The following is a 57185-nucleotide window of genomic DNA, read 5'->3' as shown; positions in this document are numbered from 1 at the left end:
GCGGCCGTCAGCAGGACGACACCGCGCACCTTCCATGTCCGGATCACAATGAGCCCCCCGTGGCCTGCGGTTCCTTCATATGGACATGTCCGTTGTAGCGACCGCCGGCCGCGCCGCCTAGCGCCGCGTCGGCGTGTCATCACAGACGGTGACCAGTGTTCCACGGACGCGCCGTCACGGAGAGTCATCCGGCTGATTCCGCTGCGCGATCACGGGTGCGCGTTGTTCAATCGGACGGACGGACCGAACCGCGACCCATGGAGTTGGCATGGCTGTCTTCGGCGTCGACTACGCGTGGGGCCGTCCCGGCACGTCCGCGCTGAAGCGCGCCGGGGCGAAGTTCGCGTGCCGCTACCTCTCGCATGACACGACCGGCAAGAACCTGACCCGCGCCGAGGCGGACGAGCTGTCCGAGGCGGGCATCTGGCTCGTGGTCGTCTGGGAGACCACCGCGAAGCGTCCCCTGGACGGACGGGCCGCGGGCGCCGCCGACGCCGTCGACGCCGCCGCGCAGGCCGAGGCGTGCGGCATGCCGGACGACCGCCCGATCTACTTCGCCGCCGACTGGGACGCCTCCCCCGGCCAGCAGGACGAGATCAACGCCTACCTGGACGGCGCCGCGAGCGTCATCGGCCGCGGCCGGGTCGGCCTGTACGCGGGCCATGGGCCGATGAAGCGCGCGTTCGACGCCGAGAAGATCGCCTACGGCTGGCAGACCTACGCCTGGTCGGGCGGCCGGTGGGACGCCCGCGCCCAGCTGCAGCAGTACTCCAACGACCACGAGATCAACGGCGTCGCCGTCGACTACGACCGCGCCGTCCACGGCGACTACGGGCAGTGGCGCGTCGGCGTCTCGCCCGAGGGAGACGACATGCCCGACTACGTGTCCGTCGGCACCGGCGACGGCCAGCAGGAACTTCCCCCGGCACGTGGACGGACGTCAGCTGGGGCAAGGAGTACTCCGACCAGGAGCACCAGCACTGGGACAAGGGCGGCCCGAGCCTGCTGACCGGGTCCGCCCGGTACAGCCTGTCCGTGGCGGCGACCGTCGGCGGCGTGCCCGCGGGCACGCTCATCCAGGCCCGCGCCGTCGAGGTGGAGATCGACGACGTGAGCAGGTTCGAGGCCGGTCCGGTGCAGGACTTCGTGTCCGTCGGCGACACGACCAACCTGGTGTACGGGCTGCCCGCCGACACCGTCGGGGAGGGCCGCCGGGTGCGTTTCCAGCTGATCCAGCACGGCGCCGCAGCGGCCGCCGTGACCCAGGGCAGCGCCAAGGTCTTCTTCTGGAGATGAGCGTCCGGAAAGACCCGGTAACTCAGCGGCCGCGTCCGCCCGGTTCGCCGTAGAGCGTCCGCAGGAACGCGAGCGCGATGCGCCGCTTCTCCCCGGGGTCGGTCCGCAGGTCGGCGAAGTAGGCGTTGAGCTCCGCGAGTTCGTGCGGCGTCTCGTCCGCGTCCGCCGGGTCCTGGCCGCCGAGCGGCTCCATCCCGTCGGCGATGCGGGCGAGGTCGCCCGCCCGCCACCGCAGCGCGTCCTCGATGGCGCCGCGGGTCCGCGCCTGCGGCCAGCGCTCCCCCGCCTCCAGGTTGTAGACCGTCTTGACCGTCACCCCGGCCCGCTCCGCGAGCTGCTCCTGCGTCAGCCCGAGCGACCCGCGCCTGGCCACCGCGTACTTGGCGACCCGCTCCCGGTCCACGTCCCCGGCCATGCCGCCCAGCATGCCGGAAACACCAGGAAACATCCACCGGGCCCCTCCCCAGGCTTCAGACGCGCCAGTTCTCCCGGTAGGCGGGGTGGTCGGCGTACGGCGACGCGAGGAGCCGCAGCGTCGTGCACCCGCCCTCCCGGACGCGCTCGCCGCACGCCTGGCAGACGCCCGTCCCGTTCATCCGCGAATGCAGTTCGAGCAGGCGCCGCTTCACCTGCACCTCCGCCACGACCCGCGCCGGCGAATGGCGCGCCATGTGCAGCGCGACGCCCTCCTTCACGAACGAGACGTCCAGCACGTGGTGCGGGCCGAACCCCGGACGGCTCTGCCACGGGTACTCGTTGATGCTCCGCAGCGAGACCGGCCTCTGCAGATGGTCCATCGGCCGCCGTCCCAGCCGGAGCCGCTCTCCGGAGTGCGTCTCGACCCACTGCCACCGCTCGTCCCCGGACAGGTCGGGCCCGCCGTTCGGACGGGACCGGTAGTCGGCCGCCCATCGCGCGGTGTCCTCGTCCTCGAAGAGCCGGGCCCGCAGGAACTCCACCAGATCACTCACAGCCGCTCCGTTCCGCCGTCGACGCGCCGACACCGATCCTGCCACCGCAAGATCACCCGGCGCGCGCCCGCACCCGCCCGGCGGGCGCGTCAGAAGTCGTCGGCGATGAACGGCGCGAGGGGGACGGCGAGCGCCGCGTCCAGGCGGGCGGCGGCGGACGGCGTGTGCTCGTCCACCACGCCGACGCGGACCAGGGCGGTCACGCGGTTGCCGCCCAGATAGACGGCGGCCAGGTCGGCGGCCGAAAAGGTCAGGTCAGGGGCCTCGGTCGTCCGCTCGCAGGCCGGTGCGGGGCCGGTCTTCAGCCGCCAGCGCCCCTCGTTCGCCGGGATGCGGGCGTCGCGGACCTCCAGGACGAACGCGTCGTCGGCGGCCCACGAACGGGCCCGCAACGCGGCGGGGACGTCGATCAGCCGGAGCCAGAGCGCGCCGTAGTCGCCCTTGATGTCGACCTGGTCGGGGTCGGCGGCCATGTGCGGGAGCAGGTCGTCCACCGGACGGCCCGGCGCGTGGATGCGGGAGGTGAGGTCGATCGACGCCAGGTACCGCCAGAGCGCGGCCTCGACCTGCGGCGTCTCGGCGACGAGGTCGGTGACCCGGACCGTCCGGTCCCCGCCGCCGTGGGTGCGGTAGACGGCGTACCCGGCCGGATGGACGACGGCGAGCGGCCCGGTGTAGCCGGGCGCGTCGCGGTCCACCTCGACGAAGACGGAACGCGACCACCATTCGGAGTCGCGCACCAGGCCGCCCGGCCGCGCGGCCAGCGCACGCGTGTAGATCGGGTCGAGGATCTCCGGGGCGGACCCGGGGTCGACCAGCCGGAGCGGCGCGGGATCGGGCGTGGTGCGGAGCTCCAGCGGACGGGACGTGTCGACGTCCATCGAGAGCGCGCGGGTCGCGAGACCGAAGCCGTACCGCCCGTAGATGATCCCCTGCGACGCCCAGAGCGCGGCGAGCGGACGACCCGCGGCGACCGCGTCCGCGTGCATCCGGTCCATCATGGACGTGAGCACGCCGCGGCGGCGATGGGTGGGCAGCACCCCGACGAACGTGACCGCCGAGCAGTCGAGGATCGCGCCCGGCACGGCGAGGCGCATCGGCATGGACGCGAGCTGCCCGATCAGGGCGCCGCCGTCATAGGCGCCGATGCGCTCGGCCCGGCGCACCGGCCACGATTCGCGCTCGTAGTCGTCCTCTCCGAAGCGCTGGTGGAACACCAGGCCGGCGAGGTCCACCATGCGGTCGGCGTCGCCCTCCGGGATCTCCTTGATTTCGATCACATGTCCACGGTAATCCGCGGCGCAACCCGTTTTCGCAGGTGGGCCGATCAGCCGCGGACGAGCGTGGCGAGGCACTCCACATGCTGGGTCATGGGGAAGGCGTCGAAGGCGCGGAGGGTCTCCAGCGTCCAGCCGCGCTCGCCGAAGTAGGCGAGGTCGCGGGCCAGGGTGGCGGGGTCGCAGGACACGTAGGCGATCTTGCGTCCGGCGATGCGGGTGATGTGCTCGACGACGTCGCGTCCCGCGCCGGTCCTGGGCGGGTCGAGGACGACGAGGTCGGCGCGCCGGACCCGCTCGCCGCGGTGGTGGCCGGCGCCGCGCTTGTTCTGCGCCTGCGACCCGGTGGACGCGCGGCCGAACTCCAGGTCGGCCACGACCTCCTCGACGGGGCCGCGCTCGACGGACACGTTCGGCAGGTCGCGCAGGTTGAACCGGGCGTCCCGGACGGCCTGCCCGTCGGACTCGACGCCGACGACGAGGCCGTCCCGCCCGACCCGGCCGGCGAGGACGCCGGCGAACAGGCCCGCGCCGCAGTACAGGTCGAGGACGATGTCGCCGGGCTTCGGTTCGAGCGCGTCCACGACGGCGTCGGCGAGCAGCTGCGCGGCGCCCGGGTGGACCTGCCAGAAGCCGCTGCCGCTGACCTGGTACAGGCGTCCGGACACCTCCTCGCGGACGTACGGGAGGCTCGCGCCGGGCTCGGGCTTGCCGCGGACGAGCCGGACCGGCACGTCCAGCCGCGGCACCTTGATCTTGCGGCGGTCGCGGCCGCGCAGCACGACCAGCCGGTCGCCGGTGGTCGCGGACACGATGCCCTCGACGCCGGTCGCGCCGGGCCAGCGCTTGCGCTCGATGCCCATCAGCTCCACGCCCGGGTGGGCGATCAGGCATTCGTCGATCGGCTCGATGTCGTGCGAGCGGTGCCGGCGCAGCCCGACGACCCCGCCCGAGACGGTGAACTGCACGCGGGTGCGCCAGCCCAGCCCGGGCGGCGGCGCCACCTCCGAATCGACGGGGTAGGGGACCTCCTCGACGGTGACCGTCCGGTCGATCCCGGCGAGGCGCTTGAGCTGCTCCTCGACGACGGCGGCCTTGAGGGCGCGCTGCGCGGGCAGGGAGGCGTGCTGCCAGTCGCAACCGCCGCAGCGGCCGGGGCCGGCGAACGGGCACGGCGGCTCGACCCGGTCCGGGGACGCCTCGATGATCTCCACGGCGTCGGCGCGCAGGAAGTTCTTCGCGCGCTCGGTGACGCGCGCCCGCACCCGCTCCCCCGGCAGCGCGTGCCGGACGAAGATCACGCGTCCCTCGTGCCGGGCGACGCAGAAGCCGCCGTTGGCGACGTTGCCGACCTCCAGTTCGAGGACGTCGGGCAGGTCGGGGACGTCGGGTTCCAGGTCAGTCACGGTCCGAAACACTACCCGTACCGGGACGCGACCCGGTCCGCGGCGGCCGCCGGGACGCGCCGGGCCCGGGCGGCTCGGCCCGCCCCTTGAGCCGGTCGGACGAGGCGAGCTGCCAGGGCACGCTGACCACCATCACGCCGGGCTGGAACAGCAGCCGGCCCTTGAGGCGCAAGGCGCTCTGGTTGTGCAGCAGGTGCTCCCACCAGTGGCCGACCACGTACTCGGGCAGGAAGACGGTCACGACGTCGCGCGGGCTCCTGCGGCGGACGCCCTTCACGTAGTCGAGGATCGGGCGGGTGATCTCGCGGTAGGGCGAGTCGAGGATCTTCAGCGGGGTGGGCAGGTCGAGGGCGTCCCACTCCTGCTGGAGCCGGGCCGACTCGGCGGCGTCCACGGACACGGTGACCGCCTCCAGGGTCGACGGCCGGGTGGCGCGGGCGTACGCCAGCGCCCGCAGCGTCGGCTTGTGGATCTTGGAGACGAGGACGATGGCGTGGTTGCGGGCGGGCAGCGCGATGTCCTCGCCGGTGGGCACCAGCTCCTCGGCGATCCGGTCGTAGTGCCGCCGGATGGCCTTCATCAGCAGGAAGATCAGCGGCATCGCGATGCAGACGATGTACGCGCCGTGGGTGAACTTGGTGATCAGCACGACGACCAGGACGAACCCGGTGGTGGAGCCGCCGATGGCGTTGATCACCCGCGACCGCATCATGTGCCGGCGCCGGGCCGGGTCGGTCTCGGTGCGCAGGTGCCGGTTCCAGTGCCGCACCATGCCGATCTGGCTGAGGGTGAACGACACGAACACGCCGACGATGTAGAGCTGGATGAGCTTGGTCACCTCGGCCTGGAAGGCGTACACGAGCAGGCCGGCCATCGTCGCGAGGATGATGATGCCGTTGCTGTAGGCCAGGCGGTCGCCGCGGGTGTGCAGCTGGCGCGGCAGGTAGCCGTCGCGGGCGAGGATCGAGCCGAGCACCGGGAACCCGTTGTAGGCGGTGTTGGCGGCGAGGAACAGGATGAGGGCCGTGACCGCCGCGATGTAGATGAACGGGATCGAGCCGTCCCCGAACACCGCGGACGCGACCTGGGTCAGGATCGGCTCCTGGACGTAGCTCTCGCCCACCGGCGAACCGTCCCGCACCAGGTCGACCGCCGGATTCTCGGCGACCCGGACGTCCGAGCTCAGCGCCAGGGCGATCACGCCGCAGAACATCGTGACCGCGATGAGGCCCATCATGAGCAGGGTCGTGGCGGCGTTGCGGCTCTTCGGCCTGCGGAACGCGGGCACGCCGTTGCTGATCGCCTCCACGCCGGTGAGGGCGGCGCACCCGGACGAGAACGCCCGGAGCAGGAGGAACACCACGGCGAGGCCCGCCAGGTCGTGCTGCTCGGCCCGGATCTCAAGGTCGGCGGTGGGCGCGGTGAGATCGTCGCCCATGACGCCGATGCGGAACACGCCGAACACCACCATCGCCAGGACGCCGATCACGAAGGCGTAGGTGGGGAAGGCGAAGAACGTTCCGGACTCGCGGACGCCGCGCAGGTTCGTCACCGTGAGCAGCACGATGATCGCGAGCGCCGCGATCACCGGGTTCTCCCCGATCCAGGGGATGGCCGAGCCGATGTTCTCCACTCCGGACGAGACCGACACCGCGACGGTGAGCACGTAGTCGACCATGAGGGCGCTGGCCACGGTGAGCCCGGCGTTCGGCCCCAGGTTCACGGTGGCGACCTCGTAGTCGCCGCCGCCGCTGGGGTAGGCGTGCACGTTCTGCCGGTACGAGGCGACCACCACGGCCATCAGGAGGACGATGGCCAGCGCGATCCACGGGCCGTAGGCGTAGAAGGAGGCCCCCGCCACGGCGAGCATCATCAGCAGTTCCTGCGGCGCGTACGCGACCGAGGACAGCGGGTCGCTCGCGAAGATCGGGAGAGCGACGCGCTTGGGGAGCAGCTGCTCGTGCAGCTGGGTGCTGCGGAGCGCCCTTCCCAGCAGCAGGCGCTTCACAAGGTCCGGAGCCTTTGACACGAGAGGAGACTCTAGCCCTTGGACATGACGCCGCCGTCCCGCCCCCGCGGCCGGGACGGACGGGCCGTACCGGGTAGTACTCGCCTGGGCGGATGTGTAGGTTTGCAGCCCGGTAGGGATCATTCACTGGAAACGTTCCCCGGGTGCGGCACGGCATGGGCGGTCGGTGACGGGTGCCGTGCACGGCGCGGGGGGTACAGGGGGAGCGTCCCCCTGGACGGACAGAGGGAACGGCCGTGCATATCGTGATCATGGGATGCGGGCGGGTCGGTTCGACGCTCGCCCACATCCTGGAGGACAAGGGTCACTCGGTGGCCATCATCGACCAGAACCCGGAGGCGTTCCGCCGCCTGCGCAGCGGGTTCCGGGGCCGCCGCATCACCGGTTTCGGGTTCGACCGCGACGTGATCGCCGAGGCGGGCATCGAGCGCGCGTCCGCGTTCGTGGCCGTCAGCAGCGGCGACAACTCCAACATCATCTCCGCGCGGGTGGCGCGGGAGACGTTCGGCGTCGACAACGTGGTCGCCCGGATCTACGACCCGCGCCGCGCGGAGGTGTACCAGCGCCTCGGCATCCCCACGGTCGCGACCGTCCGGTGGACCGCCGACCAGATCCTGCGGCGGCTGCTCCCCGAGGGCGCCGAGCCGCTGTGGCGCGACCCGACCGGCGCGGTCGTCCTCGCCGAGCTGGACTCCGGGCACCTGTGGGTGGGCGAGAAGGTCGGCGCGCTGGAGGAGCACGCGGGCACGCGGGTGGCGTTCCTGTCGCGGATGGGCGAGGCCCTCGTCCCGGACCGGGACACCGTGATCCAGGACGGAGACATCGTGCACATCATGGCGGGCGCCGACGACGTCGAGCGCGTGAACCTCGCCGTCGCGGCGCGGGACGGGGAGGAGTCCTGATGCGGGTCGCGATCGCCGGGGCGGGCGCGGTGGGCCGGTCCATCGCCCAGGAGCTGCTGGAGAACGGGCACGAGGTCCTCCTGATCGACAAGAGCCCCAAGGCCATCAAGGTGGAGATGGTGCCGCGCGCCGAGTGGCTGCTGGCCGACGCGTGCGAGATCTCCGCGCTGGACGACGCGGCGCTGGAGCGCTGCCAGGTGGTGGTGGCCTCGTCCGGCGACGACAAGGTCAACCTGGTGGTGTCGCTGCTCGCCAAGACCGAGTACGGGGTGCCGCGGGTGGTGGCCCGGATCAACCATCCGAACAACGAGTGGCTGTTCAACGAGTCGTGGGGCGTGGACGTGGCGGTGTCGACGCCGCGGCTGCTGTCCGCGCTGGTGGAGGAGGCGGTCAGCGTCGGCGACCTCGTCCGGCTGATGACGTTCCGGCAGGGCGAGGCGAACCTGGTGGAGCTGACGCTGCCAGAGGACGCGCCGCTCGGCGGGGAGCGGGTCGGGTCGGTGGCCTGGCCGCGCGACACGGCGCTGGTGGCGATCCTGCGCGAGGGCCGGGTGCTGGTCCCGACGTCCGACGACACGCTCGAACCGGGCGACGAGCTGATGTTCGTCGCCAGCCAGGACGTGGAAGACGAGCTCGCGGAGCTGCTCGGCGGCCACTGACCCAGTGACCGGACGCACCGGACCCGCCCGGCCCTCGGCTAGGCGGGTTCTTTGCGTTCTATGGGGGTGCGGCCGCGGGCGAGGAGCCAGACCATGGCCGCGAGCGCCGCCACCTGCAGCGGCCAGCCCATCACGATCTTGGCGGCGCCGAGCAGGCCGCTCTGGTCGCCGTCGGCGAGGTAGATCGGGTACTGGACGGCGACCCGCGCCGCGCACGGCAGCACCAGCAGCCAGGTGAGCTTCGAGCACAGCTTCACGATGCCGGGGTCGCGGCGCCATTCGGTCGGGTCGCCGGTGACGGTGCCGATGATGAAGCCGACGACCGGCCACCGCACCGCGATCGAGAAGATCATCGCGGCGGCGTAGCCGGCGTTGAGCAGGATGCCGGGTAGGAACGCGTCCTCGGCCTTGCCCGAGCGCAGCGCGAAGAACGCGGCGATCGCGATGCCGACCAGGCTGTTCAGGACGAACTGCGGGTTGGAGCGCTGCGCGATCCGGACGGCGAGCAGCAGCACGGCCGCGCCGATTCCGGCGGCGACGGCGGGCTTGATCTCGTCCGTCGTGACGTAGGTGCCGGTGAACGCGATGGTGGGGACGGCGGCCTCGATCATGCCGCGGACGCCGCCGAGCGCCTTGGTGAGCTGGGCGCGCACGGCCGCCTCGACGGTGTCGTGCGCGGCCTTCTCCTTCTCCGGCGCGGCGGACGTGCTCGACGTGCCGGGCTCCGCGGGCGCTTCGGGCGTCGCGGCCGTCGCCCCGGGCTTGCCGGACGCGGCGGGATCCCCGGTCTCGGTGTCCACGCCGTCCTCCCGGCTCGCTTCGACTTCGCTCACGTCGCACTCCCGGCCGCTCGCCGCGGCCTCATGAACCGCCGCGCAGCTCGTATCGCGGATTGAACATGACCTTGCGCCCGTCCTGCGTGCTCACCAGCCCCTCGGCGCGCAGCATGCGCCCCGGGTCGATGCCGGCGATCTTGCGGCGGCCGAGCCAGACCAGGCTGATCACGTCGGTGCCGTCGTACAGCTCGGCCTCCAGGGCCGGGGCGCCGCCCCGCGGGCGGAGCGTCACCGTACGTAGCGTACCCGCGACGCAGTGGCGCTTGCGCTCGGCGCACTCGGTGATCGGCGTCGCGCCTTCGTGGCCCGAGGATTTCTGCAGGTCCTCGGCTTCGAGCTCGGCGTTGCTCGACGCCATGCGCCGGAGGAAGCGGCGCAGCCCGCCCTTCCCGCGCTCGGCCGATGCCTCGTCCATGCCTCGAAGCGTATGGCATCACCGGACGAATCGGACCCCTTGCCCCGCCCTCGATCGGTTCCCGCTCCGAAGGACTTGGAATGAAGCATTCCGTTCTGCTATTATCGGAACAGAGCATTCCGCTCCGACAGGAAGGAAGAGCCGTGACCGCCACGCTCGACACCCCCGTCTCGCCATCTGAGACGCGCTCCGACGTCCGCACGGAGAGCACCGCCGCCCCGCATCCGCGCCGCTGGCTCGGACTCTCCGCGGTCCTGGCCGCCACCCTGCTGAACCTGCTCGACTCCACCGTCGTGAACGTGGCCGCGCCCGCGATCCGCGCGGACCTCGGCGGGTCCTACTCCGCGCTGCAGTGGATGGCGGCCGGGTACACGCTCGCCCTCGCCGTGGCGCTGCTCACCGGCGGCCGGCTCGGCGACATGTTCGGCCGCAAGCCCGTCCTGCTGGCGGGGGCCGCCGGGTTCCTGGCCACCTCGGTGGCCTGCGCCTTCGCCTGGTCGCCGGAGAGCCTGATCGCCGCGCGGGTCGCGCAGGGGCTGTGCGCCGCGGTGATGATCCCGCAGGGCTTCGGGCTGGTCCGCGACCTGTTCGGCGCCAAGGACGTCGGCAAGGCGTTCGCGCTGCTCGGCCCGGTGATCGGGCTGGCCACGATCCTCGGCCCGGTGGTCGCCGGGCTGCTGGTCGACGCCGACCTGTTCGGCACCGGCTGGCGCGCGATCTTCCTGATCAACGTCCCGGTCGGCGCGTACGCGCTGGTCGTGGGCGCGCGGGTACTGCCCGCCCCGACCCGGTCGCAGGCCGACCGCTCCGGCGGTCTGGACGTCACCGGCATGCTGCTCGGCGGGCTCGGCATGAGCATGCTGGTCTACCCGCTCGTCCAAGGCCGCGAGCTGGGCTGGCCGATCTGGTCGCTGGCGCTGCTCGCCGGGTCGGCGCCCGTCCTCGCCGTGTTCGCGCTGCACCAGCTGCGCCGCGCCCGCCGCGGCCGGACGCCGCTCGTCCGGCTGAGCGTGTTCGCCAACCGCTCCTACAGCTCCGGCGTCCTGTTCGTCGTCGTCTTCTTCGGGCTGATCACCGGGTTCTCGCTCGCCGTCGGGCTGTTCCTGCAGCTCGGGCTCGGCTACACGCCGCTCGCCGCGAGCCTGGCGATGGCGTCCTGGGCGATCGGCGCGTTCGCCGGGTCTGCGTTCGGCAGCATGGCCATGACCGGCCTCGGCCGGAACGTCCTGCACATCGGGCTCGGCATGATGCTCGCCGGGCTGGCCGCCCTGTACGCGGTGTTCGAGACGGCCGGGACGGGCCTCGGCGGCTGGCACCTGGCCGCGCCGCTGCTGCTCTTCGGCGCCGGAATGGGGATGATCTTCGTCCCGCTGTTCGACATCATCGTCGCGGGCATCGCCGACCACGAGGTCGGGTCCGGGTCGGCGGCGCTGGAGTCGATCCAGCAGCTGGGCGCCTCGCTCGGCATCGCGATCCTCGGCACCGTGTTCTTCGGCGCGATCGGCGCGCCGGTGGCCGGGCACTTCGACCCGTCCGCCGCGCTGGACGCCGCCAAGCGGGTCGCCGAGCTGACGATCGCCCTCACCGCGGTCGCCTTCCTGGTCGCGTTCCTGCTCCCCCGCCGGGCCCGCTCGCACTGACCCGGCCCGCCGAACTCGCCGTCCGCACCGGGCGGCGTTTTCGGCGTTTCCGGGCCGTCAGGTGCGGCGGACGCGCGAAGCGGCCATCGCGGTGAAGTAGCCGATCTCGGGGATCTTCATCAGCCTGGCGGTGACCACGTACAGGGCTCCGCCGCCGAGGCCGCCGACGACTACGGTCAGCAGGGCGGGGAGCCGGTCGCCCGGCAGATGCCCGAAACCCCAGACGACCGCCGCCGCGAACGCGACGGCGGGCAGCGCGGCCAGATGCAGGCGCGTGAGCGCGCGGAGGATGCGGCGTCCGTCCATCCCGCCGAGCCGCCTGCGCAGGACGAGCGCCGCGCCCGTCGCGCCCGCCAGGTAGAACAGCCCGTAGGCGACGGGCAGCCCGAGCACGACCTGCCGCGCCGGGACGAGCCACAGCAGCGCGAGCGCCGTGACCGCCTGCGTGATCCCCGCCGGAATGGCGATCAGACCGGGCGTGCGGGTGTCGCCCATGGCGTAGAAGACGCGCATCAGGAGCTGGTGCAGGGTGAACGGCAGCACCATCACGGCGAACACCATGAGGACGACGCCGATGCGGCGCGCCCCGTCCACGCTGAGGCTGCCGTAGGCGAAGAACGTGACGGAGCCGGGGATCGCGAACACGAGCATCCCGAGCCAGAGCGGGACGAGCAGCGCGCAGGCCAGCCGCAGGCCGCGGGAGAAGTCGTCCCGGACGAGGTCGCGCCGCCCGTCCGCGACGTGCGCGCTCATCCTCGGCAGCAGCGCCGTGATCACCGACACCGCGATGATCGCGTACGGGAGCTGGAACACCACGAGCGCGAACTTGTAGGTGGCGAGCCCGCTCCCCGAGACCGGACGGCCCGCCGCCTCGGCCGCCCGCTCGGCGGCGCGCGTCGCGACGTTCGCGGTCATGAGGACGCCCACCTGCGCGACGACGATGTAGAGCAGCATCCACGACGCGGCCCGCACCGCCTCGCCGAGCCCGGAGCCGCGCAGGTCGAGGCGCGGGCGCCAGCGGAACCCGGCGGACCGGAGCGTCCACGCGAGGACGGCGCTCTGCGCGATCGTGCCGAACGCGGAGCCGACGCCGATGAGGGCGAGCTGGCCGTCGGTGACGGTGTCGGCGGTCCGGCCGCGTCCGGCGACCCAGAGGAACAGCAGGCCCGCCGCCATCGTGATCAGGTTGTTGACGACCGGCGCCCACATCGGCGCCCCGAACCGGCGCCGGACGTTCAGCAGCGTGCTCGCCAGCCCGCTGACGCCGATGAAGAAGATCTGCACGAGCAGCAGCCGGGTGAGCAGCACGGCCACCTCGCGCTGCCGCCCCTCGTACCCGCCCGCGTACAGGGAGATCAGCTGGTCGGCGGCGAGCACGGCCACGGCGGTCAGGACGGCGAGGGCCAGCAGGACGACGCCGAGCAGCCGCCGCTCCGTCGCCGCTCCCCCGTCGGCGTCCCGCATCCGCCGCTTGACCAGGAACGGGACGAAGACGCTCGCGAGGAGCCCGCCGAGCAGCAGCTCGTACACCGTGTACGGGATCATCTCGGCGGCCTGGTAGGCGTCGCCGAGCAGCGCGGTGCCGAGCGCCGCGCCGATCACGACCGTGCGGAGGAAGCCGGTGGCGCGGGAGAAGACCGTCCCGATCGCCATCACGGCGCTGGAGTGCGCGACGCCGGGCGGCGCGGCCTGCGCGGCGCCGCCGATCTCGTCGCCCTCCGAGCCGGGCCGGTCGGCGGTCCCCGGGTCGCCGACGTCGCCGGGATCGCGGAGCGGGACGAGCCCGGTCTCCGGCTCGCCGGGCGGCTCCGCGCGCTCCGCCTCGGCGATGACCAGCGGCATGAGCACGCGACGTCTCTCGGGTTCGTCCAGTCCTTCGGGCTCGTCCACCTTCACCACCCCCGGAGGCGCCAGTATGCCCCGCGGGGTGCCCACCCTCTACGGATGAGCACCCCACGGGGCCTTGCGGGAAACGCGGCCGCCCGCCTGCTGGTCAGTTGAGCGCCGCCTCGACCGCGGGGACCCGGACCGCCTTGCGGGTCGCGGCGTAGGCCGTGGCCCCGGTGAGGACGGCGGCGAGCGCGACCACCGCGAGGTAGGTCCACACGCTTCCGTCCGGGGTGGCCGAGTCGCGGCGGGCGAGGCCGAACGGCACGATCGTGAAGACCGACGCGACCGTCCCGACCAGCACGCCGGTGACGGTCAGCACCGCCGACTCCACCGCCACGCCGCCGAGCACCTGGCCGGGCGTCGCGCCCGCGAGCCGCGTCTGGCCGAACTCGCGGCGGCGGTGCGCGGTCGCCGCGATCAGCGTGTTCACCAGCATGATCGCGGTGAACAGCACCACCATCCCGATGACGACGAAATTGAGCGTCTCGATGTTCTTCTGCTCGCTGGTCTTGGCGAGCCCGGCCGCGTCCAGCGCCGCGTTCTCGGTGGACTGCAGGAACAGCGTGCCGACCGCCGTCGCGACGAACAGGATGACCGGCGTGACCGCGGAGGCGAGCGCGCTCGTCCGGCGGCTCATGGTGTCGGCCGCGAGGCCGCCGGCGGCGCCGCCGAGCAGCCGCAGCGGACCCGCCACCAGCGCCGTCACCCGCCGCATGATGGCCGGGGCGAGCAGCGACAGCCCGATCGCGGCGAAGATGTCCGCCTGCCCGGACGTCGCCATGGCCATGCTGTCGTCCTCCATCACGGTCACGGTGATGACCGCCTGCTGGACGGCGACCAGAAGGAAGATCACCGCGAACACGATGCGCTTCCTGCTCAGCTTGCCGGTGTCGACGGCCGCGTCCGCCAGCGACTCCGTCACCCGGACGCGGGTCGTGCGGCGCGCGGTGATCAGTGCGGCGCCGACGGCGGACACGACGGTGATCCCGATGCCCATCGACACCGCGATCGGCCCGAAGGTGTACCCGACGTCCGCCGGGACCTGGCCGGTGTCGTGCAGCATGCCCAGCAGCCCGCGGCCGACCAGCATCCCCGGGACGATCCCGAGCAGCGCCGCCGCCACCGCCAGCCCCGCCGCCTCGCCGACGATCATCCGGCCGAGCTGCGCCGGGGTCGCGCCGACGCTCTTCAGCAGCGCCATCTCCGCGGCGCGCTGCCGGACGGACAGGGTCAGCGTCGAGGTGACCGCGAAGACCACCAGCAGCAGGCCCCACCCGCCGACGACGTTCGCCATCGTGACGAGCGTCTCCCTGGCCGGCCCGGTCGCGCCGCTCGCCTCCGCCGTGTCCAGCATCGACGCGAAACCCATGATGATCGCCGAGCCGAGGAACATCGCGAGGAAGCTCGCGACGAACGCCCCGGTCCGCTTGCGCAGTGAACTCATCGCCAGCTGGAACATCTCCTCACGCCCCCGCCATCGTCCGCTGACGCTCGACCTCGTCGGCCAGGTGCGTCATCCGCTCCGCGACGGCCTCGGCGGTCGGCGCGGCCTGGTGGCCGACGATCCGCCCGTCCGCCAGGTACAGCACCGCGTTCGCGAACGACGCGGCGACCGGGTCGTGGGTGACCATCACGACCGTCTGGCCGTGCAGGTGCACCGACTCCTGCAGCAGGCCCAGGACGTCGCGGGCGCTCCGCGTGTCCAGCGCGCCGGTCGGCTCGTCCGCGAACACCACCCGCGGCCGCGTGACCAGCGCCCGCGCGATCGCCACCCGCTGCTGCTGCCCGCCGGACAGCTCCGACGGCAGGTGGCCGAGCCGGTCGCCCAGCCCGACGCGCTCGAGCACGGCCCGCGCCCCCTGCCGGTCGACCTTCCGTCCGGCGAGCTTCAGCGGCAGCACCACGTTCTGCATCACGTTCAGCGTCGGCAGCAGGTTGAACTGCTGGAAGACGAAACCGATCCGCTGCCGGCGGAACTTCGTCAGCGCGGCCTCGCCGTCCCCGGTCAGCTCGGCGCCGTCCACGAACACGCGTCCCTCGGTGGGACGGTCAAGACCCGCAGCGCACTGCAGGAGCGTGCTCTTGCCCGACCCGGACGGGCCCATCACCGCGGTGAACGACCCGGAGGGCAGCGACAGCGACACGCCGTCCAGCGCGACCACCTGGTTGCCTTCCGCGCCGTACACCTTGCGCACGCCCTCCAGGCGAAGCGCCTCACCCGACACCTGGCCCGCCGGGTCCGGCCCCTTGCGTCCGATCATTTCTTTCCCTCCAGCCCGGCGCTCCTTCCTGGTGCGCCTGCAGGAACGAAATTACGGACGGCGACGGCCGGCGAGGATGGGTCCAGCACGCCGAACGGGGTAGGCAAAACCCCACCATTTCCGGGCTCGCACGGGCGCGGTTTCGACCGGGTCCGGTGGCCCTCGGCGGCGCGGGCCTGATGCTGCTCCTGCACATCACCGACGCGGAAGGCGCCTTCAACATCGGCGGCACCGCCACGCTGGTCGGCGACCCGCCCGACATCATCATCGCGAGCCGCGGGAACCTGTCGTTCAACGACTTCCTCGTGCACCTCGCGCCGCTGGTCGTCCTCCTGATCGTCGTGTTCTGCCTGATCCGCCGCTGGCTGTTCCGCTCGGCGTTCCACTACGACCCGGAGCTCGCGGCGGAGGACATGGAGCTGGAGGAGCGCGAAGCCATCATCGACCGGCGGCTCCTCGCGCAGGGACTCACCGTGCTCGCCATCGTCGTCGCGACGTTCGTGCTGCATCCCGTGCTGCACTACGAGCCGTCCGTCGTCGCGCTCCTCGGCGCCGGGCTGCTCGTCGCCGCCACCAAGGTGACCACCGAGGACGCCCCGATCGTGTCCGACCTCGTCCAGGATTATCCGGGAGACGAGGGCCAGGTGCTGTGGTGGGCGCTCGCCCTCGGCGCCGACCTCGGCGGTAGCGCCACCGCCATCGGCGCGAGCGCCAACGTCGTGCTCGGCATCGCCGCCCGCAACGGCACGCCCATCAGCTTCTGGCAGTTCACCCGCTACGGCCTGGTCGTCACCTTCGTCACGGTCACGCTGGCCACCCCCTACCTCTGGCTCCGCTACCTGTAGGCGATGGGAGAGGATGGAGGGATGGACGAGGTACCTGAGGACTGGGACCGGGCCCTGACGATCGTCGCGCATCCCGACGACCTGGAGTACGGGGCGTCGGCCGCCGTCGCCAAGTGGACGAGCCAGGGCAAGACGGTGACGGAGGTGATCGCGACCCGCGGGGAGGCCGGCATCGACTCGATGGAGCCCAACGATGCGCGCCGCCTCCGCAGCGCGGAGCAGATCGAGGCCGCGCGGATCGTCGGGGTGGAGACGGTGGAGTTCCTCGACTTCCAGGACGGCGTGCTGGAGTATGGCCTGCCGCTGCGGCGGGCGCTCGCCGAGGTGATCCGGCGGTACCGGCCCGAGGTCGTGCTGTCGCTGAACTTCCGGAACGCCTTCCCCGGCGGCGGGTTCAACATGGCCGACCACCGCGTCCTCGGGCTCGCCGTCGCGGACGCGATCAGGGACGCCGCCAACCGGTGGGTGTTCCGCGACCTCGGCCTCGACCCGTGGCAGGGCGTCCGGTTCGCGCTGTTCGGCGGATCACCGCAGGACACGCACTACGTGGACATCACCGGTCACCTGCAGGCCGGCATCGACTCGCTGCTCGCGCACCACGTGTACTTCTCGAACCTGGGCGCCGGGTTCGACGGGGCGGCGTTCCTCACCGGCAACGCCGAGGAGGCCGGACGCGCCGTCGGCGTCGAGCACGCGCTGACGTTCGAGATGATCGAGGCGTAGCCCGGCCCGCTCCCGCCGGGCCCCGGGCCAGCGGGCTAGCGGCGGGCGTTGGGCCGCTTTCCCTTGTTGGACTTGCTGCGTTTACGGGCCCGGCGTTTGCGCGTCTTCTTCGACATGTCCCGATTGACCACCCGAAAGGCGTCCGGCGCAAGGAATCCGCGGCACGCGGCTCAGCGAAAACCCGCCGGCCGCACGTCCGAAACGGCGCGCGGCACGGCGGGCAAGTTCTGCGGGAGCGGACGGCGGCCGGGTCGGCGGACCACGGCGACCGGTCAGCGGACCTCGGTGATCTCGGGGCCGCGCTCGAAGGGGTCGAAGGTCTCGACGGCCTCCTCCTCGTCCTCGTCGCCGCCCTCGCTGAACTCCTTCGGGATCCGCAGCTCCAGCAGGTCGCGCGGAGGCATCGGGGCGTCGCCGCGGACGACGACCACGCCGCGCAGGACGTCCTCAAGGACCTGCCACTGCTCCTCGTTCTCGATCGCCGCGCCCTGGACGACGGCCTGCAGGAACCAGCGAGGGCCGTCCACGCCGAGGAAGCGGATGATCTGCGGCGCCCAGCCCTGCTCGATGAACTCCGCCGGGATCTGCTGGCGGAAGTCTTCCGGCATCTCCGCGAGGACCTCCTCGGTCAGCGGCTGGGGAACCATCGCCAGGAGCTCGGGGCCGAACGGGCCGTCGCCCTCCTGGGTCTGGCCCTGCGCCTCCTCCTGGATGTCCTTGGCGGTCTCACGGCGCACGTCGTCCCAGATGCCGCTGCGCTTCGGCGCCGCGAACGCCTGCAACTGCATGGCGCTCTCCTCGTACTGCACCAGCACGGCGACGGGCCGCCCGTCGAGCGGGTTGCCCTCCTCGTCCACCTGGGTAGCCTCGAAATTCACCTGGAAGCCGAGGCCCTGGGCGACCGGCACCAGGATGGACCCGAAATCGAGCCGCTGCAGCTCGGGGAAGGAGTCCTCGGAGTCCCACGGGCCGCCCTCGGCCGGCTGCGCCTTGGCGGGAGCCTCTTCGGCGGCGTCCTCGGCGGCCTCCACCGGCTCATCGGTGACCTCGGGCCCCTTCTCGGGCTCCTCGGCCTGCCGGCGACGTCCAAAAGCCACGACTCACGCTCCTTCTCGACTGTGCTCATTGCCTGCATTATCCGCGCCCGCGGGCCCCCGCCCTCCGGGCGCAGGACCGAATCCGCCGGTGGAGCCGAAGCCGTCGGTTCCGCGCGCCGATCCGGGAAGCTCGGCGACCTCGTGGAACACCGCCTGCTCCACCCGCTGCACGACCAGCTGCGCGATGCGGTCTCCGCGCCGCAGGGTGACGGTGGCGCGGAGGTCGGTGTTCAGCAGGGTCACCTTGATCTCACCCCGATAGCCGGCGTCGACCGTACCGGGTGCGTTGACTATGGTCACCCCCAACCTAGCGCCCAAACCGGACCTCGGGTGAATGAAAGCCGCGTAGCCGTCGGGCAGCGCGATCGCCATGCCCGTAGGGACTACGGCGCGCTCACCCGGGGGCAGCTCGACGTCCACGGCCGCGACCAGATCGGCGCCCGCGTCGCCCGCGTGGGCGTACTGCGGCAGGGGCAGCCCGGGATCGAGCCGCCGGATCAGCACATCGACCTTGCTCACGCGTTCACCTCACGGACCTCGCTCACGCGTTCACCTCACGCTCACCTGCCGGAAAACCTCACGACCCTACCGAGGGCGCGGTGCCGGGCCGGTGCTGAAACGCCGCCGCCGCACGGGTCCGGCAGTTGACCTTACCCGTTCCCGGACATGACCACTTCCGGAAGATTCACCCCCAAAGTGTGGATTCACGCGTAGCGTCGCTTCCGTTACCCGCGGTGCTTCTGCGGGAATTGCGTCCCGCAGGAAAGGGGGCGTTCATGGGCACATCCGAACGGGAGATCGTCCACCGCTCGCTGGACGGTGTCAGGGTACGGCTCTCAGGTCCCCATGACCTCGGGCGTCCCTGGACGTCGGTCGCGGTGATCGCCGACGGCGGGCGGCTCCACGAGATCTCCAGCGGCACCCGGAGGGCGGCGCTCGCCTGGGCCGACGACATCGGCGTCGAGCGGTTCGACGAGGAGTTCCGCGTCCAGGACGGGCGCCTGCGGGTCGGCCGGGCCGCGGCCGCCCACGACAGCGGCCCGGGGGTGAGCGAGACCGTCCTCGCGGCCGCGTGGGAGGGGCGGCGCCATGCGGTGTTCACGCACCTTTACCACGCGCGTCCGGCGGACGCCGTCGCGTTCTTCGACTCGATCCGGCTGACCGAGCACGCGGACGGGGTCATCGCCGTCCCGCACGGCCGGGCCCGGCGGCCCGCGCCCGCCGAGCTGGTCAAGGAGGTACCGGGCCTCGGGCTCCTGGAGATCAGGCCGCTGAACCGGCAGACGCGGCGGCGGCTCCCGTCGTGGCGCGGCGCGTCCGTCGCGGGCGGCGAGCTGTTCCGGGACAGCGTGGACGGCCAGGGCACCTATTTCATGCTGGCCCTGAAGTCGCTGCTGGTCACCGTCCTGCCCGAGGAGGACGAGGTGCGGGAGGTCCCGCGGCGGCTCGCGGGCCTGGCGGTCGAGGCGGTCCCGTGACCGCGCTGACGGCGGGCGTCGCGGCGGTCGCGGTCCCGCTCGTCCTGCTGGCGTCGCTGTTCGGGCATGCCAGGCGTCCGAGCATGCTCGCCTCGGCGCTGCGGGCGCACGGCACGGTCCCGCGCGCGCTCGCGGGTCCCGTGGCGGCGGCCGTGGTCGCCGCGGAGGCGCTCACCGGCGCCGGCTGCGCGGTGGCGCTCCTGCTCCGGCTGGACGGGCCGATGCGCCTGGCGTTCGGAGCGTCGGCCGCCCTGCTCGCCCTGTACGCGGCCTATGGGACGTACGTGTCGCGCACGCGCCACAACGTGCCCTGCGGCTGCGCGGGCGCCGACGCGCCGATGACGGGCTGGGTCGCGGGACGAGCCGCCGCCCTGTCCGCGCTCGCGCTGGCCGGCGCCCTCCACGGGCTGCCCAGCGGGCCGTCCGCATACGAGTCGTTCATCGTCGTCACGGCGGGGCTGGGGTTCGCGGTCCTCCTCTGGACGCTCCCGTCCGCCATGATCGTGAGGAGGTCTGCCGGATGAGCTTCCAGAGCAGCGCGCTGCTGCTGTCGTGGGTGGCGATCCTGCTGCTCGCCCTGGTGGTCGCCGGCCTCGTCCGGCAGGTCCACGCGCTCGGCCAGGGCGCGTCCCGCCCGACCGGTCTCGGCCCGGCGCCGGGCACGCCCGCCCCGTCCTTCGACCGGCTCGGGCCGGGCCTGCTGCTCTTCCTCGACCGCGACTGCGGCGTCTGCACGGACGTGCTGGCCGCCGCCGACGACCTCGGCCCGCCGTTCCACGCGATCTTCGCGGGCCCTCCCGCGGACGCCGCGTCCGGCGCGACCGTCCTGTCCGGCGAGCGGGACGGCCTGTTCGCCGACTACCGCGTCCCCGCCACCCCGTTCGCCGTGATCGTCGGCGCGGACGGCCGGGTGCGGACCGCCGAACCCGTGGGCTCGCCCGAAGCCCTCCGCACACTCACCCTGGAGGCGGCACGATGATCGAACTGGAAGACGTCCCGCCGCTGCGCGGCCCGCGTCCCGCCGACGCCCGGCGCGTCCGCCGCCGCGTCCCGCCGGACGCGCCGGCGTTCAGGCCGGTGCGACGCAGCGTCCTGACGGGCCTCGCCGCCGCCGGCGCGACCGCCGGGCTGAAGGCCCTCGGCGTGTTCCCGCCCGCGCGGGAGGCGCTGTCCTCCGGGTTCGAGCTGGTCGGCTACTACGACATCTATCCGCGCTGCCCGTCGTACGCGGCCGGCCACAACTGCTCCCCCGGCTGCGGCCCGAGCCTGGTGTGCGCCTCGTGCTGCCGGACGAGCGGGAAATACAAGGGATTCCACAAATCCGGGGTCTCGGACCCGGGGCGCTACAAACTGCGTCCGAGCGATTGCTACGGAAGCCACTGGGACGGATGGCTCTGGGCCTACTCCAAGGCATGCGGAAACTGCAAGAAGGGCATCACCTGGCGCTGCCACGACGGCTGGAAGAAGTCGAAGGCGGGGAACTGGTACAAGACCATCTGCCGCAAAGCGACGGCGTGCAAGAACTGACCGCCGGACGGCTGCGGCGCGGACTGACCGACCCTCTCCTTCCCGTCGCCGCCGTCGCGCTCCTCGCACTATCAGCCGCCGCGCTGAACGCCGCCGTCCTGAGCTGGGCGTCGATCGGCGTCCTCGCCGGATTCTCGCTGTCCGGCAGCGTTTGAACGCGCAACAGCGAATCCGTGCTGTTCTCGCCAGGTTGGCGGGCTCCCGTACGGCAGGGCGAGATCCTGGCCGTCTTCACCGCCGGGCTGCTGCTCGGCGGCACTCTGAGCGCCATGGTGATCTGGCTGCTCTCGGGCTTCTCCGCGCCGCTGCCCGCGTCCGTCCGCGCCTTCGCGATCCTGGGAATCGCGGCGCTCGGAACGGCCCGCGAATTCGGCCTGCTCTCCCTTCCCCTCCCGCAGAACGCCCGCCAGATCCCGCAAGAAGTCCTCCAGACCAACCTGCGCCGAGGGACGCTCCAATTCGGCTTCGAACTGGGCACCGGCGTGCGGACCTACGTCTCGTCCACCGCCCCATACGTCCTGGCCTTGGCCCTCCTCCTGAGCCACGGGCCCCTCGCAATCACCCTCCTGACCGGCACCGCCTTCGGCCTGGGCCGCGCCCTGAGCGCCACCCTCACCTACCTCTCCCGAGACGACCACCGCGCTCCGCTCATCGCCACCCGGCTACCCGCCATGAAGACCACGACCGCCCTGACAACCCTCTTGGTACTCACCCTCCTCACCCTGTGACATCGCGATGGAACGGGGATTGCTGCGGCGAAGGGTCGCGGTGGCCCCTTGACGGATGTCGGGGCACCTCGGTTCGATGGAAACCGAATGGCGTTCTGAACCACGTGAGGACGGTGTGCGGTGACGGCAGTGCGGGACACCGGCGAGATCGACCTGTCCGACCTGAACTTCTGGTCCCTTCCCCCGGACCGGCGCCTGGCGGCGTTCGCGCGGCTCCGCGAGCGGGACCGGCCCGCGTTCTTCCGCGAGCTGAAGATGCCGTTCATCAGGACCGGGCGGGGCTACTACGCGCTGACCAGGCACGCCGACGTGGTGGAGGCCAGCCGGACGCCGGAGGTCTTCAGCAGCGAGCCGTCCTCCACCAGCATCGCCGACCTGCCCCGGTACATGGCCCGGTACTTCGGCTCGATGATCAACATGGACGACCCGCGGCACGCCAAGATCCGGCGGATCGTGTCGCGGGCGTTCACCCCCCGCGTCCTCGCCAAGCTGGAGGCCGACCTCCAGACGACGGCGACGCGGATCGTGGACGACCTGCGCGGCAAGGGCTCGGCCGACTTCGTCACCGACGTCGCGGCCCGGCTGCCCCTGGAGGTCATCTGCGACATGATGGGCATCCCCGGACGGCTGCGCCCCATGGTGTTCCAGCGGACGAACACCATCCTGGGCCTCGGCGACCCGGAGTACACCGGCGGCAAGGACCTCTACCGCGGCGACATCACCCGGATCGGCGTCCTGTACGGGCTGCTGCAGGCGATGGCGGCCGGGTACGAGCTGAACCACCTGGCGATGAAGCTGGCGCGGCGCCGCCGCCGGTACCCCGGCGACGACCTCGTGTCGCGGCTCGTGACCGCCAACGTGGACGGCGAGTCGCTGACCGACCAGGAGATCGGGTCGTTCTTCATCCTGCTCGTCGTCGCCGGGAACGAGACCACGCGCAACGCCATGTCGCACGGCCTGAAGCTGTTCACCGACAACCCGGAGCAGCGTGCCCTGCTGATGGAGGACTTCGACGCGCACGCGCCCGGCGCCGTGGAGGAGATCGTCCGGATGGCGACGCCGGTCATCCAGTTCCGCCGGACGGTCACCCGCGAGTATGAGATGAACGGCCAGCGGTACCGGACGGGCGACAAGGTCCTGCTGTTCTACAACTCCGCCAACCGCGACGCCGACGTGTTCACCGACCCGGACGCCTTCGACATCACCCGCTCCCCCAACCCGCATGTGGGGTTCGGCGGTCCCGGGCCGCATTTCTGCCTGGGCGCCAACCTGGCCCGGCAGGAGATCACGGTGATGTTCCGGGAGCTGTTCACGCGCGTGCCGGACATCCGGGCGAGCGGCGAACCCCAGATGCTCTACTCCAATTTCATCAACGGCATCAAACACCTGCCCTGCACGTTCTGAGCGACGGGCCCGGGCGCCGTGGCGCGGCTTGCGGCGCCGGGCCCGCCGCGGCTCAGGGGGCCTTGTGCCCGGCGGCCCGCGCGGCGGGCGACACGGCCAGGTAGTCGAGGGCGCGCCGCGTGGAGCACTCGCGGGACGGGTGGTAGTCGCGCCGCAGGTACGAGCGGGCGGCCGACACCATGAACCGGTTGCTGGGGAACAGCCCGCGCCGCACGGCCCGCCGGTAGTCCCGGACCCTGGGACGGACGCCGCTGAGCGTCGGGTCGGCCCGGCAGAGATACACGGCGCCCGCGTACACCATGAGCGGCATCGCCAGGACGCCTAGGAAGAACGCGATGAACCGCGTCCAGTACCGTCCGGCCACGTGCTGGTACACGTCGAAAGCGACGGAGCGGTGCTCGACCTCCTCGGCGCCGTGCCAGCGCAGCAGGTCCAGCATCGTCGGGTCGGCGCCGGCGTCGTCGAGTTCGCGGGCGTCCAGGATCCACTGACCGAGGGCCGCGGTGTAGTGCTCGATGCCGGCGATGATCCCGATCCGGACGTCCAGCCACCGCCGCCCGGACAGGAGCGGCAGCGGGCACCGGTCGCCGAGCAGCCGCGTGAACACCCACTCGATCCGGTCGGTCAGCGGACGCGGGTCGAGGCCCTGCGCGAGCATCTGCCGGTCGAGGACGCCCTGGTGGGAGTAGGCGTGCACGGCCTCCTGGCCCATGAACCCCTTGACCTCCTTGTGGAGGCGCGCGTCGTCCTCCACGAGGGGCAGCGTCTGCTTGTAGACGTGCACGAACCAGCGCTCGCCGGCGGGCAGGAGCAGGTGCAGGACGTTGATGAAGTGCGTCGCGACCGGCTCGTCCGGGATCCAGTGCAGGGGCGTGTCCGTCCAGTCGAACTTCACGCGCCGCGGAGTGATGACGGGATGCCGCTCGTCGATCTCGCTCATCGCCCTCCATTCAATTGGACGTCGCATCCAATATTGGGAGCGGGGCGGGACCGCGTCAAGGGGCGGCGGAGTCGCTCAGGTCACAGGGGCGAGGACGACGTCGACGGTCAGGTCGGCCGGTGCGTCCTCAAGCGTCAGGTCGGCGATGCGTCCGGCCGCGGCCAGATCCGGACGTGCGATCCGCATCACCTCGGCACCCCGCACCACCGCGCGGGACACGTCGGCGCGCATCGACGCCTTCGCCTCCGACTTCGCCTTGCGGACCTGCCGGAGCGCCTCACCCGTCGCCACCAGGACGGCCGGGTCGCCGCCCGGGGGCAGCTCCGCCGTCGACGGCCACGACGCCCTGTGCACCGACCCGTGCCGCCACCACGACCAGACCTCTTCCGTCACGAACGGCAGGACGGGCGCGAACAGGCGCAGCAGGACCGACAGCGCGGTGCGCAACGCGGCCCGCGCGGAGTGGCCCTCCGGCCCTTCGCCGTAGGCGCGCGCCTTGACCAGCTCCAGGTAGTCGTCGCAGAACTCCCAGAAGAACCGCTCCGTGCGTTCCAGGGCCCGCGCGTAGTCGTAGCCCTCGAACGCGTCCGTCGCGTCCTGGACGACCCCGGACAGCGCCGCCAGCATCGCCCGGTCGAGCGGCTCGGTGACCGCCGCGTCCGCGTGCACGTCCCCCAGCCCCAGCACGAACTTGGACGCGTTGAGGATCTTGATGGCGAGCCGCCGGCCGACCTTGATCTGGCCGGTGTCGAACGCGGTGTCGGTGCCCGGACGCCCGCCGGCGGCCCAGTACCGGACGGCGTCGGACCCGTACTCACGCAGCAGGTCGATCGGCGTGACGACGTTGCCCTTCGACTTGGACATCTTCTTGCGGTCCGGGTCGAGGATCCAGCCGGACAGCGCGGTGCCCTTCCACGGCAGCGAGCCGTGCTCCAGATGCGCGCGGACGACCGTGGAGAACAGCCACGTCCGGATGATGTCGTGCGCCTGCGGGCGCAGGTCGTATGGGAAGACCCGGCCGAACAGGTCGGCGTCGCGCTCCCAGCCGCCCGCGATCTGCGGGGTCAGCGACGACGTCGCCCAGGTGTCCATGACGTCCGGGTCGCCGATGAAACCGCCCGGCTCGCCGCGCTGCTCCTCGGTGAACCCGGGCGGGACGTCGGACGACGGGTCGACGGGCAGCGCGCTCTCCGCCGGCACGATCGGCTCGCCGTAGCGCGGCTCGCCCTCGCCGTCCAGCGGGTACCAGACGGGGATCGGCACGCCGAAGAACCGCTGCCGGGAGATCAGCCAGTCGCCGTTCAGGCCCTCGACCCAGTTCTCGTACCGGGCCCGCATGTAACCGGGGTGCCATTCCAGCTCGCGGCCGCGCGCGATGAGCTCCGCGCGGACGCCCTCGTCGCGCCCGCCGTTGCGGATGTACCACTGCCGCGTCGTGACGATCTCCAGCGGCTTGCTGCCCTTCTCGTAGAACTTCACCGGGCGGGTGATCTCGCGGGGCTCGCCGTCCAGGTCGCCGGACTCGCGCAGCAGCTCGACGACCCGCTCCTTGGCGGAGAAGACCGTCTTGCCGGCCAGCTCGCCGTACGGGTCCGCCGGGACGCCGTCCGGCGGGTCGGCGGCGAGGCGCCCGTCCCAGCCGATGATCGCGCGGGTGGGCAGGTTCAGCTCGCGCCACCAGGTGACGTCCGTGACGTCGCCGAACGTGCAGATCATCGCGATGCCGGACCCCTTCTCGGGCTCGGCCAGCCGGTGCGCGACGACCGGGACCTCGACGCCGAACAGCGGCGTGCGGACCGTCGTCCCGAACAGCTCCCGGTAGCGCTCGTCGTCCGGGTGTGCGACCAGCGCGACGCACGCGGGCAGCAGCTCGGGCCGCGTCGTCTCGATGTAGACGGGCCGCTCGCCGCCGTGGAACCGGAGCCGGTAGAACGCGCCGGGCTGCTCGCGGTCCTCCAGCTCGGCCTGGGCGACGGCCGTGCGGAACGTGACGTCCCACAGCGTCGGCGCCTCGGACAGGTAGGCCTCGCCCCGCGCGAGGTTGCGCAGGAAGGCGCGCTGGGACGCCGTCCGGGACACGTCCCCGATCGTCGTGTAGAGGTGGTTCCAGTCGACCGAGAGCCCGACGCGGCGCCACATCTCCTCGAACGCCTTCTCGTCCACGGCGGTGAGCCGCTCGCACAGCTCGATGAAGTTGCGCCGCGAGATCGGCCGCTGCCGCTTGGCGTCGGGTTTGGCGGGCGGCTCGAAGTCCGGATCGTACGGAAGGGACGGATCGCACCGCACCCCGAAGTGGTTCTGGACGCGACGCTCCGTGGGCAGGCCGTTATCGTCCCAGCCCATGGGGTAGAAGACCGCCCGACCGCGCATGCGGTGATACCGCGCGACGGTGTCGGTGTGGGTGTAGGAGAAGACGTGGCCGACGTGGAGGGAACCGCTCACGGTGGGCGGCGGGGTGTCGATCGAGAAGACCTCGCCGCGCGGCCGCGTGCGGTCGAAGCGGTAGACGCCCTCGTCGTCCCAGACGCGTACCCACGTGTCCTCCAGGCCGTCGAGGGAGGGCTTGGGCGGGACGTTCGGAGTACGCGGCTGCTCTGTCATGGGCCAATCGTATTGACCGCGCCCCGCATCGCATCCCGATTACCGGCGCGAACGCGACGATCACCGGCGGACGGTTCCGGTAGCGTCGGAACCACCGGACGACTGGAGGACGATCATGGCGGACAAGGGCGACCTCGGCTGGCGGGTGATGGCCGGCGCCGCGGCCTTCGCGGGCGGCTTCGTCGCGAAGAAGGCCATCACGATGGCCTGGAAGAAGAGCACCGGGAAGGAGCCGCCGACCAACCCCGAGTCCCCTGAGGTCGCGCTGACCGAGGCGATCGGCTGGGCCGTCGTGATGGGCGTCGGCATGGAGCTCGCCCGCCTGCTCGCCACCCGCGCCGCCGCAAGGCAATGGGCCAAGGGCACCGGCGAACTCCCGTCCAATCTCAAGACCGACGGTTAAAAAGACTTATCGGCAGACTCAGCCACCGCCGCAACCACGCGACGACCTCAACGCCTGCGATCGCGTCCGAAGGCAGGTTTCGAGCTTGCGAGAAACCTGATCGCGCAGCGAGCCGCCGGGCGAGTCGGAGCGATGCAGCGATGGCGCGCGTTTCTCGACGATGGAGGGCCCCAGGGCCCGAAGGAGGAGAGAAACGCAATCAACCACGGAGGTCGTGGCGGATCTTGGCGGCCAGGGCCTTGGTGGCGGAGCGGTTGAGGGCGGCGCCCGCGGCGGCGCCGGTGAGAAGGGGGCCCATCGTGCCCAGCGTGCGGCCGAAGGTGCGCAGCATGCGCTTGCGGAGCGCCGACTTGGCCGCCGTTCCCAGGGCGCTGGTGAGCGAGCCGGTCTCCAGGGGGTTGATGCCGCGCTGGCGGGCCCAGGACGTGACGAACGCGGCGCCGCGGGTCGTGCCGGTGCCGTGGACGGTGACCCCGTACACCTCGTGCAGTTCGGCGATCATCTTGACCTCGATGGCGGCGACGACCAGGGTCTCGGCCGCGAGCTGAGCGGGGGCGGTCAGCAGCAGCGGCGGGGCCGTGAACTGCACGGCGGCGAGCGCGCCGCCGGCGGCGCCGACGGCGGTCGTGCCGTTTCCGGCCACCTTCACGATCCTGTCGGCGAGTTCCTCGCCCATCAGGCCGCGGTGGTGGGCCTGCAGCGTCTCGAGGTCGCGGATGGGGATGTGCGGGGCGGCCTCGACGAGTAGGTCGCCGAGCAGGCGGCCGCGCGCGACGCCCGCGGCGCCTGCTCTGCGGGCCTTCTGGCCGAGCAGTACGGCCAGTCGGCCGAGCAGGCGGCCGCGGGTCTCGCGGTCCATGTCCTCGTCGGCGGTGAGCCGTCCGACCAGCTCACCGAGTTCGGCGGAGCCGTTCCGGCGGGACGGCTCCATGTCCTCCTGACGTTCGATCTCTTCCGGCACCCTGCGGCCACTCCCGGTCAGGCGGCGCACTCGCGGCAGATCGGCTGGCCGTTCTTCTCGGTGGCCAGCTGGCTGCGGTGGTGCACCAGGAAGCAGCGGGTGCAGGTGAACTCGTCGGCCTGCCGGGGAACCACCCGGAAGGTGAGCTCCTCGTTCGACAGGTCGGCCCCGGGCAGCTCGGCGACCTCACCGGCGTCCAGGTCCTCGTCGATGATGCTGGCGGCCTTGTCGGCGCGCCGGGCCTGGAGCTCCTGGAGGCTGTCCTCGCTGAGGTCGTCGTCTGTCTTGCGTGGGCTGTCGTAGTCGGTCGCCATCTTCTATCTCCATCCCCCTCAGTGCTTTATGCGCCCCGTCGCGCGGAACTAACGCTCGGGGGACCGTTCTTGTGCCCGATCCGGGCGGGAAATTCTGTCACGGTTGGTGACCTGCGACACACAAGGCGCGACCGTCCCCACGAGTGACACCCATCACCCGCATCTCTTCCGAGAAATGTGTCTTCTGTCACATATCGAACGGATGTCGCGGTATGGCGCCGTAACCAGGGCTCCCGCCGCGGTTCGCGCGGCGGTCGGGGATCATATCGGTCCGGGGGGCGTTGTGCGCGCCGACCTGCCCGGCGCGGCGGGACGGCCGATCGGGCAGGTCGGACATCGAACCAGACTCTTCGGTGAAACGTCTGAACTAACGCGATATCGTGCCCGCCTGAGGTTGGGGGCGGGCCCCCTTGCGGGGCCTGCCCGGCGAACGCCGGCGGAAGGCCCCCGCGACGGGGTCCGGCGCACACTATCGCGGGACATCACTGCGGGTCACTGGAGGGTCAGATGCCGGATGCCGCTCCGCTGGAGCCGGGCGATCCTAGGGCACTCGGGCAGTACGAGGTCGTCGGACGGCTCGGCGCCGGGGGTCAGGGCGCCGTCTTCCTGGGCAGGACGCCCGGAGGCGAGTACGTCGCCGTCAAGCTGCTGCACGCGCAGATGGCGAACGACCCGGCCGCGCGGGCCCGGTTCACGCGCGAGGTGGCGGCGGCGCAGAAGGTCGAGCCGTTCTGCACGGCCCGCGTCCTGGAGGCCGACGTCCACGGCGACCAGCCGTACGTCGTCAGCGAGTTCATCGACGGGCCGTCCCTGCACGACGTCGTCGCGCACGACGGTCCGCGCAGCGCCGAGGAGCTGGAGCGCCTCGCGATCGGCACGGTGACGGCGCTCGCCGCCATCCACGAGGCCGGGATCGTCCACCGCGACTTCAAGCCGAACAACGTCATGCTGGCCTCGGACGGCCCGCGCGTCGTCGACTTCGGCATCGCCCGGACGGTCAACTCGCAGGAGAGCGCGGTGACCGCCACCGGCATGGTGGTCGGCACCCCCGGCTACCTGGCGCCCGAGCAGCTCACCGGCGCGCCGCTCACCCCGGCCGTGGACATCTTCGCCTGGGGCGCGACGATGGTGTTCGCCGCGACCGGGCAGTCGCCGTTCGAGGCGGACACGCTGCCGGTCATCATCAACCGGATCCTCAACGAGGAGCCCGACCTGTCCGCGCTGCCCGCGGGGCCGCTGCGCGACCTGGTCGGACGTTGCCTGTCCAAGGACGCGGGCCTGCGCCCGCCCGCGGCGCAGCTCCTGCTGAACCTGCTCGGGCACGTCGGCGTCGCGCCGGGCTCCCAGGCGGGCGGGCCGGACGACCTGCTCAACCAGGGCACCCGGATCGCGTCGCAGCTCGCGCCGCCGCCCCCGGTGCCGGCCGCGCCGCGTCCGCAGCACCCGCCGCAGCAGCAGATCACCCCGCCGCCGATGCCGATGCACCAGGCCGGGATGCCGCCGGGCCCGAACACGCCGCCGCCGCAGCCGATCACGCCGCCGCCCATGCCGATGTACCAGGGCGGGGCGATGCCGCCCCCGCCGCCGAACCAGCCGCGGATGCCGATGGGGCAGCCCGTCCCGCCGGGGCCCGGGTACGGGCAGCCGAAGCAGTCCGGCGGCGCCGGGCCGATCCTCGCGATCGGCTGCGGCGTGCTCGCGCTGATCGTCGTCATCGTGATCGTGGCGATCGTGGTCGTCGCCGCCAACAGCGACGACCCGGACCCTGATCCGTACACGCCGCCGCCGACGACCTACTCGCCGCGGACCGACTTCCCGACGCCGTCCACGACCCGCGGCGGCCTCATCGGCGTGTGGCGCGGCAACGGGTCCCAGCCGGGCGCCAGCTCGGGGCACACGAGCTTCGACGTCCGGTTCACGCTGGTGTACTCCAGCGGCATCGCGACCTACACCTACCCGTCCGGCTCGCAGGTCGAGTGCCGGACGCGGCTCACGCACCTGTCGGGCGACAGCGGCAGCTCGCGGATCGAGTACCAGGAGACCCCCTACACGGGGATGGACCCGAAGGAGTGCGCGCCCGGCTACATCACGTTCATCCCGTCCGGGTCCGGCACCACCATGCGGTGGGAGTGGCGGCAGACCCGCTCGGCCTCGTCCGCCCAGGCCTTCGGGACCGTGAGCAGGTGACGGACGAGGTCACGCCGCTTCGCGCGGGTGACCCGTCCCGGCTCGGCGCGTACCGCCTGACCGGCCTCCTCGGGGAGGGCGGTCAGGGGACGGTCTACCTCGGGGAGGACGAGCCGGGCCACCGGGTCGCCGTGAAGCTGCTGCACGCGCGGTTCAGCGGCGACCCGAAGGCGAGGGCGCGGTTCGCGGCCGAGGTGGCGGTCGCGAAGCGGGTCTCGGCGTTCTGCACGGCCCGCGTCCTGGACTCCGACGTCGAGGGCGACCGGCCGTACATCGTGAGCGAGTACATCGACGGCCCGCCGCTGTCGCAGGTGCTGTCCGCGGAGGGCCCGCGGCGGGGCACCGACCTGGACCGGCTGGCGATCGGGACGATGACGGCCCTCGCCGCCATCCACCAGGCGGGCGTCGTGCACCGCGACTTCAAGCCCGCCAACGTGCTGCTCGCGCCGGACGGCCCGCGGGTGATCGACTTCGGCATCGCGCGGGCGCTGGACGCGACGGGCACGATGTCGAGCACGGCCGTCGGCACGCCCGCCTACATGGCGCCGGAGCAGATCTCCGGGGCGCGGGTCGGGCCCGCGGCGGACGTGTTCGCGTGGGGCGCCACGATGGTCCACGCGGCGACGGCGCGTCCCGCGTTCGGGCACGACTCCATCCCCGCGGTCATGCACCGCATCCTCAACCTGCCGCCCGACCTCGGCGACCTGCACGCGCCGCTGCGCCAGATCGTGGCGGACTGCCTCAGCAAGGACCCGGCGCTGCGTCCCGAGTCCCAGCGCGTCCTGGCGCATCTGCTGAACCTCGCGGGAAGCCTCCCGCAGCCGGGCGCGCGGCAGGACGCCCCCGGCGACGACTCGGTGATCCTCACGCAGGGGGCCGCGACCGCGGCGACGGAGTCGGCTCGGCTGCGGATCGTCCAGACGCCGCCCGCCCAGACACCGCAGCCCCAGACACCGCAGCCCCAGACACCGCAGCCCCAGACACCGCAGCCCCAGACGCCGCCCGCCCAGACGCCGCCGCCTCAGACGCCGTCGATGGCGCCGCCCGGTGGGGCATGGCCGCCTCCGGCTCCCCCGCCTCCCGCTCCGCCGCCCGGCGGGCAGGGATACGCCGCGACCTGGCCGTCCTCCGCCGCCCCTGACATGGGCACCGACGTCCCCCGCCCGCCGGGACGGCGGGGCCGGCGCGGCATGGGCGTGCTGGCGAGCGCGGGCGGCGCCGCGCTGGTCGCCCTGGTCGTGGCCGGGACCGCGATCGCCGTCCAGCTCGCGGGCGACGGCGACCCCGACCCGACCACGACGTCGGCGGGCGGCCGGACGGGCGGCACCTTCCAGATGGCGATGCGGGGAGTGGGCACCAGCGCCGACGAGATCGACCCGTCGCACGCGTTCAGCGGCGCGGAGCGATTCCTCACCAAGCAGCTGTTCACCGGCCTGACCGAACTCGCCCCCGACGGCACCCCCCGCAACCGCCTCGCCACGCAGATCACCCCGGACGCGTCCTGCCGGCAATGGAAGATCCAGATCAAGGACGGGACGAGGTTCAGCGACGGCAGGCCCGTCGACGCGCAGGCGTTCGCCCGCGGCTGGGCCCGCAGCGCGGCGACGTCCGCCGGCGGCGGCGCCTACCTGATGACCGACATCGTGGGCTTCGCGGCGGTCTCGAGCGGCAAGGCCGAGACGCTATCGGGGGTCAAGGTGGTGTCCGGCACCCTGCTGGACGTCGCGCTCACGTCCCCCAACTGCGATTTCCCCGCGCGGCTGGCCGAGCCCGCGTTCATGCCCGTCCCCGAGGACGCGGGCAGGCCCGAGAACAAGGCGTACAACATCCGGCCCGTCGGGAACGGGCCGTTCAGCCTGCAGGATTACCGGGAGGACAGCCGGGTCACGCTGGTGCGCAACGACGCCTGGGCGTTCGGCAAGACGAAGTTCGACGCCGTCGACGTCCGCCTCAGCGACGAACCGGGCCTGGGACGCACGGCCTACGCCGCCGGCGAGGTCGACTGGTACACCGTCGGCACCGACCAGGTCGCCTCCGCCCCCAAGAACGAGCTGGTCACGCGTCCCTCGCCGTTCACCCGCATGCTCGTCCCGATCACCGCGCGCCCGCCGATGCACTCCAAGGACGCCAGGCTGGCGGTGTCCTACGCGATCGACCGGGAGAAGCTCGTCGCGCTGGCCGGCGGTTCCTACAAGCGGGCCCACGGCATCGTCCCGGCGGGGGTCCCCGGCTTCGGCGGGCCCGGCGCCTGCCCGTCGTGCGACGGGACGGACCCGGCGAAGGCCAAGGAACTCGCCGCGCGGGCGGGCCTCAAGCCCGGGACGGAGATGCGGTTCTACTACCGGGCCTCGACCGCCGACGAGAAGCTGGTCGAGGTCGTGCGGCACTCGCTGGAGTCGGTCCTCGGCTGGAAGATCGACGCGCGGGCGATCCCGCTCAGCGAGTACGAGCGCTTCCGCAAGGAACTCGTCAAGGACGACGCATGCGGCCTGGCGTTCTTCTCCTGGGGCCCCGACTACCCCAGCGCCTACTCGATGCTGTGGCCGCTCCTCGGCGGCACGGTGGTGGCGACCGGCACGAACAACTACTACAACCTGTCCGGCTGGAAGAACGGGAACTTCGACACCCTGATCTCCAGCGCGCTGCGGACACAGCCCGCCAGCACCCGCGCCAACCTGTTCCGGCAGGCCGAGAAGCTGGCGCTGGACGACATGGCCCTCATCCCCCTGGTCAACACCGGCTCGGCCGCGGTGCGCAGGGGCGGCATGTTCGTCGGCCTGGAGATGGACTACGACGGCGACCCGACCGTGGCGACGGCCGCGCTCAAGTAGGGCCCGCCCGGGGAATCAGCCCGGCGGGAGGCGCACGGTGACGATCAGCCCGCCGCCGGGCCGCGGCGCCGCGTACACGGCGCCCCGGTGCGCCAGCACCACCGACCGGACGATCGACAGCCCGAGCCCGGCGCCCTTGGCCGACTCGACGCGGTCGGCGTTCAGCCGCCGGAACGGCTCGAACAGCCGCTCCACCTCGTAGGCGGGCACGGCGGGGCCGGTGTTCTCGACCTGGATGGTGGCGTAGCCCTCCAGCATGCCGGTGCGGATCCACAGCTCGCCGCCGTCCTCGACGTTGTGCTTGATCGCGTTCTCGACGAGGTTGGACACCAGGTGCTCCAGCAGCACCGGGTCGCCGAGCGCCTTCCCCGACGTCAGCTCCGGATGGACGGACACGTCGAGGTCGTGGTCGCCGCGCGCGGAGTGCTCCAGCACCGTCGTCGCCACCTCGGCCAGGTCGACCGGGGTGCGGGTCGCGAGCTCCCGCTCGCTGCGGGCGAGCAGCAGCAGGCCCTCGATGAGCCGCTCGTGCCTGGCGTTGGTGGCGAGGAGCGTCCGGCCGACGGCGCGCAGGTCGTCGGAGACGTCCGGGTCGCCGAGCGCGACCTCCAGCAGCGTCCGGTTGATCGCGAGCGGGGTGCGCAGCTCGTGGGAGGCGTTCGCGACGAACCGGCGCTGGGAGTCGAACGCCATCCCGAGCCGTTCGAGCATCGCGTCGAAGGTGTCGGCCAGCTCCTTGATCTCGTCGTCCGGGCCCTCCAGCGCGATCCGCTCGTGCAGCGTGCTCTCCGACAGGCGGCGCGCGGTGGTGGTGACCCGCTGCAGCGGGCTGAGCGCCCGGTCGGCGACGAACCAGCCGAGCACCAGCGTGATGACCCCGACGCCGCCGAGCGCGAGCAGCGACCGTCCGACGAGCTGGCGCATCGTCTGCTCGACGAACTGGCGCTGCAGCGCGGCGGCCTCCTCGTCGGAGATGTTGAAGCCGATCACCTTGACGCCGCCGAGGATGTCGGCCATCAGCACCGACATCACGAACAGCAGCAGCGCGCCCGCCATGAAGAACAGCAGCCCGTACAGGAGGGTGAGCCGCAGCCGGACGCTCATGCGGGGCAGCGCCTTCATCTCGCCGAACGTCCCGCCGCCGTCGCCGCGCCACATGCCCTTGGGCGCCTGGGCGGGCTGCGGGACCTGCTGCGGGCCGGGCCGCCGCCACGGGCCGCCGCCGGACGTCTCCGTGCCGTCGCGGGGTTCGGGTTCGGTGGTCACAGCCGGTATCCCACACCGGGCACGGTCTCGATCACCGGGGGGTCGCCGAGCTTCTTGCGCAGCGTCATCATCGTGACGCGGACGACGTTCGTGAACGGGTCGATGTGCTCGTCCCAGGCCTTCTCCAGGAGCTGCTCGGAGCTGACGACGGCGCCGTCCGCGCTGAGCAGGACCTCCAGGACGGCGAACTCCTTGCGGGTCAGCTCGACGGGGCGGCCGTCCCGCGCGACCTCGCGGCGGGCCGGGTCGAGGCTGATCCCGGCGCGCTCCAGGACGGGCGGCAGCGGCGCGGCGGCGCGGCGGCCGAGGGCCCGCACCCGGGCGATCAGCTCGGCGAACGCGAACGGCTTGGCGAGGTAGTCGTCGGCGCCGATGGACAGGCCCTCGACGCGGTCGTCCAGCTCGCCCGCGGCGGTCAGCATGATGATCCGCGCCGGGTAGCGCTGCGCGACGAGCTGCTTGCAGACGTCGTCGCCGTGGACCTTGGGCAGGTCGCGGTCGAGCACGATCACGTCGTACTCGTTGACGCCGGCCCGCTCCAGCGCGCCGGCGCCGTCGTAGGCGACGTCCACGGCCAGCGTCTCCCTGCGCAGGCCGGTGGCGATCGCGTCGGCGAGCACCCGCTCGTCCTCGACGACTAGAACACGCACGAGGTCCCCCTCCATGGGCCGGGACGGGGCCCGTCCCGGCCTCCAGATATGCCACGGGAGCCGTAAGACGCCCGTAAACACCTGTTCAGATGATCGTTGTCAGCGCCGTGGTGGCAGCGGCGCAAGAATCCGCGAAAATTGCATCAGGGTTCAGGTTTACCTTCAGCCTAGGCCTGGGTAGGCATGGGCACGATCCGGGAGGAGGCCTATGGGCGAGTTGTCACGAATGATCCAGCAGCGACTCGATGACGCGTACGCGTCGCTGCGAAGCGCCCATGCAGAAGGAGACACCTACCTGGCGGACATTCGCCAGGAGGAGATCAACGACCTGCGCCGGATCGCAGCGAACAACGACATCGGTGTAGAGCCGCCCCGCTGCGACTGAGAACGCGCGAGCGACACGGGGAGCCCGGGACATGTGCGGTCCCGGGCTCCCCGTTCCATGTCCCGGATCAGTCGCCGAGCGGGTCCAGTGGCGCCAGGAGGTCGTGGAGGGCCTCGAAGGTGCCCGGGGCTGCTGCGATGGTCAGTTCCGGGCCGGGCGCGGCGCCGTGCAGGCCCTCGACGCGTCCGCCCGCCTCCCGGACGATCAGCCCGCCGGCGGCGATGTCCCACGCCTGGACGCCGCGCTCGTAGTAGGCGTCGACCCGTCCGGCCGCGAGCGAGCACAGGTCGACGCAGCAGGAGCCGCCGCGCCGGATGTCGCGGACGTTCGGCAGCACGCCCGTGAGGACCCGCGCCTGCCTGGCGCGCCGTCCGGCCGCGTAGCCGAACCCCGTGGCCACCAGCGCCTTGTCGAGCGGCACCCGAGAGTTCACGCGGAGTTCGCGCGTGCCGGACGCGCCGTGCTGGAGGGCGCCCTCGCCGCGCACGGCCGTGTACGACTCGCCCCGGCGCGGGATCTCCACGACCCCGGCGACGGCCGTGCCGTCCACCTCGGCGGCGATGCTGACCGCCCAGTCGGGCAGGTCGTAGAGGTAGTTGACGGTCCCGTCGATCGGGTCGACCACCCAGCGGACGCCGCTGCCGCCGGCCCGGTCGCCGCCCTCCTCGCCGAGGAACGCGTCGTCGGGGCGGGCGGCCCGGATCCGCTCGATGATCAGCTGCTCGGCGGCGCGGTCCAGGCGGGTGACGACGTCGGTCGGGGACGACTTGGTCCCCACGACGTCCGGGCCGCCCGCCGGACGCTTGTCGACCAGCATCCGGCCGGCCTCCCGCGCGGTCTCGGCGGCCAGCTCCAGGAGGTCGTCCGCCAGGCTCATCGTGCTCCTCGTGGGGGGACGACCCCCCACGCCCCCCGGTTCGCTTCGCTCATTTCGTCTCGGCCAGAAGGTGGCGGGGCAGGGCGGCGAACCTGGGGTCGGTGCCGGGGGTGGCGGCCCGCGCGAACGCGATGCCGAGGTCGGCGGCGCGTTCCGCGGCCTCGACGTCGAGGTCGAACTTGACCTCCATGTGGTCGGAGACGAACCCGATCGGCACGACCGCGACGGCGCGGACGCCTTCGCCGTGCAGCTTCTCCAGATGGTCGGTGATCTGCGGCTCCAGCCACGGTTGCGTGGGAGGGCCGCTGCGGCTCTGGTAGACGAGGTCCCACGGCGTTCCAGGGGCCGCCTTCTGCACGACCGTCCGCGCGGCCGTCTCCAGCTCATCGGCGTAAAGGTCCCGGTTGGGCTGGGACAGCGGCACGCTGTGCGCGGTGAAGACCAACCGTGCGTCTTCTGGGAGACGGCTCAGAGCGTCTTTTGCGGCGTCCACGAACGGTTCGATGAAGCCGGGCCTGTCGCAGTAGACGGGCAGCTTGTCTATCTCAGGCGCGTCCGGCACCTCTTGGCGCGCGCGCGCAATGTCGTTGAGGTACTGGTCGTTGGTGGAGTAGCCGCTGTAGGCGGACGTGACGAAAGCGGCCGCCCGGCGCACACCGTCCGCCTTCATCTGCCGGACGGTGTCGGCCAGGTACGGGGTCCAGTTCCGGTTGCCCCAGTAGACGGGCAGATCCACGCCGTGGGCGGCGAAATCGGCCTCGATCGCGGCCTTGAGGTCGCGGCACTGCTGGTTGATGGGGCTGACCCCGCCGAACATGTAGTAGTGCTCCCCCACCTCTTCCAGGCGCTCCCGTGGGATATTGCGGCCACGGGTCACGTTCTCCAGGAACGGGATCACGTCCTCGGGCCCCTCCGGCCCCCCGAAGGACAGCAGAAGCAACGCGTCATACGACGTCATGCTTCTATCCAATCAGCTGAACCGTGCGGCGTACGCGCGGGCGAGGCTGAGGACCTTCTGGACGTACCAGTGGGCATGGTTGTACTGGTACACCGCGTTGTAGAGCTGCTTGCCGCCCCTGCCAGCACCGTTCGCGCACAGGTATTTCGCTGCTCCGGGGATGGCGTCGTAGGGGTTCATGATGTCGGCCCTGCCGTCGCGGTCGCCGTCCACCCCGTACGCCTTCCACGTCGCGGGCATGAACTGCATCGGCCCGAGCGCGCCCGCGCTGGACCGGCCCGCGTTGCGGCCGTGGTCGCTCTCGACCTGGCCGATCGCGGCGAGGACCGTCCAGGACAGGCCCCGGCACGCGGTGGCCGCCTCCTTGTACAGGTCCAGGTAGCTGCTCGGACGGCCGCCGTCGCCGGGCGTCTGGTAGTCGTGCAGGTTGACGACGTTCGTGCCGGGCCCGAGGACCTTGGTCACGGCTTTGACGACCTTGGCCGGGCTCACGCCGGGCGCGTTGACCAGGACCGCCACGTTCGGGACGAGTCCGATCCGGCCTCCGGAGCTCCCGCTGACGAGCATGTCGATGCCGGGCAGGCCGAGGGGTCCGGCGCCGCCCATCGTCAGCTCGGGCATCGTCCGTCCGACCACCGGGTACCGCATGCCCCGGTTGAGCCGGAGATGCTCCGCGGCGGCCGTGGACACGACGAACCGGTCGGCGGCCAGCGCCTCCCACAGGGCGTTGTTCTTCGCGGTTCCGGGCGGCGTCCACGAGCGGAACGCCGACGGGTCGACGGCGAACGCGTTGACCTGCCGCCCCTGGAGCTGGACGGCGCCGCCCGCGACCGCCACGACGTCGCTGACCCGGCCCAGCGACGCGATCTTCTTGATCTTGGCGGCGGGGATCGAGCCGCGGCCGACCGCCAGCACGTCCGGCGGGACCACGCGCCGCAGCGGGGCGACCTCGCCGCCGGTGGCCACGTTGACCGGGTCGCCGGGCGGGACGCTCGGCGGCGGCTGCGCTCGCGACGAATCGGCGGCGGGCTCCGCGTCCTCCGTCGTCAGCGCCGCGATCACACCGCCGGACGCGGTCGCGACGGCGAGCACCGCGATACCGGCGACGGCGAGCCGCAGCCCCCGTCCGCGGCGGCGCGTCCCGGAAGGCGCGCCGGTGTTCTGCGGCCTCCGCTGCTTCTTCTCCGGCTTCGGCCTACGCGGTCGCATGTCGGGCTGGGGCTCGGGCTCGGTGCGCGGTGCTGATGGAGGAGCCACAACTTTTCCCAACGACTGTCGCTTAGGACGGTTACCCGCCTTGTCACTTCATTCCCACATGTAACAGGAACATGGGCGAGCCGGTATGCGACCGGATAGTACGGTATCGCCGGATTCCCCCCGGGTGCTTCCGGAGCAGAACATGAACTTTCCTCATGAACGGCGGCCGAGTAGAGTCACCGCATGTCCCCCGTGAGCAACCAGAAGTGGCGGAACTGGGCGGGAAACCAGCAGGCCACGCCGCATCGCGTCGTGACGCCGCGCACCGCCGACGAGGTGGGGGCGGCGGTGCGGTCGGCCGCCGACGACGGCCTCACGGTCCGCATGACGGGCACCGGACACTCCTTCACCGGCGCCGCCGTCGCGGAGGGCGTCCTGCTGCGTCCGGCCGGGCTCACGGCCGTGCGCTCGGTCGACACCGCGTCCGGGCTCGTCACGGTCGAGGCGGGGCTGCCGCTGCACCGGCTCAACCGCGTCCTGGACGATCACGGCCTCGCGCTGGCCAACATGGGCGACATCCAGGAGCAGACCGTCGCCGGCGCCCTGCAGACCGCCACGCACGGCACCGGGCGCGACGCCGCCGGGCTGGCCTCCCAGGTCGCCGAGCTCGAGCTCGTCCTCGCCGACGGCACCGTCGTGACCTGCTCGCGGAAGGAGCGTCCCGACCTGTTCGACGCGGCGTGCGCGGGCGTCGGCGCGCTCGGCGTCGTCACCGCCATCACCTGGCGGACCGTCCCGGCGTTCCTCCTGCGGGCACAGGAGGAACCGATGAAGTGGGACGAGGTCCTCGCGCGCCTGGACGAGTTCGACACCGCCAACGAGCACTTCGAGTTCTACTGGTTCCCGCACACCGAGGGCTGCCTGACTAAGAGGAACAACCGCGTCGAGGGTGCCGCGGAGCCGCTGTCCAGGTTCAAGTACTGGCTGGACGACCAGTTCCTGTCCAACACGGTGTTCGGAGCCGTCAACCGGCTGACGCACCGCGTTCCCAGCACGACGCGCTTCGTGAACGGCATCTCCGCCAAGGCTCTCGGCGCGCGCGCCTACAGCGACACTTCGTACAAGGTCTTCACCAGTCCGCGGACCGTCCGCTTCAAGGAGCAGGAGTACGCGATCCCGCGCGAGGAACTCGTCCCGGCGCTGCGTGAGCTGCGCGCCCTCTTCGCGCGGAGAGACTGGCGCATCAGCTTCCCGATCGAGGTCCGGATGCTTCCCCGCGAGGACGCCTGGCTGTCGATGGCCCACGGACGGCGCAGCGCGTTCATCGCCGTGCACGTCTACCACCGCGACGCGCACGAGGACTACTTCCGCGGCGTCGAGGACATCATGACCGCCCTCGACGGACGTCCGCACTGGGGCAAGCTCCACACGCGAGACGCCGCGTACCTGGAGAAGGTGTATCCGAGGTTCGGCGACTTCCGCGCCCTGCGCGACGAACTCGACCCCGACCGCCGCTTCGCCAACCCCTACACGAAACAGGTCTTCGGCGACTGAGGCGGCTTAGCCGGCGGGCGCCTGCGGGTCGGCGCCGCCCGGCTCCTGGCCGCCGCCGTCCGGACCCTCGGTGGGCGCCGGAGTGTCCGGAGGCGTCGGGACCGACGACGTGGGCGGGGTCGTCGGCTGGTCGGTGGGCCGCTGGGTCGGCTGCGTCGTCGGCTGCCCGTCCGGTGTGGTCGGCTGCGTGGACGGCGTGTCACCGGTCGGCGTCTCGCCTGGCGTGGCGCCCGGGCCGCTCGGGTCGCCGGACGGGCTCGGCGACGGATCGTCGTCCGCCTGCCCGCCACCGCCGCCCAGCACCTGCGTGACGGTCAGGCCATTGCCGCCCTTGCCGAGCGCCTGCCCGGTGGTCGCCTCGTAGATCGTGATCCCGACGATCACGATGGCGAACACCGCTGCCGACGACACCGCGAGCTTCACCCAGTGCGCCCTGGCCCACTCGACCGTGTTCTGCCACGCCGACCGCCGGGCGGCCTGGCGCACCGCGTCCTCCCCCGCGGCCTCGGCGAGCGAGGCGGCGACGGCGTCCACCGGGTCCAGGCGCGTGGAGCTCGGATCGGCGCCCGGCGGCAAGTCGCGACGCGTGGCGTTCGGATCGCCGCCGGACCGCGGGTCGAAGCGGGTGGCATTGGGATCACCACCGGCCAGGGGGTCGAACTGGGTGGCGTTGGGATCGCCGCCGGACGCCGGATCGAACCGGCGGGTGGCGTTCGGGTCGCCGGACCACACCACGGTGCGGGTCGGGTCGGCGCTGGTCGCCTCGTCCGCCGCGCCTTCGGCCGCGTCCCGCCGCCGCGCCGCCGCCTGGAGCTCGGTCAGCTCCTTGAGCCGTCCCCGGCCCTGGTCGAGGTAGTGCTTGCCGACCGCCGCCCCGGCCGTCGAGATCACGCTCATCAGCGCCGCGCCGATGATCGTCCCGTACACCCCCAGGTAGGACGCCCCCAAAGCCGCGGCCGCCGTCGCCGCCGCGCTCGCGATCAGCTGCGTCGTGCTGACGTCCGGCAGCTTGCGCGGCATGCCTCTGATCCCCCTCGTCCATCGCCGTCGAATCCCCGGAACAGAAACTAACCGGGACATCCGGGTTGTTCCGCCAGCGAACGTGACAATCGCAACGCCGGGCCGGTTGGAGCCGCGCGCGCCCGTCAGGCACCGTGAGGAAAAAGATGGACAAGATTGAGGCGGGGCGGCGTCCCGCCGGTCGCGTCACCGGCAAGCTAGGTCAGGTGCCCTCTTCGACCTCGTGGAGGGGGCTTCGAGAGCGGCGATGTTCGGACATGCCGGGTACGGTGCTGGCAGCAGGTGTGTCCGAAAGAGAGACTCGGGAACCCGGGGGAAGGGCACGCATGCGCCCTCGGTGGGCATCGGACGGCCGGCCGGTGAGAGCAAGGCCGGGCCGGTCCGGGGTCCTCCGTGCCATGAAGACAGGGCAGGAAGGACACGCATGCAGGAGCTGCGCCTCGTCGCGGTCAGCGAGGACGGTACGTACCTCGTCCTGGCCACCGCGGGCCGAGGCACCCGGTTCACCCTGCCCGTCGACGACCGGCTCCGCGCCGCGGTCCGTGGGCACTTCTCCCGCCTCGGCCAGTTCGAGATCGAAGTGGAGAGTCCCTTGCGCCCCAAGGAGATCCAGGCCCGTATCCGCTCCGGCGAGACCGCGGAGGAGATCGCCGAGTCGGCGGGCATCCCGGTCGAGCGCGTCCGCTGGTTCGAGGGTCCGGTCCTGCAGGAACGCGAATACATGGCACAGCAGGCGCAGCGCGTCGCCGTGCGCCGGCCCGGCGAGTCGGCGCCGGGACCGCCGCTCGGCGAGACCGTCGAGGAACGCCTCGGCCGCGGCGGCGTCGACCTCGAAGAGGTCGAATGGGACTCCTGGAAGTGCGAGGACAACACCTGGCGCGTCCGCCTCTCCTTCTTCGACAACGCCCGCCCGCACGCCGCCGAGTGGACGTTCGACCCGCGCCGCCGCCTCGTCTCCCCGCTGGACGAGATCGCCGCGCGCCTCACCGCCGTCGACTGGGACGAGGAGCCGCTCTCCGACACCGTCACGCCGCTCGTCCCGCGCCGTCCCGCGATGAAGGTCGTGTCCAGCGACCGCGACCCGGCGCCGCGCGGGCTGCCCGCCGAGCACGAGCAGCCCGGCGCGCACGAACAGCACGCCGCACCCGCACCTGCACCTGCACCCGAGCCGCTGCGCGCCGCCGAGCCCCGCGGCTACGTCGCCGAACGCGGCCCCGTGGCCGAACCTCGCCCCCGGTTCCGGCAGCCGAGCGAGGCCGCTTCGCTGCGCGAGGCCGTCCAGCCGCGCGAATCGGACGAGCGCGTCGAACCTGCTACGCGTACGCCTGCCTCGCTCCGTCCGACCGGCGCCCGCGAACAGGCCGCCCCGGCCGAGCCCGCGGAAACCGCCGACCGCGACGAGACGCCCGAATCGCACGAGTCGCACGAGCCGGGCGAGGCCGCTCTGGGACGCGACACGACCGAGCCCGTCAGGCCCAGCGAGGCGGCGGCACAGGCCCCCGAAGCCGCCCCGCCGAGCGAGACGCGCGAGGCCGACGAGCCGCGCGACACCGACACGCGCGAAACCCCCGCCGAGGCTGAGGCCGCCGCCGAGCAGGACGCGGCGCCCGAGATCGAGAGCGAGAGCGAGACCGTCCGTCCCAAGGAAGAGGACGACCAAGACGATCGCGACGCCGCCGAGGCGGAGACGGTCACGGACGAGCGCGCCGACGAACAAGACGAATCCGACCGTGAGCAGGAGACCGCCGAAGAGGCACCGGCGGAGAAGGCGTCCAGTGCGGCGGCTCCGCGGCGCAGGCCCGAGCCCGCGCGGCCCGCGCCGTCCGAACCCGCCGAGGAGGAGAAGCCCGCGCGGGAGAAGAAGCCCGCGGCGGCGCAGCGTCCCGCGCAACGGCAGGCTCCGCGGACGCCGGCGAAGAAGAAGCCGGCCGGCCGTCCCGCCATGCCCGCGGCCGCGCAGGAGAAGCCGGCGACCGGGTCGCCCGCGCCGGCGGCCGCCGCGAACGGCGAGCCGGCGGGCGCGCCGCGTCCGGCACGGCGCCGCAAGGCCAAGGGCAAGCGCGCCTCCGTGCCGTCCTGGGACGAGATCATGTTCGGCGCCCGGCGTCCCGAGTAGCCTTCCGCGCGCAGGTCAGGGGCGGGCGTCGGGCGGGGACTCCAGGAACGGCGCCAGCCAGGCCGGGGTGATGCCCGCGGCCAGGGCCACGGCGTCCTCCTCGGCCATGTCCGTTGCGGAGTAGCCGCCGTCTCCGGCGCCGACGGCGGCGAACAGCGTCGCCAGGCCGAGCCTGCGCTGGAAGAGGGTCCGGCGGATGCGCCACCCGATGATGGCGTCGTGCTCGACGACCACCTGGCGGCGCCGCAGCGAGCCTGACCTGACGCTGAGGCGTCCGCCGTCAGTGACGTGGCCGAGCTGGCGGTAGCGGTCCAATCCGAGCGGGACCGCGAGGACGGCGAACACGGCGCACACGTAAACGACCCAGGGCTGACCAGCCAGGACGGCGAGGCCCGCGACACCGACCGGACCCGCCACGGCGCGGACCAGGCGACGTCCCCGCGCGGCGGGCGGGTGGGCGATCAGCGGGCCGGGGACGTTCCCGACGACGCGCGCCGCAAGCGATTCGGCGACCATGCGCGGCGCGGCGGGCAGGAGCCGGCCGCGATGGGCGGCGTCGCCGAGGCCGGTGATCAGCGCGCCGAGGCGGGTCACGCCGGCCACCCGCTCGAACGGGTTGTCGGCGAGTTCGACCCCGCGCAGGCGCCGCCGTTCGAGCGAGACGCTGCGGCGGGTGAGCAGGCCGCGCTCCACGACGACGGAGCCGTCCCGCTCGTGGACGGTGAAGTCCCAGTTGAACAGCGTGAAGACGATCACCGACATGACCGGCATCGCGATCAGGACGAGGATGGCCAGCGCCACGACGAGGGCGGTGGAGAGGCCCACCACGTCATGGCCGAAGTTCTCCACCCGTTCCCGCGTGATGAGGCCGAGGTCGTCGCCGAGGTTGTAGACGGTGCCGACCAGGCTTCCGGCCAGCGCGAACGGCGTGAGCAGGTAGGCGCCGCTCAGCGGCGCGTACACGTACCAGCGGCGCCGCATGCGGGCGAGGACGCGGCGCGGCGGCGCGGGCGCGTCCCTGGCCAGGAGGATCCCGCGGAGCCGTTCGGCCTCCTGCCGGGAGACGGCGTTCAGCGTCCCCTCGCCGCCGTCCGCGCCCGCGTCGATGTGGAGGACCGCGAGGCCGAGCAGCCGGTGCGGGAGGGACGCGCTGATGTCCACGCCCCGGATCCGGTCGCGCGGGATGGTCTTGACCGACCGTCCGATGAGCGCCCGCCGGAGCTCGATGCGGTCGCCGTACAGGACGTAGGTGAACGTCACCCAGCTCGCGACGTGGAAGATCAGCCCGAACGCCAGCCCGGCGAGAGTGAAGTAGAACGCCGTGGACAGCCCGCCGACGAGAAGTCCCGTCGCGCCGGCCAGGACCAGGGCGATGAGCTCCCGGACGGCCCCGACGACGAACGTGAGCGGATGCAGCCGCTGCGTGTGACCGGCCTCCTGCGGCCCCGTCCCGTTCGATCCGGGCGGGACGGTGGCGCCCACCAGGTGGTCGCCGTCGCGATGGGCGCCGTCGCCATGGCCGCCGTCGCGATGGCCGTTGGACGGAGAGCCGGCGGTCCGGTCGTGCGCCGCGGGTTCGGGCCCCTGGTCGCCGTCCCGGACGTTCACGTCGCGTCGTCGCGGAGATCGTGCGCGCGGTGCGCGAGGTCCTCTGCCAGATGGGTCGCAACGTCCACCGGAAGCCCGGCGACCTCGGACGACCCGGTGTGCGAGGCCGTGTTCACCTTGATCGTGGCGAGGCCCAGCAGCCGTTCGATCCAGCCCTGCCCGGTGTCGACGGTCTGGATCCGCCCTACGGGGACCAGCATCCATTCGCGGCTGAACCAGCCCGTCCGGGTGTAGACGACGTCGGCGCTGACCTCCCACCGGTGGACGCGGTAACGCCAGACGGGCGCGACGGTCACCATGAGCAGCCCCGCCGTGCCGACGATGTAGGGCAGCCAGCCGACCCGTCCCGACAGCCACGCGGGCATCCCGCTCCATCCGGAGTCGCCCAGCCAGGCGGCCACGCCGAGCGCGAGCCCGAACGCGAGGCCCCACAGCAGCAGGTACTCGATGGCCCAGTGCGCGATCGCGCGGCGCGACACCCGGTGTTCGGGCGGCCGCAAGCGCGGCGGGTGCGGCCCCCCGCCGTCCTTCTGGTGACTGCGCCGCACCGACGTCACACCGCGAGTTTAGAACGCCGGAGGCGCCCTCCAGCCGTTTCTCCCTGCGCGAAAACCCGGTCCCTGGGCACGGAACCCGCCGGGGCGCGGGCGCGGAGCTCGCCGCGGCGCGCACGCCGGAATCCGCGGTCGCGGGCACAATCCGGCGGCCGTCAGCGTTTTGTCAGTGGTCCATGCGATGTTGTGGGCGCGTCAGGCGCCACCGGCGGAGCTTGGCCGGGGCGGCGGAAAAACTGGATGCACACCACCCCGGACACCACATATTTTGGGCTGCTCCCTCGTCTGAGGGGCGGAGACGTCCGGCGAAACGAAATTCACCTAGGAGATCACATGACGTACGCCATCCAGGCCGACGGCCTGGAGAAGCGGTTCGGTGAGACCCAGGCGCTGGCGGGCGTCTCCCTCACCGCCGAGGCCGGAACGGTCCTCGGCGTACTGGGTCCGAACGGCGCGGGCAAGACCACCATGACCCGGATCCTCGCCACGCTGATCGACCCGACCGGGGGCAGCGCCAGCGTCGGCGGGTACGACGTGGTCAAGGACGCGCACAAGGTCCGGCAGCTCATCGGCCTGACCGGCCAGTACGCCGGGGTGGACGAGATGCTCACCGGCACCGAGAACCTCGTGCTGATCGCCCGCCTGCTCGGCATTCCCCGCCGCGACTCCAAGGCGCGGGCCGCCGAGCTGCTGGAGCGGTTCCAGCTCACCGAGGCCGCCGAGCGCGCCGCCAAGACGTACTCGGGCGGGATGCGCCGCCGTCTCGACCTCGCCGCGAGCCTGGTCGGACGGCCGCAGATCCTGTTCCTCGACGAGCCGACCACGGGCCTCGACCCGCGCAGCCGCAACGGCCTGTGGGACATCGTCCGCGGCCTGACCGACGACGGCGTCACCGTCCTGCTGACCACGCAGTATCTGGAGGAGGCCGACCAGCTGGCCGACGACATCGTCGTCATCGACCGCGGCCAGATCATCGCGCACGGCACGTCCGACATGCTGAAGTCGCAGGTCGGCGGGCAGGTGCTGGAGGTCCGCCCCGTCAACGCGGCCGACCAGGACGCCGTGGCGCGGATCGTCGGCGACCTGGCCGAGGCCGTCCCGGAGGTCCGCGACGGCCTGGTCAGCACGCCAATCACCGACCCGCAGCTGATGCCCGCCGTCGTCCGCCGCCTCGACGACGCGGGCGTCGCCGTCGGCGAGCTGTCGTTGCGCAAGTCCAGCCTGGACGAGGTGTTCTTCGCCCTCACCGGCCACCACACCGACGACATCGACGCCGAGGCCGACGAGCTGGCCCAGGCCGCCGACAAGGAAGGGGCGTCCGCATGACGACCGCGACGTTCGCGCCGCAGGAGCTGTCCAAGCGGGTCGCGCCCGGCACCGCCGTCCGCAACACGCTCACCCTGGCCTGGCGCAACCTCGTCCAGATCAAGCACAACCCGATGGAGCTGCTTGACCTGTCGATCCAGCCCATCATGTTCGTGCTGCTGTTCGCGTACGTGTTCGGCCCCGCGATGGCGGGCAGCGTCGACGCGTACCTGCCCGTCGTGATTCCCGGCATCATCGCGCAGAACGCCCTGTTCGCCGGGATGAGCACGGGCTTCGGTCTGAACACCGACATCACCAAGGGCGTCTTCGACCGGTTCCGAAGTCTGCCGATCTCGCGCAGCGCACCGCTCGCCGGGCGGATCATCGCCGACACCGCCAAGCAGGCGTGGTCGATGGCGATCCTGCTCGTGGTCGGCTTCGCGATCGGCTTCCGGATCGAGACCAGCGTCTTCGCCCTGGTGACGGCGTTCGTGCTCTTGCTGACCTTCGCGATCCTGTTCTCCTGGACGTCGGTCTACATCGCGATGAAGGTCAACGAGCCGGAGAAGGTGCAGATCTTCGGCTTCGTGGTGATCTTCCCGCTGAGCTTCCTGAGCACCGCGTTCATCCCGAACACCGACGGCATCCCCGGCCCGGTGGCCTGGGTGATGGACAACAGCCCGGTGACGAAGCTGGTGGAGGCGATGCGCGGCCTGCTGGTCGGCGGCCCCGTCCTGGAGAGCGCGTGGGTCGCGCTGGCCTGGGGCGTCGGAATCTCCTTGGTCTTCGCCCCGCTCTCCCTCCGCGCCTTCAAGAAGCGCGCCTGACGCCGCAACACCCCTAACGACGAGACGCCCCTGCGGCCGGGTGACCGGCCGCAGGGGCGTCTTGTGTCGGACGAGTGGTCAGGCCGCGGTTTCGGCGGGGTTCGTTTCGGTGGTGGCGGCGGCTTCGGCGATCTTGGCCTTGGCGCGGGCGTCGTCCAGGGCCGCCAGCTCGAAGTCGGCGCGGGGCTGCTCGACGATGGCGAGCGAGACGGTCTCGCGCTTGAGGAACAGCGCGAGCGTCCAGTCCGCCACGACGCGGATCTTGCGGTTGAACGTCGGGACCATCGCGCCGTGGTAGGTCCGGTGGAAGAACCACGCGGGCCAGCCCTTCAGCTTGAAGCCGAGCGGGTTGGCCACGCCCTTGTGCAGGCCGAGGCCGGCGACCGTGCCGAGGTTGCCGTGCACGTACGGCTTGAGCGTCTTGCCGCGCAGCGACCGGACGATGTTGTCGCCGAGGACCTTGGCCTGCCGGACGGCGTGCTGCGCGTTCGGCGGGCAGAACTCGCCGTCCTGCGTCAGGTCCGGGATCGCGGCGTTGTCGCCGGCGGTGAACGCGCGGACGAGGCCCTCGATGGTCAGGTACTCGGTGCCCTTGACGCGGCCCTTCTCGTCCACGGGCAGGTCGCCGTGCCGGACGACCGGGGACGCCTTGACGCCCGCGTTCCACACCAGCGTCCCGGCCTGGAAGGCGCTGCCGTCCGACAGCTCGATCCGGCCGCCGACCGCCGACTTGAGGAGGGTGTTCATCTTCACGGCGATGCCGCGGCCGCGGAGCTGCTCGGCGGTCCACCGGCCCATGTCGGGGCCGACCTCGGGCAGGATGCGGTCGGTCGCCTCGACGAGGACGAACCGCAGGTCCTGCGGGGTGACCTTGCGCATGTACTTGGTGGCGTCGCGGGTCATGTCCTCCAGCTCGGCGACCGCCTCGACGCCGGCGAACCCGCCGCCGACGAACACGAAGGTCAGCGCCTTGCGGCGCATCTCCTCGTCGTTGGTCGACTCCGCGATCTCCAGCTGCTCCAGGACGTGGTTGCGCAGGTGGATGGCCTCGCCGACCGTCTTCAGGCTGATGCCGTTCTCGGCGAGCCCGGGGATCGGCAGCAGCCGCGGCACCGCGCCCGCGGCCATGACGAGGTAGTCGTAGGAGATCCGCTCCGGCGGCCCGGCCAGCGGCTGGACGATCGCCCATCCCTCGTCGTGGTTCAGCTCGGTGACCCGCGCCTTGCGGACGGTGCACTTCGGCAGCACCCGGCGGAGCGGGACGACGACGTGCCGCGGGGAGATGTTCCCGGCGGCGGCCTCGGGAAGGAACGGCTGGTACGTCATGTACGAGTTGGGGTCCACGACGGTGACCTTGACCTCGCCCCGCTTGAGCTCGCGCTTGAGCTTCTTCTGCAGTCGCAGGGCGGTGTACATGCCCACATAGCCGCCACCCACGATGAGGATGTGGGGAGCGCCAGGGGTTCCCTCGGCGGTCCTGGCCATTGCGGCCTCCAATGTCACGGTCGGCTTGTGAAGACATTCACAAGCTACCTGATGATCGCGCCCGGCACCATCGAGAACCATGGGAAGAACGCGAGAATTTCCCGTCACGGCAAAGAAAGCCGCCGGTAAAGCTGTGAAACTCGCCACTCCTTCTCAGTTTTCCGGATGGACCAGGACAAACCACGCATGACCAACGTCACAGGCCCCTCTCCCGGAGAGCCGTCGCGCGGCGGGACGAAAGGCGCGTTCCACTCCCCGCGAAGCCCTATCGTTGGGGCGGACGAGGAAGGGGGCGCCGGCGGCGTGATGCGGGCTGCCGAGATGCGAGGCCGAGATGACGGCGATCCGGCGGCGCGCGGCGTACGATCTCGCCCGGGAGCGAATCGATGATGAGCAGAGACCGGCGTCCGATCACGGCCGCGGCGGGCGCGCTCGCCCTCGCCGGGACCGTGGGCGGCTGCGGGCTGATCGGCCAGCCCCAGAACAAGAGCGCCGAGCTGTCCGAATGGTTCACCGTGACCAGCCCCGTCTTCCGCGATGGGCGCGACTTGCCCCCGCGGTACGGCTGCACGACGTACCCTGGCGGACAGGGCAGGACCCCGCCGCTACGGTGGTCGGGCACTCCGGCCGGGACCAGGTCGTTCGCGATCGTGATGGACGACCCGGACGCGTCCGGCGGCGCCTACGTCCACTGGGTGATCGCGGGCATCGACGGGACGGTGAACGAACTCGTCGAGGGAGCAAGTCTGGACAGGACCGTCGAAGGGTTGACCACGGACAAGAAGGCGGGCTACGCGCCGCCGTGCCCGCCCAAGGGAGAACGGCATCGGTACCGGTTCACCATCTACGCGCTGGACGATCCGGCACCGTTCCAGAACGGCGCGGCACTGAAGGACTCACTGCCGGCCATCGCCGAGCACACGGTGGGACGAGGACGGATCACCGGGAACTTCGGCGGCAAGTAGGCGCGTTGACCGTGGAGCCTCAGAGCACCGGGTCAGGGCGGACCCCACCGGGGGGCTGGAGCCGACAGGGGTGTACCGATGGGCCGAACCGGCCGATCGGCACGCGCCGTGTGAGGGTAAATGTGCGCGAAGGGTGTGACAACGGTCATAGCGGTCGGACAGAATCGGGCTAAGCCGCGCCGGCGGACTCCCGAGGACGTCCGGCAACCGGCGACGGCCGGAGCGGACCCGAGGTCCGCGCCGGAGACTCTCGCCGGGCCAAGGCATTGGGTGGTGGCATGACTTCTTACATCGTGGTCTTCGGCCTCATTGTGGTCGTGGTCCTCGTGGTCGTCCTCGTGGCCCTGGGCCTGCGGGCAAGCAGGGCGGGACGCGACGACGACGACTGGATGGACGACGAGCCGCAGCAGCCGCGCGGCCGCAGGGGAGTCCAGCCGCACGACGAGATGGGCGGCGCCCCGGACGGCTACGGGTACAACGACGGTTACGAGGCCGGGTACGACAACGGCTACGACCGCCAGGGCATGCCCGAACCCGCGATCGACCGCCGCGTCGCCGGCGGGCCGCTCGCCGCGCCCACCGGCGGCCAGGCCCCGCCTCCTCCCGCCCCGAGCGCCCAGGCGTCGGACGAGATGGAGGACGACGACTACTGGGCGACGATCACCTTCGACAAGCCCAAGTTCCCCTGGCAGCACGACAACGACGGCGTCCGCCCGGACGTGGACCCCGCCGCCGACCCGCTGAACGCGCAGGCGCCCGCCGAGCAGGCGCCGATGGAGCAGCCGCCCTTCGACCAGCCGGGAATGCCCCAGCCGAGCCTGACCCAGCCCGTCTCCATGGGCGCCGACGGCCCGATGCTCGGCGGCATGGCCAACGGCATGGGGGCCAACGGCATGGGCAACGGCATCGGCGGCAACGGCATGGGCGGCGGGCAGGGCGGCGGAACCGGCCCGCAGCAGATGCCCGGTCCCGGCGGCTTCCAGAGCGGCTCCCAGTTCACCGGGCAGGAGCCCGGCTCGACCTCGCACGACCCGATCCCCGCAGGCCTCGCCGGTCCCACCGGACCCGGCGGGATCGGCGGCCCGAGCGGCCTGGGCGGGCCAGGCGGCCCCGGCATGCAGGGCGGTCCCGGCATGCAGCCGCCCTACGGCGGGCAGGAGCCGCAGCCCGCGTACGGGGCGGCCGACCACGGACCCGGCGACCCGTCCTACGGCGGTCAGAGCCACGACCCGTACGGCGGAGGCGGCCAGAGCCAAGGCCAGGACCAGTACGGCGGCGGTCACGACCAGGGCTACGGCGACTACGGCTCCGACCCGCTGGGCAACCGTCCCGCGGCGGCGGCCGGTCCGCCGCCCGGAGGACGCCAGGACGGCTACGACATGGGCCTCGGCTCGTCCGCGCCGGGCGGCGGGACGCTCGGCACCGACCCGCGCGTGTCCGACCCGCTCGGGCTGCCGCTCGGCCGTCCCGACGAGCCGTCCGGCCCGCCCGCTCCCCCGGCGCCGGCCGCACCGGCCGCGCCCGCGGCGCACAGCGGCTCCGGGACCGACACCGACGGCCACAAGCTCCCCACCGTGGACGAACTGCTCCAGCGCATCCAGAACGACCGGCAGCGGTCGGCGGGCGCGACGGCCTCGTCCGACACGGGCAGTTCCTACGGCGGCTCCCTGAACGACCCGCTCGGCGACCCGCTGGGCACCGGCTCGTTCGGCTCCACGGGCGGCGCGGGCACGGGCGGCTCCGGCGGCAACGGCAACACGGGCCCGTGGCCCAAGCCGGGCCAGACCGGCGGCTACGACTCCGGGATCGGCGCGGGCGTCCCGTCCGGCACCACGTCGGGGTACGACTCGGGCCTCGGCGGCGCCTCCGGATACGGGCAGGGCGGGCAGAACGACGGATACCCGACGGCCCCGGCCTACGGCGACTCGTCCCGCTACGACGACCCGCTGAGCGGCGGCGGGCGCGAGCCGTTCGGCGCGCTCGGCGGCGCGGACGGCGGTTCCGGCGCGGCCCCTGGCGGCGCGGGCGTCTACGGCGACTTCAGCGGCAGCAGCTACAACGGAAGCGGCGACCCGCTGACCCCGCCGCACGACCCGAACGCCACCCAGGCGTACGACCCCAACGCGACGCAGGCGTACGACCCGAACACGACGCAGGCGTACGGGTCGGGCGGGTACTACGGCGGCTCGCAGCCGGGCGGATACCAGCCGGGCGGACAGCAGAACGACACCGGCCCGTACGGTTCCCGCCAGCCCGCCGACGACTGGGAGAACTACCGCCGCTGAGTGGAGACAGGCACGCATGACGAAGGCCGCCGGATCCGTCCGGCGGCCTTCGCCGTGTTCGCGGGTGGAGCACCGCCAATCCTGGTTATATACGTAGAGTGACTTCAAAGCCACTCAGTGTCTCCGTATTGCGGCGCGATCTCCTCTCCTCGTTCGTCGTGTTCCTTGTCGCGATCCCCCTGTCACTGGGCATCGCGGTCGCCTCCGGCGCCCCGGTCGCCGCCGGGCTGATCGCCGCCGTCGTCGGCGGGATCGTCGCCGGCCTGCTCGGCGGATCGCCGCTGCAGGTCAGCGGCCCCGCGGCCGGGCTGACGGTGATCGTCGCCGGGCTCGTGCAGACCTACGGCTGGCGCGCGACCTGCACGATCACCCTGCTCGGCGGGCTGCTGCAGCTCGCGCTCGGCGCCAGCCGCGTCGCCCGCACCGCGCTCGCCGTGTCCCCCGCCGTCGTGCACGGGATGCTCGCGGGCGTCGGCGTCGTCCTCGTCCTGGCGCAGGTGCACGTGGTGCTCGGCGGCAGCCCGCAGCACTCGGCGATCGACAACCTCCGCGAGCTGCCGGGCCAGCTCGTCGACCCGCACACGCATCCGGCGCTGCTCGGCGCGCTGACGGTGCTCGTCCTGCTCGTCTGGTCCCGGCTGCCGCGCGGCGGGTGGCTGCGGCTCGTGCCGGGCCCGCTGCCCGCCATCGCCCTCGCCACCGTGACCGCGTGGTCGCTCGGCTGGAACGCGCAGCGGGTGGAGCTGCCGGAGACGCTCCTCGGCGACTGGCAGGCCCCGGTCCTGCCGGACGGCTCGCTGCCCGCCGTCGTCGGCGCCGTCGTGTCGGTCGGGCTGGTCGCGGCCGTCGAGTCGCTGCTGTGCAGCGTCGCCATCGACCGGAAGCGTCCCGCCGGGGTCCCCCGCGCCGACCTCGACCGGGACCTGCTCGGCCAGGGCGCGGGCAACGCGGTGTCGGGGTTCCTCGGCGGGCTGCCGATCGCGGGCGTGATCGTCCGGAGCACGGCGAACGTGGACGCCGGCGCCCGCACCCGCGCGTCCACGGTGATGCACGGGGTCTGGGTCCTGGTCCTGGCGCTGGCGTGCGGCCCTCTCATCGAGCAGGTGCCGCTGCCGGCGCTCGCGGCGCTGCTGGTCGTGCTCGGCGTCCGGCTGATGGACATCGCCCGCGTCCGTGACCTTCGTCACCATCGCGAGGCGCCCGCCTACTTCGCCACCCTCGTCGGCGTGGTCGTGCTCGGGCTCGGCGAGGGCGTGCTGCTCGGCATCGGGATCATGGCGGTGCTGATGCTGCGGCGGCTGACCCGGCTGTCGATCCGCTCGGAGCACCTCGTTCCGGCGCCGGAGGACGGGCCCGTGCCGCCCCGCACCCACGTGGTCGTCGAGGGGACGCTGACGTTCCTCGGCGTCCCGAAGGTGACGCGCCTCCTGCAGGACGTCCCGTCCGGCTCCCACGTCGATCTGGACCTCAACGTCGACTTCATGGACCATGCCGCGTTCGACGCCATCCACCAGTGGCGGATGGCGCACGAACGGCAGGGCGGCAGGGTCGACATCGATGAGGTTCACGAGGCTTGGTATGAAAGAGCTGTGACTGGCGAAACGTCCCAACCGCGCAAGACGCCGCCGCCGACCCGCTGGTGGGCCCCCTGGGGCAACAGGCGGCGGAACTCCGAGGCCGAGCTGGACGCGCCCGAGGTGTCCCCGGCCGCGGTGCTGCTGGACGGCGTCCGGGAGTACCACGGCCGCACCGCCCGCCTCGTCCGGCCGATCATGGCCGAGCTGGCGATGGAGCAGAAGCCCCAGCACCTGTTCATCACCTGCGTGGACTCGCGCATCGTGCCGAACATCATCACCGCCAGCGGGCCCGGCGACCTGTTCATCAACCGCAACGTCGGCGCCCTTGTGCCCCGCCACGGCTCCCGCACGCCCGACGACTCCGTCGCCGCGACCGTCGAGTACGCGGTCAACGTCCTCGACATCAAAACGATCACCGTGTGCGGCCACTCCAACTGCGGCGCGATGGCCGCGCTCCTCGCCGGCGGCACCGAGGTCGACCATCTGGCCGGTCTGTCCCGCTGGCTCAAGCACGGCAACCACAGCCTCGCCCGCTTCCTCGCCGAGGAACCGCCCGGGACGGACGAGTCGCCCCTCACCCGCCTCTGCAAGATCAACGTGATGCAGCAGCTCGACAACCTGCTCACCTATCCCTGGCTCCGGGAGCGGGTCGAGTCCGGCGAGATCGAACTGGTGGGCCTCTACCTGGACCTGCAGTCCGCCAACGTCGAGATCCTCGACCGCGGCACCGGCGCGTTCACCCCCGTCCCGGACGACCCCGTCCCGGACGAGCCCCCGCAACCCCGGTCCCTCACCTGAAAAACAAGCGTGGGTCGTCCCCCCGCAAGGACGACCCACGCGTCTCCACCGCGACCCAGCGCCCCCGCTCCGCTGGTCCTCCGCCGCGGCCTTCGGTCAGCGGCTGATGAGCTCGTTGTCGCGGCGCGTGTAGTCGCGGACGTACATCCCCGACACCCGGCGCGCGCGCCGCGAGCGGCGGTCGGACGCCGGGAGGAACAGCGCGTCGCGCCGGCTGGCGCGCGAGAAGTCCCACAGGTACACGACACCGGCGAGTCCCCCGGCGAGCACGAGGGCCACGAACGCGATGACGAACATCGGCTCTCCTCTCCACGGAGCCCAGCACCCGGCTCCGCGTCGTCACCGATCAAGGCGATCAGCTCTTACCTGGGACGATATGCGCGCCGTTTCATGTCATCTGTGTCGTGTGACCCGAACCTGTCGAGTCGTATGCCACTGCGAAGTTGCCTGCACGTCCCGCCCTCCGCGGGCGTTCAGTGTGTCTCACAACCCATGAAGGAGGCCGCGCGTGGCGGACGGATCCGTCTTCGACCGGACATCGACGAATGGCTCAGGCAGCGCGTGCGGGCCGCGACGGCCGCCGACACGTCCGTCGAGGGCTTCCGGATCCATCTCCGGGCGGGCAACGAGCTGGCATTGGGCCTCCTCCCCGATCCGCCGGTCGCCGCCGCGGAGCGCGACGTCGTCCTGGAGACGGCCGGCGGCCCGGTGCCCGCCCGCGTGATCGAGCCCGCGATCCGGCTCACCGACGCCACGATCCTGTTCTTCCACGGCGGCGGCTGGGTCGCCGGTGACGAGCACACGCACGTCCAGTACTCGCGGCGGCTCGCCGTGGAGACCGGCTCGACGGTCGTCGGCGTCGGCTACCGCCTGGCGCCCGAGCACCCGTTCCCCGCCGCGTTCGACGACTGCCTGGCCGCCACGCTCCACGTGGCCGAGGCCGCACCGGGACGCACAGCCGTCGCCGGAGACAGCGCGGGCGGCCAGCTCGCCGCGTCCGTCGCCCTCGCCTGCCGCGACCAGGGGGTCCCGCTGGCAGCGCAGCTCCTCATCTCCCCGGTCATCGATGTCGCGGGCGGCTACGCCGACCCGGCCGTGAACGCGCGCTACGCGTCCCGAACGGACCGGGCGGACGGCTACGGCCTCACCCTCGCGGCCATGCGCTGGTTCGCCGAGCAGTACGTCCCGTCCGGCGACGCAGAAGACTGGCGGCTGTCGCCCCTGCACGCCTCCGACCTGACCGGCGTCGCACCGGCCGCCGTCCACACAGCAGGCTTCGACCCGCTACGAGACGAGGGCGACGCCTACGCCACCGCCCTCCACGCCGCCGGCGTCCCGGTGATCCACCGCGAATGGCCCACGCTCAACCACAGCTACTTCGGCCTAGGCGGCATCTCCCCCACAGCCGAACAAGCCGCCCAACAGGCAACCGCCGACCTCCGCACCCTACTGACCACAGCCCAAGCCGAGCCCCCCGCAGAGCACGCAGAGGGCGGACGAGTCGGCCTGTAAGCCGGGTTCTTAGCAGGCGTCATGCATGACCTGTGCAGACACAAGCAATCGCATCACGACCAGGCGTTCCGGCCCTCGTTGGTTCTCATCACTTCGCGCATGATCGCGCGCCCGTGTGCCCTGGATGTGCCCGGTTTCGGTCGGTCTTCTTGAGAGCTCAACACAGCGTTTCACCAGCCCAACTTGGCAGGTAGTACTGATGTGGCGATGCTGGTCGATCCATCGTCAAGAAATCATTGACGGCAGAGTGCCCGGGGCAACTACTTGGAGGGCGCCGCCTTACTCGGCCTAGTCGAGCTTGGACTCGAACCTGAGACCACCAATGTTGATCAAACCCACTGGTTCCTATCGCTTAGGTGTGAAGAGCTTGATCAACGTCGCGACTTCGCTGTCCGTTACCGGACAGTCTGCAAATGACTGAGTTTTGGAGTTTTTTGCAGAGCTTTATGCTAGCTTTTAGTTACGGTCTACTTGCAAATGTAGTGGAGAGTTAAAATATGATTACAGTGCCTCACATAATTAGCTTGTCAACAATTGCTAGTCTAGTTCAGATCTTCTTTTGGATTTCTATTGCTAGCATCACCTTTTTGACTTTTAAGCAGGCACGCCGCACCGTCTTTCAACC

53 protein-coding genes (1 of these 53 running past the window's edge) are annotated in these 57185 nt (G+C 72.1%); 26 read left to right on the top strand and 27 right to left on the bottom strand.

Annotated elements, in window-relative coordinates:
• On the bottom strand, window positions 1-47 hold the 5' end (the start) of the coding sequence (locus E1287_RS09755) for a DUF11 domain-containing protein (RefSeq protein ID WP_131964535.1). It extends 1003 nt beyond the left edge of the window; only the first 47 of its 1050 coding nucleotides appear in the window; the start codon lies at window positions 45-47; its stop codon lies off the left edge, out of view.
• Between the two features lie 221 nt (window positions 48-268).
• On the opposite strand from E1287_RS09755, the gene E1287_RS09750 reads away from it, so the two are divergent.
• Together E1287_RS09750 and E1287_RS45500 are read left to right on the top strand one after the other, a co-directional pair.
• Entirely contained in the window at window positions 269-1009 is a 741-nt protein-coding gene (locus tag E1287_RS09750) for a glycoside hydrolase domain-containing protein (RefSeq protein WP_243718793.1), read from the top strand.
• Between the two features lie 26 nt (window positions 1010-1035).
• Window positions 1036-1296 (top strand): hypothetical protein, encoded by a 261-nt coding sequence (locus tag E1287_RS45500; RefSeq protein ID WP_243718791.1) that lies wholly within the window; start codon window positions 1036-1038, stop codon window positions 1294-1296.
• Window positions 1297-1318: 22 nt separating this feature from the next.
• Here the strand turns inward: E1287_RS45500 and E1287_RS09745 are convergent, their stop codons facing one another.
• From E1287_RS09745 to E1287_RS09725, 5 genes are all read right to left on the bottom strand, one after another.
• Entirely contained in the window at window positions 1319-1744 is a 426-nt protein-coding gene (locus E1287_RS09745; protein ID WP_131964534.1) for a helix-turn-helix transcriptional regulator, read from the bottom strand.
• 22 nt (window positions 1745-1766) lie between these two features.
• Window positions 1767-2267, bottom strand: a complete 501-nt coding sequence (locus tag E1287_RS09740; RefSeq protein WP_131964533.1) for a DUF6221 family protein — start codon at window positions 2265-2267, stop codon at window positions 1767-1769.
• An 89-nt stretch (window positions 2268-2356) separates the two neighbouring features.
• Window positions 2357-3547 carry a GNAT family N-acetyltransferase gene (locus E1287_RS09735; protein WP_207934110.1) on the bottom strand — a complete coding sequence of 397 codons (1191 nt, stop codon included), beginning with the start codon at window positions 3545-3547 and terminating at the stop codon, window positions 2357-2359.
• A gap of 47 nt (window positions 3548-3594) precedes the next feature.
• Window positions 3595-4950: a class I SAM-dependent RNA methyltransferase gene (locus E1287_RS09730; protein WP_131964532.1), complete on the bottom strand. Its 1356-nt coding sequence runs from the start codon at window positions 4948-4950 to the stop codon at window positions 3595-3597.
• On the bottom strand, window positions 4943-6979 hold the full coding sequence (locus E1287_RS09725) for an APC family permease (RefSeq protein ID WP_131964531.1): 2037 nt from the start codon (window positions 6977-6979) through the stop codon (window positions 4943-4945). Before E1287_RS09725 ends, E1287_RS09730 begins: the two co-directional genes overlap by 8 nt.
• A gap of 236 nt (window positions 6980-7215) precedes the next feature.
• Between E1287_RS09725 and E1287_RS09720 the strand changes: the two genes are divergently transcribed.
• Both E1287_RS09720 and E1287_RS09715 read left to right on the top strand, forming a co-directional pair.
• Window positions 7216-7881: a TrkA family potassium uptake protein gene (locus E1287_RS09720; protein ID WP_131964530.1), complete on the top strand. Its 666-nt coding sequence runs from the start codon at window positions 7216-7218 to the stop codon at window positions 7879-7881.
• Entirely contained in the window at window positions 7881-8540 is a 660-nt protein-coding gene (locus E1287_RS09715) for a TrkA family potassium uptake protein (RefSeq protein ID WP_131964529.1), read from the top strand. The genes E1287_RS09720 and E1287_RS09715 overlap by 1 nt, the downstream gene beginning before the upstream one ends.
• Before the next feature lie 38 nt (window positions 8541-8578).
• Here E1287_RS09715 and E1287_RS09710 read toward each other — a convergent pair whose 3' ends face one another.
• Both E1287_RS09710 and E1287_RS09705 read right to left on the bottom strand, forming a co-directional pair.
• On the bottom strand, window positions 8579-9193 hold the full coding sequence (locus tag E1287_RS09710) for a DUF3159 domain-containing protein (protein WP_207934112.1): 615 nt from the start codon (window positions 9191-9193) through the stop codon (window positions 8579-8581).
• A 208-nt stretch (window positions 9194-9401) separates the two neighbouring features.
• A complete protein-coding gene (locus E1287_RS09705; protein WP_131964528.1) occupies window positions 9402-9791 on the bottom strand; it encodes an OB-fold nucleic acid binding domain-containing protein in 390 nt (129 codons plus the stop codon).
• A gap of 143 nt (window positions 9792-9934) precedes the next feature.
• Between E1287_RS09705 and E1287_RS09700 the strand changes: the two genes are divergently transcribed.
• The gene (locus tag E1287_RS09700; protein WP_207934109.1) at window positions 9935-11431 is read left to right on the top strand and encodes an MFS transporter; all 1497 of its coding nucleotides are present in this window, start codon (window positions 9935-9937) and stop codon (window positions 11429-11431) included.
• Window positions 11432-11488: 57 nt separating this feature from the next.
• Here the strand turns inward: E1287_RS09700 and murJ are convergent, their stop codons facing one another.
• From murJ to E1287_RS09685, 3 genes are all read right to left on the bottom strand, one after another.
• Complete coding sequence (gene murJ / locus E1287_RS09695) at window positions 11489-13321, bottom strand: murein biosynthesis integral membrane protein MurJ (RefSeq protein ID WP_347813962.1); 1833 nt, start codon at window positions 13319-13321, stop codon at window positions 11489-11491.
• 103 nt (window positions 13322-13424) lie between these two features.
• Entirely contained in the window at window positions 13425-14780 is a 1356-nt protein-coding gene (locus E1287_RS09690; protein WP_131964526.1) for an FtsX-like permease family protein, read from the bottom strand.
• Between the two features lie 4 nt (window positions 14781-14784).
• Window positions 14785-15582 (bottom strand): ABC transporter ATP-binding protein, encoded by a 798-nt coding sequence (locus E1287_RS09685; RefSeq protein ID WP_131964525.1) that lies wholly within the window; start codon window positions 15580-15582, stop codon window positions 14785-14787.
• Between the two features lie 155 nt (window positions 15583-15737).
• On the opposite strand from E1287_RS09685, the gene E1287_RS09680 reads away from it, so the two are divergent.
• Both E1287_RS09680 and E1287_RS09675 read left to right on the top strand, forming a co-directional pair.
• Window positions 15738-16427 carry an SLC13 family permease gene (locus E1287_RS09680; protein ID WP_243718789.1) on the top strand — a complete coding sequence of 230 codons (690 nt, stop codon included), beginning with the start codon at window positions 15738-15740 and terminating at the stop codon, window positions 16425-16427.
• Window positions 16428-16448: 21 nt separating this feature from the next.
• Entirely contained in the window at window positions 16449-17150 is a 702-nt protein-coding gene (locus E1287_RS09675; RefSeq protein ID WP_243718787.1) for a PIG-L deacetylase family protein, read from the top strand.
• 272 nt (window positions 17151-17422) lie between these two features.
• Here the strand turns inward: E1287_RS09675 and E1287_RS09670 are convergent, their stop codons facing one another.
• Window positions 17423-18247, bottom strand: a complete 825-nt coding sequence (locus E1287_RS09670) for a DUF3710 domain-containing protein (protein WP_131964523.1) — start codon at window positions 18245-18247, stop codon at window positions 17423-17425.
• A 3-nt stretch (window positions 18248-18250) separates the two neighbouring features.
• A complete protein-coding gene (gene dut, locus E1287_RS09665; protein ID WP_131964522.1) occupies window positions 18251-18766 on the bottom strand; it encodes a dUTP diphosphatase in 516 nt (171 codons plus the stop codon).
• Between the two features lie 257 nt (window positions 18767-19023).
• Between dut and E1287_RS09660 the strand changes: the two genes are divergently transcribed.
• The 7 genes from E1287_RS09660 (at window position 19024) to E1287_RS09635 (ending at window position 23384) form a co-directional block, all read left to right on the top strand.
• On the top strand, window positions 19024-19725 hold the full coding sequence (locus tag E1287_RS09660) for a hypothetical protein (RefSeq protein ID WP_131964521.1): 702 nt from the start codon (window positions 19024-19026) through the stop codon (window positions 19723-19725).
• A complete protein-coding gene (locus E1287_RS09655) occupies window positions 19722-20249 on the top strand; it encodes a MauE/DoxX family redox-associated membrane protein (RefSeq protein WP_131964520.1) in 528 nt (175 codons plus the stop codon). The genes E1287_RS09660 and E1287_RS09655 overlap by 4 nt, the downstream gene beginning before the upstream one ends.
• The gene (locus E1287_RS09650; protein ID WP_131964519.1) at window positions 20246-20704 is read left to right on the top strand and encodes a hypothetical protein; all 459 of its coding nucleotides are present in this window, start codon (window positions 20246-20248) and stop codon (window positions 20702-20704) included. The genes E1287_RS09655 and E1287_RS09650 overlap by 4 nt, the downstream gene beginning before the upstream one ends.
• Complete coding sequence (locus E1287_RS09645; RefSeq protein ID WP_131964518.1) at window positions 20701-21252, top strand: hypothetical protein; 552 nt, start codon at window positions 20701-20703, stop codon at window positions 21250-21252. The genes E1287_RS09650 and E1287_RS09645 overlap by 4 nt, the downstream gene beginning before the upstream one ends.
• Window positions 21240-21407, top strand: coding sequence for a hypothetical protein (locus E1287_RS43615; protein WP_165968942.1), 168 nt, complete (start codon window positions 21240-21242; stop codon window positions 21405-21407). The genes E1287_RS09645 and E1287_RS43615 overlap by 13 nt, the downstream gene beginning before the upstream one ends.
• A gap of 18 nt (window positions 21408-21425) precedes the next feature.
• Window positions 21426-21980, top strand: coding sequence for a hypothetical protein (locus E1287_RS09640; RefSeq protein WP_131964517.1), 555 nt, complete (start codon window positions 21426-21428; stop codon window positions 21978-21980).
• Window positions 21981-22100: 120 nt separating this feature from the next.
• A complete protein-coding gene (locus E1287_RS09635; protein WP_131964516.1) occupies window positions 22101-23384 on the top strand; it encodes a cytochrome P450 in 1284 nt (427 codons plus the stop codon).
• 52 nt (window positions 23385-23436) lie between these two features.
• Here E1287_RS09635 and E1287_RS09630 read toward each other — a convergent pair whose 3' ends face one another.
• Both E1287_RS09630 and valS read right to left on the bottom strand, forming a co-directional pair.
• A complete protein-coding gene (locus E1287_RS09630; RefSeq protein ID WP_131964515.1) occupies window positions 23437-24324 on the bottom strand; it encodes a metal-dependent hydrolase in 888 nt (295 codons plus the stop codon).
• Window positions 24325-24399: 75 nt separating this feature from the next.
• Window positions 24400-26925: a valine--tRNA ligase gene (gene valS, locus E1287_RS09625; protein ID WP_131964514.1), complete on the bottom strand. Its 2526-nt coding sequence runs from the start codon at window positions 26923-26925 to the stop codon at window positions 24400-24402.
• Between the two features lie 115 nt (window positions 26926-27040).
• On the opposite strand from valS, the gene E1287_RS09620 reads away from it, so the two are divergent.
• Window positions 27041-27328 carry a DUF4235 domain-containing protein gene (locus tag E1287_RS09620; RefSeq protein WP_131964513.1) on the top strand — a complete coding sequence of 96 codons (288 nt, stop codon included), beginning with the start codon at window positions 27041-27043 and terminating at the stop codon, window positions 27326-27328.
• A 199-nt stretch (window positions 27329-27527) separates the two neighbouring features.
• On the opposite strand, the gene E1287_RS09615 is transcribed toward E1287_RS09620, so the two are convergent.
• Both E1287_RS09615 and E1287_RS09610 read right to left on the bottom strand, forming a co-directional pair.
• Window positions 27528-28289, bottom strand: coding sequence for a hypothetical protein (locus E1287_RS09615; RefSeq protein WP_347813961.1), 762 nt, complete (start codon window positions 28287-28289; stop codon window positions 27528-27530).
• Window positions 28290-28306: 17 nt separating this feature from the next.
• The gene (locus tag E1287_RS09610) at window positions 28307-28603 is read right to left on the bottom strand and encodes a DUF4193 domain-containing protein (protein WP_067893074.1); all 297 of its coding nucleotides are present in this window, start codon (window positions 28601-28603) and stop codon (window positions 28307-28309) included.
• A 507-nt stretch (window positions 28604-29110) separates the two neighbouring features.
• On the opposite strand from E1287_RS09610, the gene E1287_RS09605 reads away from it, so the two are divergent.
• Window positions 29111-30790, top strand: a complete 1680-nt coding sequence (locus E1287_RS09605) for a serine/threonine-protein kinase (protein WP_131964512.1) — start codon at window positions 29111-29113, stop codon at window positions 30788-30790.
• Window positions 30787-33621 carry an ABC transporter substrate-binding protein gene (locus E1287_RS09600; protein ID WP_165968941.1) on the top strand — a complete coding sequence of 945 codons (2835 nt, stop codon included), beginning with the start codon at window positions 30787-30789 and terminating at the stop codon, window positions 33619-33621. Before E1287_RS09605 ends, E1287_RS09600 begins: the two co-directional genes overlap by 4 nt.
• A gap of 15 nt (window positions 33622-33636) precedes the next feature.
• On the opposite strand, the gene E1287_RS09595 is transcribed toward E1287_RS09600, so the two are convergent.
• Together E1287_RS09595 and E1287_RS09590 are read right to left on the bottom strand one after the other, a co-directional pair.
• Complete coding sequence (locus E1287_RS09595; RefSeq protein ID WP_243718785.1) at window positions 33637-34887, bottom strand: HAMP domain-containing sensor histidine kinase; 1251 nt, start codon at window positions 34885-34887, stop codon at window positions 33637-33639.
• Entirely contained in the window at window positions 34884-35537 is a 654-nt protein-coding gene (locus E1287_RS09590; RefSeq protein ID WP_131964510.1) for a response regulator transcription factor, read from the bottom strand. The genes E1287_RS09595 and E1287_RS09590 overlap by 4 nt, the downstream gene beginning before the upstream one ends.
• A gap of 226 nt (window positions 35538-35763) precedes the next feature.
• On the opposite strand from E1287_RS09590, the gene E1287_RS43610 reads away from it, so the two are divergent.
• Window positions 35764-35922: a hypothetical protein gene (locus E1287_RS43610; protein ID WP_165968940.1), complete on the top strand. Its 159-nt coding sequence runs from the start codon at window positions 35764-35766 to the stop codon at window positions 35920-35922.
• Window positions 35923-35989: 67 nt separating this feature from the next.
• Here E1287_RS43610 and E1287_RS09585 read toward each other — a convergent pair whose 3' ends face one another.
• From E1287_RS09585 to E1287_RS09575, 3 genes are read right to left on the bottom strand one after another with little or no spacing between them, the layout of a single operon-like run.
• A complete protein-coding gene (locus tag E1287_RS09585; RefSeq protein ID WP_131964509.1) occupies window positions 35990-36799 on the bottom strand; it encodes an inositol monophosphatase family protein in 810 nt (269 codons plus the stop codon).
• 49 nt (window positions 36800-36848) lie between these two features.
• Window positions 36849-37757: a ferrochelatase gene (locus E1287_RS09580; protein WP_131964508.1), complete on the bottom strand. Its 909-nt coding sequence runs from the start codon at window positions 37755-37757 to the stop codon at window positions 36849-36851.
• A 12-nt stretch (window positions 37758-37769) separates the two neighbouring features.
• A complete protein-coding gene (locus E1287_RS09575; RefSeq protein ID WP_131964507.1) occupies window positions 37770-38966 on the bottom strand; it encodes a lytic transglycosylase domain-containing protein in 1197 nt (398 codons plus the stop codon).
• A 231-nt stretch (window positions 38967-39197) separates the two neighbouring features.
• On the opposite strand from E1287_RS09575, the gene E1287_RS09570 reads away from it, so the two are divergent.
• A complete protein-coding gene (locus E1287_RS09570; protein ID WP_131964506.1) occupies window positions 39198-40508 on the top strand; it encodes a D-arabinono-1,4-lactone oxidase in 1311 nt (436 codons plus the stop codon).
• 6 nt (window positions 40509-40514) lie between these two features.
• On the opposite strand, the gene E1287_RS09565 is transcribed toward E1287_RS09570, so the two are convergent.
• On the bottom strand, window positions 40515-41528 hold the full coding sequence (locus E1287_RS09565; RefSeq protein ID WP_131964505.1) for a hypothetical protein: 1014 nt from the start codon (window positions 41526-41528) through the stop codon (window positions 40515-40517).
• A gap of 424 nt (window positions 41529-41952) precedes the next feature.
• Here E1287_RS09565 and sepH point away from each other — a divergent pair, with 424 nt between their 5' ends.
• Window positions 41953-43644 carry a septation protein SepH gene (gene sepH / locus E1287_RS09560; protein ID WP_131964504.1) on the top strand — a complete coding sequence of 564 codons (1692 nt, stop codon included), beginning with the start codon at window positions 41953-41955 and terminating at the stop codon, window positions 43642-43644.
• 15 nt (window positions 43645-43659) lie between these two features.
• On the opposite strand, the gene E1287_RS09555 is transcribed toward sepH, so the two are convergent.
• Together E1287_RS09555 and E1287_RS09550 are read right to left on the bottom strand one after the other, a co-directional pair.
• Window positions 43660-45252 carry a PH domain-containing protein gene (locus E1287_RS09555; RefSeq protein ID WP_243718783.1) on the bottom strand — a complete coding sequence of 531 codons (1593 nt, stop codon included), beginning with the start codon at window positions 45250-45252 and terminating at the stop codon, window positions 43660-43662.
• Entirely contained in the window at window positions 45249-45809 is a 561-nt protein-coding gene (locus tag E1287_RS09550) for a PH domain-containing protein (protein WP_131964503.1), read from the bottom strand. The genes E1287_RS09555 and E1287_RS09550 overlap by 4 nt, the downstream gene beginning before the upstream one ends.
• Window positions 45810-46139: 330 nt before the next feature.
• Here E1287_RS09550 and E1287_RS09545 point away from each other — a divergent pair, with 330 nt between their 5' ends.
• Together E1287_RS09545 and E1287_RS09540 are read left to right on the top strand one after the other, a co-directional pair.
• Window positions 46140-47132, top strand: coding sequence for an ATP-binding cassette domain-containing protein (locus E1287_RS09545; protein ID WP_131964502.1), 993 nt, complete (start codon window positions 46140-46142; stop codon window positions 47130-47132).
• Entirely contained in the window at window positions 47129-47938 is an 810-nt protein-coding gene (locus E1287_RS09540) for an ABC transporter permease (protein WP_131964501.1), read from the top strand. The genes E1287_RS09545 and E1287_RS09540 overlap by 4 nt, the downstream gene beginning before the upstream one ends.
• 78 nt (window positions 47939-48016) lie before the next feature.
• Here the strand turns inward: E1287_RS09540 and E1287_RS09535 are convergent, their stop codons facing one another.
• On the bottom strand, window positions 48017-49423 hold the full coding sequence (locus tag E1287_RS09535; RefSeq protein WP_131964500.1) for an NAD(P)/FAD-dependent oxidoreductase: 1407 nt from the start codon (window positions 49421-49423) through the stop codon (window positions 48017-48019).
• A gap of 386 nt (window positions 49424-49809) precedes the next feature.
• Between E1287_RS09535 and E1287_RS09530 the strand changes: the two genes are divergently transcribed.
• The 3 genes from E1287_RS09530 to E1287_RS09520 all read left to right on the top strand — a co-directional run bounded on the left by E1287_RS09530 (window position 49810) and on the right by E1287_RS09520 (window position 55048).
• Entirely contained in the window at window positions 49810-50388 is a 579-nt protein-coding gene (locus E1287_RS09530; protein ID WP_243718781.1) for a YbhB/YbcL family Raf kinase inhibitor-like protein, read from the top strand.
• Between the two features lie 278 nt (window positions 50389-50666).
• Complete coding sequence (locus E1287_RS09525; RefSeq protein WP_131964499.1) at window positions 50667-52673, top strand: hypothetical protein; 2007 nt, start codon at window positions 50667-50669, stop codon at window positions 52671-52673.
• A 128-nt stretch (window positions 52674-52801) separates the two neighbouring features.
• A complete protein-coding gene (locus tag E1287_RS09520) occupies window positions 52802-55048 on the top strand; it encodes a bifunctional SulP family inorganic anion transporter/carbonic anhydrase (RefSeq protein WP_243718779.1) in 2247 nt (748 codons plus the stop codon).
• 96 nt (window positions 55049-55144) lie between these two features.
• Here the strand turns inward: E1287_RS09520 and E1287_RS09515 are convergent, their stop codons facing one another.
• Complete coding sequence (locus E1287_RS09515) at window positions 55145-55345, bottom strand: hypothetical protein (RefSeq protein ID WP_131964497.1); 201 nt, start codon at window positions 55343-55345, stop codon at window positions 55145-55147.
• 195 nt (window positions 55346-55540) lie between these two features.
• Between E1287_RS09515 and E1287_RS09510 the strand changes: the two genes are divergently transcribed.
• Window positions 55541-56560 (top strand): alpha/beta hydrolase, encoded by a 1020-nt coding sequence (locus E1287_RS09510; protein ID WP_131964496.1) that lies wholly within the window; start codon window positions 55541-55543, stop codon window positions 56558-56560.
• Window positions 56561-57185: the final 625 nt, after the last annotated feature.

Origin of the sequence: Actinomadura sp. KC06 (assembly GCF_004348735.1) — a bacterium.
In the GTDB taxonomy this organism is placed as follows: domain Bacteria; phylum Actinomycetota; class Actinomycetes; order Streptosporangiales; family Streptosporangiaceae; genus Spirillospora.
Note: the sequence above shows the minus strand (reverse complement) of the source record. Positions and strands in the feature narration are given on the sequence as shown.

Bases quoted from the DNA above. Each gene is read 5' to 3' on its own strand.
- E1287_RS09705 (WP_131964528.1), bottom strand. From the start codon at position 9,791: ATGGACGAGGCATCGGCCGAGCGCGGGAAGGGCGGGCTGCGCCGCTTC.
- E1287_RS09540 (WP_131964501.1), top strand. From the start codon at position 47,129: ATGACGACCGCGACGTTCGCGCCGCAGGAGCTGTCCAAGCGGGTCGCG.
- E1287_RS09630 (WP_131964515.1), bottom strand. From the start codon at position 24,324: ATGAGCGAGATCGACGAGCGGCATCCCGTCATCACTCCGCGGCGCGTG.
- E1287_RS09585 (WP_131964509.1), bottom strand. From the start codon at position 36,799: ATGAGCCTGGCGGACGACCTCCTGGAGCTGGCCGCCGAGACCGCGCGG.
- E1287_RS09570 (WP_131964506.1), top strand. From the start codon at position 39,198: ATGTCCCCCGTGAGCAACCAGAAGTGGCGGAACTGGGCGGGAAACCAG.
- E1287_RS09675 (WP_243718787.1), top strand. From the start codon at position 16,449: ATGGACGAGGTACCTGAGGACTGGGACCGGGCCCTGACGATCGTCGCG.
- E1287_RS09645 (WP_131964518.1), top strand. From the start codon at position 20,701: ATGATCGAACTGGAAGACGTCCCGCCGCTGCGCGGCCCGCGTCCCGCC.
- E1287_RS09510 (WP_131964496.1), top strand. From the start codon at position 55,541: ATGAAGGAGGCCGCGCGTGGCGGACGGATCCGTCTTCGACCGGACATC.
- E1287_RS09715 (WP_131964529.1), top strand. From the start codon at position 7,881: ATGCGGGTCGCGATCGCCGGGGCGGGCGCGGTGGGCCGGTCCATCGCC.
- E1287_RS09580 (WP_131964508.1), bottom strand. From the start codon at position 37,757: ATGACGTCGTATGACGCGTTGCTTCTGCTGTCCTTCGGGGGGCCGGAG.
- E1287_RS09545 (WP_131964502.1), top strand. From the start codon at position 46,140: ATGACGTACGCCATCCAGGCCGACGGCCTGGAGAAGCGGTTCGGTGAG.
- E1287_RS09565 (WP_131964505.1), bottom strand. From the start codon at position 41,528: ATGCCGCGCAAGCTGCCGGACGTCAGCACGACGCAGCTGATCGCGAGC.
- E1287_RS09610 (WP_067893074.1), bottom strand. From the start codon at position 28,603: ATGGCGACCGACTACGACAGCCCACGCAAGACAGACGACGACCTCAGC.
- E1287_RS43610 (WP_165968940.1), top strand. From the start codon at position 35,764: ATGATCCAGCAGCGACTCGATGACGCGTACGCGTCGCTGCGAAGCGCC.
- E1287_RS09650 (WP_131964519.1), top strand. From the start codon at position 20,246: ATGAGCTTCCAGAGCAGCGCGCTGCTGCTGTCGTGGGTGGCGATCCTG.
- E1287_RS09690 (WP_131964526.1), bottom strand. From the start codon at position 14,780: ATGTTCCAGCTGGCGATGAGTTCACTGCGCAAGCGGACCGGGGCGTTC.
- E1287_RS09530 (WP_243718781.1), top strand. From the start codon at position 49,810: ATGATGAGCAGAGACCGGCGTCCGATCACGGCCGCGGCGGGCGCGCTC.
- E1287_RS09660 (WP_131964521.1), top strand. From the start codon at position 19,024: ATGGGCACATCCGAACGGGAGATCGTCCACCGCTCGCTGGACGGTGTC.
- E1287_RS09745 (WP_131964534.1), bottom strand. From the start codon at position 1,744: ATGTTTCCTGGTGTTTCCGGCATGCTGGGCGGCATGGCCGGGGACGTG.
- E1287_RS09605 (WP_131964512.1), top strand. From the start codon at position 29,111: ATGCCGGATGCCGCTCCGCTGGAGCCGGGCGATCCTAGGGCACTCGGG.
- sepH (WP_131964504.1), top strand. From the start codon at position 41,953: ATGCAGGAGCTGCGCCTCGTCGCGGTCAGCGAGGACGGTACGTACCTC.
- valS (WP_131964514.1), bottom strand. From the start codon at position 26,925: ATGACAGAGCAGCCGCGTACTCCGAACGTCCCGCCCAAGCCCTCCCTC.
- E1287_RS09750 (WP_243718793.1), top strand. From the start codon at position 269: ATGGCTGTCTTCGGCGTCGACTACGCGTGGGGCCGTCCCGGCACGTCC.
- E1287_RS09525 (WP_131964499.1), top strand. From the start codon at position 50,667: ATGACTTCTTACATCGTGGTCTTCGGCCTCATTGTGGTCGTGGTCCTC.
- E1287_RS09620 (WP_131964513.1), top strand. From the start codon at position 27,041: ATGGCGGACAAGGGCGACCTCGGCTGGCGGGTGATGGCCGGCGCCGCG.
- E1287_RS09685 (WP_131964525.1), bottom strand. From the start codon at position 15,582: ATGATCGGACGCAAGGGGCCGGACCCGGCGGGCCAGGTGTCGGGTGAG.
- E1287_RS09535 (WP_131964500.1), bottom strand. From the start codon at position 49,423: ATGGCCAGGACCGCCGAGGGAACCCCTGGCGCTCCCCACATCCTCATC.
- E1287_RS09515 (WP_131964497.1), bottom strand. From the start codon at position 55,345: ATGTTCGTCATCGCGTTCGTGGCCCTCGTGCTCGCCGGGGGACTCGCC.
- E1287_RS09575 (WP_131964507.1), bottom strand. From the start codon at position 38,966: ATGCGACCGCGTAGGCCGAAGCCGGAGAAGAAGCAGCGGAGGCCGCAG.